Raw genomic sequence first — 57,552 nt, 5'->3', positions numbered from 1 at the left:
TGCCATTGTCTTTTGCGAGTGGGATGTTGTGGAAATGCTTCTGGATCTCTATGGCATGCGTTTGAGTCCTTTAATAAAGAGACGTATAAAGCTCACTAAAGAGGCGATTGGCCCGACAGCACAGAATGCCAGTGGCGCCACCTATGAAAAATGGGTAAACCGGTTTAGTGGAGGAGGGGAGTCTCATCTCGACAATTTGTCTGTTGAGAAGCAATTGACGAATTTGCAGGTCGATGAGATTGCCCAAGGCGTGGCGTGGCAGCGCTGGAATATTGTTGAAGGCCCGAAAGAGTCTATCAGGGTAGAAGACCCGGGATCCGATGGCTTCGATGACTTCAGTCGGGCCGACCCCGCCCGCATCAATCGCTACATGGCCATCGAGAGTCTGTATCATGTACTTGTGGATATAACGGCTGACTACGAAGCGAGAAAAGCTAATTTTGCCAGTTTTAATCATATGACCGGGGTATGGAGCCTCAAGCTTCGGGGACCTGTCCGGAATGCACAATTTCTGATCAATCAGCCGCTGGTGATGTTCAATCCTTCGCATTGGCGTGTGATGCACTGGGGAGGGCAAGCCTTAACCAAAAATCTTTCCGGAAAAGTTTATTATCAAGTGCGCACCCGCCGCACTGATGATTTATGAGCATAGGAGAGAAGGACAAAACTATAATGCGAATTAAGAGCTAAATAGAAGCCAGTTCATCGATACCGTTAAACTATTGAGGAAGACATCACTCACCCCCAATACATCTAAAGCCTGCGTTGCGAAAGAGTTGGCGGACTCAGGCTATTGTGCCACCAAGAAGCTGTACTTTTATGGCGTGCGTGTGCATGTGATCGGCAGCCGGCAACCCGATGCCGAAGCCGTCAGGCAGGCCAAGAACCTGACTGTCTTGACACCGGTTAAAAAACAAAAAGGGTAGCGCTATCTGGAACCTCAGGATCAATGGTGGTCCACAGCCGTTTCTCGTGTCTGGCACCAATTGAAGCCTTTACTTGCCTGGACTGAAGAAAAGACAGGCATTGAATGAGCCAGTAAAGTGCGTTCTTACAATGGACTGATGGTGCACGTCGTCTTCGGCAAACTCGCGGCGGCTTTGTTTTTCTGGAATTTTTTACGAACCAGCTCTTAATTCACATTTAGAGAAGCTTGGCGAGATAAGACCAGGTTTTATTGGTATTCCCGTCGAGGAACTGTGCTTTGGGCCGAAGGTTTTTCTACATGTGGTTGGAAAAAAGAATAGCGTCTATTCGGGGTGTGGTGGTTTGATGCGGACGTTTTAATCATTGGCTTCATCCCGCAGGGATGTTTCCTTATTGCGTGGTTTGGAAAATGCATTTCGAGAATTTATTTCTCAGCTTCTGATAAGAAAGAGGCAATCAGGAATTTATTGCGGGAATTACTTGCTATTTCGAAGGAATGGAATTTGAAAGAAAAAGTATGGGCATTGGAAGTTCCTCCTGAACAAACGGTAAAAGCTTTTAAAGCCATGGACTCTCCTCAAAAGTTATTCAATGACATACCTTTATCGGCTATGGGCAATCGCATGTTGGTAGACAGAGCGTAACAATACTTCCTGCCGGTAAAGAACTCTTTTTGGATTCAAAAGTATACACAGCTTTCCGTTTGACTGAACGGTTGGACGAATATTTATCATAGTTTTGTGAGGAGTAAGATTATGGGTATTTTTAAAAAAACAAACAGCATTGCTCTGGCCATAGGATGTTGCCTGACCTCAGTTAACGTTCTATGGGCGGAAGATTTAAATGTCGGTGCCAGAGCGCCTACAAAAGAGGAAATCATTCAAGCCTTTAAGCCTCATTCTGAAAGGGGGGATAAAGTGCTGACACGAGGCATTCGCATTCGCCCAACCGGACAAGCAGGATTGTCTTCTTCCTTGGCTTCAACTCCCCAGGCAATCTCCCTGGAAGTCCGTTTTGCATTTAACTCCGCTCAATTGACAGAAGAAGCTATCAGGCAATTAACTCCAGTTGCGGAGGCCTTGGTATCTGGTGAGCTTGGCCGATTGAACTTTCATGTGGAAGGATATACCGATGCAAAGGGTAGTGATGAATACAACAAGGATTTATCACTAAAGCGAGCCTTTACCGTTCGCAATTTCTTTGTTAAGAGGCATGGGCTGAACGCATCAAGAATAAAATTTTCAGGACTCGGAAAGAGCAATTTACTGGATCCTGATAACCCGTATAGCGAGGTAAACAGACGCGTGCGAGTTGTAGCGATTCCATAGCAGCAAGATTTATAGAACCGGTATGGTTAAACTAACTCTTGATGAGATATATGATTTTAGCTGAGGGTTTAGTTCACCGTTTGAGTTAATAATCTTCTCCGTTAGAGGTAGAGGTTCAGCACTTCCGAAGGCCTCTATGCGGTCTATTCCGGGCGGGCCTGATACAGTCAGTTCATAGCTCGCATTTTCCTTTGGGAGGCTGACTGTCTTTCCGGCAGTCAGCCAGTTATCCGGTTCGTAGGCATTAGGAAAAATTGTAGAAATTTGCCCATCTGTACTTATATGAACAATGGTTACATACATCGGTTTTTCCGTTTCCAGCAATAACGTCATGGATTCTCCGATACGGTAATTCGTTGCGGACGATCGCAGTTTCAATGACTCATGAAAGGGCATAAGCATTTTTTCTTGATGATGCTGATCTGTTGTCATATCAGTTTGAATAGAACTGGTCTCCACTTTTTCCAAGGGATTCTGTTTTGGCGTATCAGTGTTTGCTACATCATAGCCGGTGCCGTTTTTACCATAGAACAGCCACAAAATAACCGTAAGTAGACCAATAGAAAATATCACTGAAAACGCGGAGATTGATCTTGATTTATCGGCTTTTGCCGGAGAAATTTCTTTTATGAACTGGTCGATCGTTTCACAACGGCTTTCCTGTTTCAGCGCCAAGCCATGTAACAATCCTTTCCATTGCGATCTTGTTATCGTAGTTATGGAGGTGGGTTGCACTTTTAAATCGAAGGCTTGCTGAGCGTTCGATCGCGAAAAAGGGTGTTTACCTGACAGAAGTTCATAAGTAATACAGGCAAGGGCATAAATATCATCTCTTGGATCAGGTTCCAGGCTATTAAGCATCTCCAAGCTTGCGTAAGCGGGCGATAGTGCATTTAATGAACGGGAATGGAACACGGTGGTGTCGTCATCACTTTGCCCCTTTCTATTGAAAGGACAAGCGATACCAAAGTCCAGGACTTTTGCCTGGCCTTTATCGTCTACAAAAACATTACCTGGTTTGAAGTCGGAGTGGACTATGCCATTTTTATGTGCATGAGACAATGCCGCCGCCATGTCCTGTATAATTGGCCAAGCTTTTTTAAATGGCATACCTGACGGATATTCTTTAATCAAGGAACTGAGGGGGCGTCCTTTGAGAAGTTGCATGCTTAAATAAATGTTACCCGCATCACGATCAAAATCATATACTGTAATAATATTCGGATGGGCAAGTGACTTGGCTTTTTTAGCTTCTCGTTGCATCGCCACGAAAAATCTGGGGTCATCAAGCAGTTCAGGATTAAGAAGCTTTATAGCGAGGTAGGGATCTTTATCACGTGCTTCCCGGGCCACTAAATCCAATGCTTTATATACGGTCCCCATACCTCCCTGACCGATAACCTCTTGTAGCACAAATCGCCCCTTTAAAACTGTTTTATCCTCAATACATGATTTTTCCATTGTTTCTACCTAAACTAATTAAGAATCTATCCCAGCAAATAATTGATGTTTTTAAGCTGATTTTTTGAACTAAGATTTTTCTCTGCGTCCAGAACACATCTGTTAAAGGAGAACTCCAGCTCTTATAAAATATCTCGAATTATTCGGATATATTCTAAGTTAGCTTTGACTGATTCGATAGCATTAAAGATGATTCCGTTCTGGTTTCTAAGTCATGAAAGATACTTTCAAAAATACCCGTTTAATAATACTCATTAACAGAAATAGTTAATATTTGTTTGCCAAATGGTAGTTTCGCCTGGTTAGATATACTTGACCTTGATTTATTAGATCATATTGATCTACTATTACTCGCCAATCAATACCGCCAAAACACTTCTACCGTAGCAGCATTAAACAGGGAATAACTAAATGAAAGGAATCACAGTAAATTCATCTTGTCTGCCTAAAATATCGATTATTTGGAAATATATTAAGCAGCCATAATCCCCCCAGCAGTATTTAATCCGCTTTACAAAACTTAATAATAATTAATTTTCCAAGGTTTGGAGAACCCATGAAAAAATCACTTTCATTAATTATGCTGTCTTTATTAGCTACAGGTTGCACGCAAACTTATGTAGCGAAACTGGCGCCTCAATCACATTTTGATTATCCCAATAGTAATGTTTATCCATTGGGTCATGTTCAAGGACAGGCGAGTAAAACATCCTTTTTTGTTCCACCTGATAAATCTTCCAGTCTTGAATATGAAGCCATTACCAAGGCAATTGAGCAAAGCCCTAGCGCAGACATGCTGATTAATACTCTTCATTTTATGGATATCACTCAAGTTCTTGTTTTACCGATATACACAGTTACCTATCGAGTAGAAGGCACCGCCGCACGAATGAAAGCCGGCACGCAAGTCTTGAAATAATCTAACTAATTATCCAATGAGGAATATCATGCGTTTACAATTAATTACCAGCCTTGTAGCTCTTGCCTTGTCTCAGATTGGTTGCTCTACCACTCATGGGACTTTTGAGCCTACGGCACATTTTGCTTATCCAAATTCTAACGTACAACCCATGGGACATGTTAGTGCGACAGTCAAAGAAGGGATGTTCTTGATTCCGCCTACATTGAATAAGGAGAAGGTTTTGAAACTGATGAGCGATGCGTTAGCGCAACAACCCGGTGCCGATGCAATTATAAATTACCGTCTGGACACTACTTATACGATGTATCCTTTCTATTACGTCCAAACTGTAAAACTAGAAGGCTCCGCCGCAAAAATGCAGGTAGGTGAGCAGGAGCTTCTTGAAAAGTCCAAATATCAGTAATAACCCAAAAATATAACGCTCGTTGATATGTTTCTAGGCGATGAGCGTTTGTTTATTTCAGCACACTGGAGAAATGAATGAAGTATTCTGGATGCACAACCACCGTTGCAGTGATGATGATTGCAATGTTTAGTGTGGGTTGCGGAACAAAATTTGCGAGAGAGTTTGAAAAGCAAGTCGACAACACCAAGGCAGGTATTTTCGATACCAAAACCAATATTGAAGAAGGTTTATCACAAACTTGCGTTAATGAGCCTAAAGTATCGGAACAAGCGGATGAGGTTTTACGTTTGGTTTCTAGTGAAGAGCAAACCCTGTTTATCGTCGATGGTAAGGAAATGGGGCGTGCTAAACAGTTAAAGGTATGTATTGATAGTAAAGGCGAACACTCTGTGACTGCCGAAGCTCCGGGTTGTGAAGCAAAAATTGAAAAACTGAAACCGCCTTATGATTTTCCTGTTTATCAATTTCAATTCATGATGGCCGAATGCAAAACAGCAGTAAGCCAAGCGCCACAACCGATGCCGAAACCTGTGAAAAAACGGGTCAGCCGCAAATCAAAGCGGTAGAAAAATCAACCTGTGGCTATGGCTAGAATGATCAATAAATACGTCGCAATAATAGTGTACATGTTCTGTCTTGCTGGATGCGCTACGGCACTGCAAGGCAGCAAGTTTTCCGCACAAGACAAGTTGAACTATCCGAAGGCATCGGCTGATGCTGATCGGGTTGTTACGCTTATTTCCAACAAAGACAACACCCGTTTTTTTGTCGATGGTAACGCGATTGGTAGTCCGATTAGTGCTGGGGGGGATCTCAAAATTCTGGTGAATGGGCAGCGTCACGATATCATCGCCGAAGCACCTGGTTATAAAGCCAAGCCACATCATACTCAGCCACCTTACGATGAGCGATCGCCGATCTCGTTTAGTTTTATTTATAAAGATAAGCTAACGGATGATGAAAATCCGATGGCTGTAGCGGTCATATCGCCGATTGTGGCTATCCAGGAGACACCTGCTTATACTGATCATAGAAGCAAGCCACAGAAATCAGCACCCTCTTCAAATCAGGCGTCATCGCCTGAAGCTGTCAAGCCCACTAGTTACAATACTATTGTCCTGAATAATAACAAGCATGAGCGCAGGGTGGCATTAGTTATTGGTAACAGCGCTTATCAATATACGGCACAACTGGCTAACCCAACTAACGATGCCGAGGATATTGCTCAAGCGCTTAAAAAGTTCAATTTCCAGGTGATCTTGAAGACCAACGCAGATCTTGAAACGATGGCCGATGCGGTTTATCAATTCGGCGAGAGTTTGAAAGGCGGTGGTATTGGCTTGTTTTATTATTCCGGGCACGGTTTGCAGGTTAAAGGTGAGAATTATTTATTGCCCGTTGATGCCAATTTGATGCGAGAAGACGACGTCAAACGCAAAGCGATCAGTGCCAATGATGTGGTGGAAAAAATGGGTGAAGGCAATAGTCATTTGAATCTGGTTTTTCTGGATGCCTGTCGCAACAATCCATTTCCCAGTAGTACCCGTGCTGTTAACCGGGGACTGATCGGCATGAATGCCCCTAATGGTACTTTACTGATCTTTTCAACAAATCCTGACAATGTGGCTTTAGACGGCAGCGGCAGAAACGGCACTTATACCAAACACCTGCTGCAACAAATCGATCAACCTGGACTGGAAATCGGCATGATGTTACGCAAGGTACGTACCGCCGTTAAGGAAGAAACGGGTGGCCAGCAAGTGCCGTGGGAAAATGGGTCTATTGAGGGAGAGTTTTATTTCACGATGGATTCGCCTTAGGAATGCGCATAAAATGACTTCCTCAAGTGCGAGGAATTTCCGGTGTAGGCGCGGATTCGCCTAGGGCGCCTACTGTTGGTATCCGCACAGTGCGAATGACCCTGAAGGGCACAAGTACCCATAGGACATAAATGAATTCGCACCTACAATTCCCTGATTTATTCCATGCCCATTACTTAGTTCATACTAGGCCAATGACGGTAAATTCGTAACAAGTAGTCTGAATGTAGCAAATCGGAATTCCGGGTGATCAAAGATCACAAACCAGTAATCATCACAGCGCCTGTATTGCTAGGCATCTCGTATGTACCTCTGTAGAGTAATCGTTCGCCATCCATGATTAAATCTCTCAACCGTTTATGTCCATCCTTCGCATGGGCTTAACCGATGTCCGTATCAGAACATTGGCGTAATCATATTGAAACATTGCTGCACAGCGCTTTAATTGACGTGAAGAACGGGCTACGCCTGCGGATGCTGAAAGTATATGAAATATCGGATCCGTCCGAATCCGGTGTTCAGTGCATAGGTATTTATTTCAAAAGCATGGCCCTGGTGCCGAAGCGCGATGCGCTAGAAATTGAAGATGAAACTAGCCGGTGCTTTATTTCTGATCTCATCGATAAAATTTCAACTCAAGTTTTCGAGCGTCCAATCAATACGTTGCGGCCAATCAAGATTCCTCAATAGAATGAGCAGCATGCTGCTGACATCAGGAGTCGAATCGTTAGTGATATAAAATGAATTAATAACTGAATGCCGCTGAATTTGCATACCACAAAAGCCCTTGCACACGAATACCGGGATGATAAGACTGGGTACCTGCCTTTGACTGCAGAGGTTCAGGGGGTAAAGCCAATTGCCTCTTAGCGTGCAGAAGTGGGTAAGGTTATGATGCAAATCAGTCGGGCACCTGCATATTAAAGAACAGGATGACACAGTTGAGTATGAATTTAAGTTTAGCTAAAACTTAATGAAATATGATAAAGAATCAATAATAAGAAATGAGATGATGACAATCGCCTAAAATTCGGGAGTTGATATGGTAACGATAGCGGAATCAGTGGGGTTGAACGGCGCCAACAAAACAGTCGATGTAATCAAAATACAAAATCTTATCAACAATAATGCCAGGCATACGGAACTCGTTTCTCCCTTAACGGTTACTGGCAAGATAAACGGGGAGTTGATCGATGCAATCAAGGCTTTTCAGGCTAATCACCCGGATCTGAGGTTTAGTAGTCCGGACGGGCGAATTGACCCGGATGGTAAGACTCTGGCGATGTTAAGGGAGAGCATAAAAACCCATGAGAGTTATCTGCCGTCGGGTTTTAGCCGCAATCATTTCACATCTTTCGATAGCGATGCTTTTGTCGAGCTGTATGAATCACAGTATTCATATCCCAGGTTGGGCGTTGCGGCAAAACAGGGCCTGCAAAATCTTTTAAAGCAATTGAACGCCGATTCGGATGTCACGGATATCCGCTGGGCAGCTTACATGCTGGCAACGGTTAAGCATGAATGCGCCAATACCTGGCAGCCTATCGAAGAGTACGGCAAGGGACGCAATTATGATTATGGACATCCCGTCAGGGTACTTGACCCGAGCGATAGCACGGGAAGAAGAGTGCATCTGAATACTTATTACGGGCGCGGGTATGTGCAGCTGACATGGGCAAGCAATTACAGGAAAATGGATGCCGCTCTCGGCTTGAGCGGAAACGGCAGTTTGTACCTGTATCCGCAAAACGCTCTCGACCCCGATACGGCCTACCGGATTATGTCGTATGGCATGCGCAACGGAACATTCACCGGCAAGAAACTGGGCGATTACATCAGAGGCGACTACGTCGATTACAGAAATGCACGCAGAATCATCAATGGAACGGACCAGGCGCAGATCATCAAGGGTTATGCCGATAATATCGAATTCCTGCTGCGTTTTTGCAATAGTATTTAAGAAGGCATCATGGAAATGGCACTCATGAGCGGTGTAAGAGAAAACAAGTGCCGCTTGAGACGGTTTCTGGCAATAATCCTTTGCTACGGCGTTATGGCCTGCGCTATCCGCCAGAGCGAAAATGCCGGTATTAACGCCGAAACCCAATTAACCCGGGCACAATGGCACGCCCGACTAAACTGGGATGTTTCGGATTGCCCATTGGCATCGCCGGATGAGGCCGGCCCCGGTGTCGTCATGCACGGCTTCGGCGCCGATACCCGCATTATTGAAGTACAGTGCGAGCGCTGGGCTTACCAGGGTTCATACTTATTTTATCTGGACAAGGACGGTGCAATAACCCAACTGAGCTTCGAGCAGTTCGAAGCCCCTGATGCCGGCCGGTTGGAGCGATATCATTCCGCGCTGGTCACGGGCTTGCCATCGGTGATAGCGGATGAGCAAGCGCTGGACGTGTTTAGAAAATACCGGGGTATCGGCGATTGCGGCCAATTTTTGCGATATCGGATTGAAGCACATGCCGCCGTACTGAAACAACTGAGAGTGCGCGATTGCGAGGCGCTGCCGGCCGATAAACCTATAGATACTCAGGAGTGGCCCTTGAAGAATCCCGATGAAGAAAAATAAGCCGAAATTTCGATTGATAAGCGGCGCCAGAATTGAGCCGGGTGAGCGGACGTTTTTCGCAACCGCCAGTCCATGAACTCAAGATGAGCGCTTAGTAATGGGCATGGAATAAATCAGGGAATTGTAGGTGCGAATGAATTCGCACCTACACCGGAAATTCCATCCGCGCACTTGAGGAAGTTATTTTATGCGCGTTCCTTAGTTGCCGATAAGGCGAAATCAGCCAGCAGGATTTTTGGAGAATCAATGAAATATAATAAATTAGAACAGTACAATGCCCGGGCAAGCCACCTCAGCCAGATTCACAGAGAGCCGTTCAGGCACGCCCAGCTGTCAGGGAAAATCAAGCCCTTTGACTGGAGCGACAATCAATTGGGCATCAGGCGGGGCGACGTCAATGTTTTTAAAGCGGCGGCCCTGGCTTTCAACCATATTATATTGGTCAGGGCGACCAATCCCGAATCGCTGAAATACATAGGCAACAGAAACATGTATCCGAAGCCGATAGACTGCAAGGCGAAAACCGCCGATTCCGATGCTTATATACCGTTTGCCTATGGCCATATCTATGCCAAAACCGCCGGACTGGTTGTCGACCCCACGCTGGTGGGCGCAAAAGCCTTCAAGGACGGCAAGTATGCAAAAGCCATGGATGCCTGGAGCGAGTTCCTAAAGGATAAAACCCCCGATGAAAGAGCGAAAAAAGTATTCAGGCGGCACGGCAGCGATAAAGGCTGTTTCGCCGTGGATACCGATGTCCACAGTGAATACTATGGATGCCTGATGATTTCCAGAGAGGAGGCGCCGGCCAGTTTTGACGAAACGGCGCTGACGGCAACGCCGAAGTGGAGAAACAGCCATGCCCGGCTGGAGGGCGTCCGATATTGCACGCGCATGCAATATATGCACGGCGATTATGACTTGTATGCCCTGCTGAATCTGGATAACCCGAATGAGTTGCACCTGGAAAACGTAGTGCATGGCGTCAAGAACTATTACAGCCCGAAACTTGAAGCCATACAGGAATTCGTCAACAAGGGCATAGGCGTACCCATGATCCAGCATGGCGAGCAATTCCGCTACAAGCATCAGGGCGATAAAATCTACGCTTTCTATCCCAATAACAGTGCCTATATGATTGATGAATCAACCGCCTCAATTGAAGAAATCTTTGAGATTGTCTATGGCGTTGTGTGATGTTAAGGAACGGGAATGAGACAAGACCCGCGATTGAGGCAGGACTTCTGTTCCTGTCCATGTAGTCCTGCTCACGCCCTTTACCTACATCCCTGTAGGCAACGCCGAAGAGGGACGGAAAGACAAGTCAGTTGCGGGCGATATAAAATTCACGTTCCCAAGTGGTGTAGGCTGGGTTGATAAACCCAGCATTTCGAAGCCCCCTATGCTGGGTTTCCGCAAAGCTCCAACCCAGCCTGCCCGCTAAGCCGCAGGGATGTGGCGAATGTCGAAAACGCATAACGCCATGGATGGCGTGTAGTAGAGCACCAACAGTAGGCGCTTTAGGCGACGCAGGAGCAGTTGCCGAGGAGCAAATATCTGTCCCTGGGGTCGTCTGTGGTTCCATAAAATATCCGGGCTAAGCATCGCCGGATGCGATAAGGCAAAAAATACCCTTGTTGATATTGAGCGTTGCGGGCGCTCAAGATAGGCTACGCCAATTTTAAATTGGCGCCGGCTATTGAAGCCGGTAAAATTCCCCATCTTCCTTCTGAAGACCATAAAAATAATAAATTTAAGCCTCCTTTTTATCTCCGGAGGCCACTCATTTAAAAAATAATAATAACTGGAGCACCATGTTAAAGAAAACAATCACCCTATCGGCATTGCTGATGTCGCCGCTGTCTTATGGTGAGGAAATAGCAAGTCAGGTATTCAATATTACGGAGTCAGGACAAGGGTCGATAGGCTACTTGCCCTTTACTCTTTCGAGCGCCATGCCCGTCGATATCGCGACCAGCGGGCCGACGATCGATCCTCAGATTTATCTGTTCAGCGGTACGGGCAATTTTACTTCCTCCATTGCCTCTGATGATGATGGTTGTGATCAGATCGATTGCGGCGCGGCCGGCATCAGTCCTGATTACAATTCATTGATTGATAATATGAGCTTGTCTCCGGGCACTTATACGGTAGCGGTTTCCGATTATTATTTTTCGCAAGAAGATGCCATCCTGGGCACAAAGGTAAATGACGCCACAGGCGAAGTGCTGGTGATGGTCGGCGATTCCAATATGATCATCCCGGGCACCGGCTCCGGCACCGGCACCGCCAGGCTGGTTTCATTTGCCGGAGGCAGTACCAGCGACGGCAGTGTCATAGGTTCTTCGCAAATAGAGGCTTTAACCTCGAATATGGGGTCTACGGCCGAGGCCGTCAACGATTTGTGCGGTTCGGCGTCAACACGCTCGCTGATTGCCGACTGCGCGGCTATCGCCGGCTTGAGCCCCGCGGCGCAGGCGGAAGTCCTTGAGCAGATTACGCCCGAGGAGATCAATGCGATAGGCGCGACTACCGTTGCCACTTCCAGCGCGAATTTCAGCAGTATTCAGGGCCGCATAACCACCTTGAAAACCGGCGGAGGCGGAGGATTTAACATCGCCGGACTGAACGTAGGCGCGGCCAGTTCCGATGACATGCCCGAACTGTTCAAACGCCTGGGCGTTTTTGTAAACATCGAGGGCGGCTTCGGGGACAAAAACAAAACCGTCAATGAACAAGGCTACAAATTCGATACGCAAGGTGTGACGGTCGGCGCCGATTATGCGGTGACGGATTCTTTCTTTGTCGGCGTGGCGTTTAACAACACCCATAACAAGGCCCGCTTTCTGAACGGCGCGGGCGAACTGTACACGGCTTCCTATACGGGTTCCGTATACGGTAATTATAATATTGATGACTTTTATATCGACGCGATTGCCAGCGTCGGCGGCCTGGATTATGAGTCTGAACGCCACATGAGCTTTTTCAACCGTACCGCCAAAGGCACTACAACCGGTATGCAATATGCCTCAGGCATCAGCGCCGGCTACAATTATCGCCATCAAAACTTCATTGTCAGCCCTTACGTCGGCTTTGATTATACGAAAACGGAAGTCGATGGTTTTCGCGAAAACAACGGCGTCAATTTTGCCGTCAATTATGGCCAGCAGGACATTGAATCCATTATCACCAAAGTCGGCGCGCGCTCGTCGTACACCCATAGCGCGTCCTGGGGGGTGGTGACGCCTCAACTGAATCTCGAATGGGTTCATGAATCGAGCTATAACGCCAGCCTGAGCCAGGTTCAGTTTGTGCAGGGTACTACATCCTTCGGCATTCGCTCGGATGCGCCTGACCGCGATTACATGCAGTTAGGGTTTAATGTGGCTGGGCAGTTTGCCGATGGCCTCGCGGCTTTCGTCGCCTATAACACGATGATCGACCGGCAGAATGTGACTAACCATGCTTTTGCCACGGGAGTCAGGCTGGAGTTTTAAACGGCGGATTCTGTTGTCTCCGAATATACCCGACATGTCGGCGCCTTTGCCGGCGGCTATGGCTTGCAGTAAAGGCACCGGACAGGGCCTGGCAAGTCATGGCGGCCTGATCAGCCAGATATATCAATCACACTGTTATGAATCGAACTGAACGACGGCTTGCAGCCAAGAACAACAAGAAGCGGCAAAAACGGGGGAATCCGGGCAATGTCCTGTCGTCAGCGATCAGCCTGCATCAGAAAGGGCAATTGGCCGAAGCCGAGAAAATCTATCGCTCGATTGTGCAAAAGCAGCCGGACAATCCCGATGCACTGCATTTCCTTGGCGTGCTGCTGCATCAGACCGGCCAGAGCGACAAGGCTATCGCCAACATCCAGCAGGCATTGCAAATCAATCCGGCTTACCTGGACGCCTGCAACAATCTGGGCAATATCTACAAGGAAACAGGCGACATGCAACAGGCCGCCGAAACCTACCGGCGAGTGATCGACATGGCGCCCGATCATGCCGGCGCCTGCAACAATCTGGGCGTGGTGCTCCGAAACCTGGAGGCCTACGAGGAGTCGGAGCGCGTGTTGCTGAAAGCCGCCGAACTCAGCCCTGACAATGCCGATGTTTTCCAGAATCTCGGCAATACCTATCAGGAGCAGGACGAGTGCCGGAAAGCGGCCGAGGCTTACCGACAAGCCATTGTCTTGAGGCCGAATCACAAATATGCCTACGAGAGCCTGTGGAAAATGCTATTGAAAACGGGCCAGTCCGAGGAAGCCAGAGAGGTTTTGCACAACTGGCTTGCCGCCGATCCCGGCAATCCGATCGCCAGGCATCATCTTTCCGCCTGTCTCGGCGAAGACGTTCCCGACCGGGCTTCCGAGGCTTATATTCAGGACATCTTCGACAAGTTTGCCGCCAGCTTCGACACCGTGCTGAACCGCCTGGATTATCGGGCGCCCGAACTGGTCACGCAGGCCGTTGCCACGCTTTTTCCCGAGCCCCGCCAGGATCTCAGGGTGCTGGACGCAGGCTGCGGCACCGGGTTGTGCGGACCTTTGCTGCGGCCTTATGCCGGCACGCTGGTCGGCGTCGACCTGTCCTCCGGCATGCTGCGTAAAGCCAAAGGGCGCGAAATTTATGACGCACTGGTCGAAGCCGATCTGGTGGCATATTTAGGCCGGGAAAAAGCCGCGTTCGATGTGATTGTATCGGCCGACACGCTGGTTTATTTCGGCGATCTCGCGCCTTTACTGAAGGCGGCCGCGGGCGCGCTGAAGGCGGCGGGGAGCCTGGTTTTCACCGTGGAAAAAAGCGACGAGGAGAGCGGCAACGGCTTCAGGTTGAATCCTCACGGCCGTTATGCGCATGCGCATGATTATATCAAAGCCAGCCTGGCCGCTTCGGGCTTCGACCTGCGCGCGGCGGAAACGGTAGTGCTGCGCAAGGAAGCCGGGCAGCCGGTAGTCGGCCTGTTGGTGACGGCGGTTTTAAACTAGCGGCCGTTCGCCGGGGCTGTCAGAACAGCGGGCGCGGGGTTACCTCTTTACGCATATAGGTATAGTTGACGACCACCTTCCAGCTTTCGTCAGAGCCGAAGTTAACGGAATCCCAGGCGGCGATTTTATAGGTTTCGGTATTGCCTTCGATGTAGGAATAATAGCCGATGCTGTCGTCGTCGATCAGCATCAGGCGGCCGAAAGCTTGTAAGGACGGCGATGGATTGCTGGTCGTGTCAATAAACAAATTGCTGGCAATATATTTGGGCGATTCGTCGAAGACGATCAGCCCGTCGTTGCGCATAATCCAGACATCGCGCGGATGTGTCTCGGATTTGGCGCTGAGCGGGAAAAATTCAGGCAGCACTTTTTCCGGATACATGCGGGCCTCAAGGTAATTGATAATCTGGCCGTCTTGCAGTACAGGCACGCGATAAACCAGGATCAATCGCTGGTTTTCTATTTCGGCTACCGGTTTTAAATCTTGTTGAGCAGGATTGCCGCCCTCTTTGCTGAAGGCGGTTGAAATTTCGGAGGCGTTGCGCAGGGAAAAAGACTCGAATTTCGGGTATTGGCTGTGCAACCGGGCGAGCAATTGCCGGGCCGATTCCTGGTTCGAAACGTCGAGCTGGACCGCGGCTTGATTAAGGTCCGAGAACAGGCGGCCGGTTCCGGCCGTGATGGCGCGGGCTATCGCCCGCGCCTGCTGTTGCGACTGTTCGCCGAAGGCCGTCACCATGACCAGGGATTCCTCGGCTTGCGTTTTAGCCTGTTCCATCTGCCTGGCATAATAGACTGAAAAGCCGGCGCCGCCGATGACGGCCAGCGATAGTAAGCCGGCCATCATGACCATGGTTTTGTTCTGCGTCAGGAAGCGGCGCAGCAGCTCCTGTTTGGAATAGGCATAAATATTGACCATGCGGCCATCCCGAAAGGCTTTTAACTGGGCGGCCAATTCACCGGCATTGGCGAACCGCTCCTCGGGATTCTTGTGCATGGCTTTTTCACAAATGGCCGCCAACTCAGGCGGCGCGGATGGGTTGACCAGTTTTGCCGAAGGCGATGCCTTGCGTGCCTCGATCTGTTTCTGAATGCTCGACAACGAGCCGCGATAGGGCAGTTCGCCGGCGAGTATCCGGTACAGGATAACGCCGAGGCTATAGACATCGCTGGCCTTGCCGGCAAGGCCGTTGAACTGTTCCGGCGCCATGTAGGCCGGCGTTCCCAGGACTTCGGATGTGGTATTGTCGCTGAGCGTGTGGCGCTGGTGCGTCAGGACTTCACGATAGAAATAGGTATTGTCGTGATCGTCAAGGACCTGGGCCAGCCCCCAGTCGAGAATAATCGTTTCGCCGAAGCCGCCGCTGATAATATTGCCGGGCTTCAGGTCCCGGTGTATGACGCCTTTGGCGTGGGCATAGGCTATCGTGTCGCAGACGTTGATCAGGCTGTCCAGCAGTTTGATGCGCCGCGCGAATGCCGTCTGGGCTTCAGCCTGTGCGCATTTTTTAAGCGATTGCTCCAGCGTTTCGCCCTTAACGTAGCGCATGACGTAATAAGGCCGCCCGTCATTGCGCCGGCCCAGTTCATAAACCGGCACGATGCCGGGATGCTCGAGCTTGCCGGTGATTTTGGCTTCGTGGATGAACGAGTTGGCAACTTCTTTATTAGTCGTGTTATTCGCGGCGAATTCATCCAGCAGTTCCTTGACCGCGACACGCCTGCCGATCATTTCATCATAAGCGAGATTGACGCGCCCGACGCCGCCCTGATCAATCATATCCAGAATCGTCAAGCGATCGGGATAGCCGAAGTTGCTTTGTCGCGTTGCCTTGTTGGCGTTGGCCGGACTTTCCGGGCGCAGTATCGTGACATCATCGTCAGCTGATAAAGTATCCGAAACGGGTCTATTGATGCCCATAGTGTGTCTTGGTTGTGAGTTGAGGTTGATAAAGCTGATCAATGCGCCGGGCGCCAGATTCCCGCAAGTCCGGAAAGGGGCGCGGCTACCGATTGGAAGCGCAACAGGCGGGCGCTATTACGGTTACGGTAACTCGACAACGTCATGATGCCGCGCTCGAGTATCGCTTCGGCCGTGGTTTCCGGCAGATACCATTCGGCGCAGGCCTGCATCAGCGTTTCGCCGTCTTCCTTGTAACTGTAGGCGGGCAGATCGTCGATATTCAAGTGCTGGCCGGGCGACATCGACCAGCCGGCATCCTGGAAATTTTCCGCCAGCAGCCTGGCGCAGGCAAAAGCCGGGTTTCCCCATAAAAAAGCCTCGTGCTCGTCCGTCGTCGCCAGTTCCTCGAATTCAAAGCTGTCCAGCGGATCGGTTTGCTTGCCGTAGGGCAGGCGCAACAGAACACGCGGAAGCGCCAGGCCTAGCCATTGCGCGTAAGGACTTGCGCGTAGCGCTCGCCATGCGGGCACATCGCCCCAGGTGGAGGGGTGGAGGGATTGAGACAGCGACGCGCAACCGAGAAGGCTGTTGTCGGCGGCGGCCAGGAACGGCGCGCCGAGGCTTGCGGCCATGGCGCCCAGAGCCGCAAGCACTTGCATATCCGCCTGGGTGTCGGCAAAAGTATAAGCGCCGACCAATACCGACCAGGGCTGACTTATGCCTTGTCCGGCCAGCAATTGGTAAATGGCCGAGGCTTCCAGGTTCTCGCCGGCATCAAGAACCGTCCGCGCCAGTTCGTCCCGCGACAGGTTCAGCAGCGCCAGTTGCAGCGACTCGCCCGTTTCCAGGCGCGAAACCAGTGCGTATGCCGATCGCCATAGCGCTTCCAGCGCCTGGAAATCGGGATGGTGCAGCAAGGTCCTCATCAGTTCGCTCGTTGCCCGGTCGACTTCGGCCAGCAGTTCGGGCTGGCGCGGATCGGTTTTCTCGACGATATGGGGCGCGATCATGTCCCCAAGCAGCCGGTCCAGCGAGGATTGTGGCCGAGCCTGTTGCGCGGGCGCTTTCCCGAGCAGGCGCTCGAACATTGCCTCTTGCCCGTCAACCGGCGGCGCATCAACAGATGGGTCGGCGGCGTCCTTTAAATTGATTGTCTGCCGAAGCTGCGCGACCGCTTGTGCAAAGGTTGCGGGATTTTGCAGGCTTTGCCGCAACTGGCGCAGCTGATGAAAAACGTCCAGGGTCGCATAAAGGTGATCAGGGTGAAAGTCGTCGAGGCAGTGAAACTCAAGATCCAGCCGAGGTTCCTGCAAACTCAGACTCGGCTTCAATCTCGACAGGACGTCATCGAAATTATCGATATCGACGGTCATTATTTTCCGGTTTTCCGCTCCGGCATCCAGGTGCCGGTGTCCGCTGAAGTTGCCCATCATCAGTATGCGCATGGGTAAATCATCGGACGCAGGCTGCGGGTCCGCGGCAGTACTGAAACGAAAATCGAACTGTAAATGTCCGGGCATGAAAGGCTCCTGAAGCGGTGAAAAATTAATGTATTTGCTTAAGATAGTTCGATGTTTGCCGGTATGCAAGTTTCCGGTCGAGCTTGTGTTCCGGAATCGCTTTGAATAGTCAGATACATTTTGATAGTATCAATGGCATTTTTTGATTCTATACGGAAGTACGTTGGAATATGGCCACACAAGACACTCGATTTGGATCCGTTACTTCACCGTTAGGCCCTGATGTTTTGCTTTTCAGCCGCATGAAAGGCTATGAAGAAATGGGTAGGCTTTTTGAATATGAAATAGATCTGCTCAGTGAGGAAAAACAGATCGATGCCAAAAAAATTCTCGGCCAGGCCATGACGCTCGCCGTGGAGTTGCCGGTCGGGGGCATACGTTATTATCACGGTTTGGCGACGCAATTTCGGCATCACGGCACGCAGGGCGAGTTTTATCTTTATCGCGCCGTGCTCCGTCCGTGGCTCTGGTTCTTGACGCGTACATCCAATTGCCGGATCTTTCAGGAACTGTCTGTTCCCGACATCATCAAGAAAGTATTCGAGCTGAACGGCTTCAGCGATCTTAAGGTCGAATTGAGCGGCGATTACAAGCCCCGCGATTACTGCGTGCAATACCGGGAAAGCGATTTCAATTTCGTCAGCCGCCTGATGGAAAGCGAGGGCATTTACTATTTCTTCAAGCACGAGCAAAGCAAGCATACGCTGGTGATCGCCGATGCTGTCAGCGCTTACCAGACTGTCGCCGATTACGCCGAGATTCCTTATTTCCCCCCTGAAAACGCCGTCCAACGCACGCGGGACCATATTTTCGAGTGGCATAACCACCATGAAGTGCAGTCAGGCTGCTACGTGCTGAACGATTTCGATTTCGAGAAGCCGAAAGCCAGCCTGTTGGCCAAATTCACCGAAAGCAAGGCCCATGCCCATGCCGACGGCGAACGTTATGATTATCCCGGCGACTATACGGAATCCGGAGACGGCGAAAGCTATGCCAATATCCGTCTGGATGAATTGCAGACCAATTACCAGGTGATTCGCGGCAAGGGCAATGCCAGAGGCCTGACGCCCGGCATGCTTTTCACCTTGAAAGACCACTACAGCGCCCAGGAGAATGCCAAACACGTGCTGGTATCGACCGATTTTCTGATCGAGTCCAACCAGTACCGCAGCGATGGCGCGCCGGCGGAACTGCTGTTTGACTGCGCTTTTACGGCCATCCGGGCGGAACAGCAGTTCAGGCCGCGGCGGAGCACGTCCGTGCCGTTCGTCCAGGGGCCGCAGACGGCGATTGTCGTCGGCAAGGCCGGCGAGGAAATCTGGACGGATAAGTACGGGCGCGTGAAGGTGCAGTTCCACTGGGACCGGGAAGGCAAGAATGATGAGAACAGTTCCTGCTGGGTACGCGTGTCATTCCCGACCGCCGGCAAGAATTGGGGCTGGGTTTCCCTGCCGCGCATAGGCCAGGAAGTCATCGTCAGTTTTCTGGAAGGCAACCCGGACCGGCCTATCATCACCGGCAGGGTTTACAATGCCGACCAGATGCCGCCTTATGAGTTGCCGGCCAATCAGACTCAAAGCGGCATCAAGACCCGCAGCAGCAAGGAAGGCACCGGCGACAATTTCAATGAAATCCGGTTCGAGGATAAAAAAGATGCCGAGGAAGTTTATGTGCATGCCGAAAAGGACTTCAATTGCGTCATCGAAAACAATGAAACGCGCAAAATCGGCCTGGACAAAAAGGATAAAGGCGATCAGACCATCGAAATCCAAAACGACAGGACCGTGACGCTGAATGAAGGCAACGATACGCTGACCGTCAAAACAGGCAATCGCGTGACGACGCTCGACCAGGGCAATGATACGAAGCAGGTCAAAATGGGCGACCACTCGGTCAAGGTCGATGTCGGCAAGAGCACGACCGAAGCGATGACCTCGATCGAATTAAAAGTCGGCGGCAACAGCATCAAGATCGATCAGTCCGGCATTACCATTAAAGGCCTCATGGTGACGGTGCAGGGCGACACAAAGCTGGACGCCAAGAGCCCCATGACCACGGTCAACGGCGACGGCATGCTGACGCTGAAAGGCGGCATCACCATGATCAATTAGTGTGGATTTAGACATGACAGAGATAAATTTCGTCAAGATCAAGCAGCCCACGGCAGTCGCCGTTTGCAGTCTGGTCGAGCTGGACGAGGAAGCCAGGCAGTTGCTGCAGGATGATACCGCGCCCGCGCAATACCTTCAGCAACTGATAGAAAAAGAGCTTTATCCCGATGCGGTACGCTTTCTGGCCGTTGCCTTGCCCAAGCGGGAGGCTATCTGGTGGGCCTGTTCGTGCGCGCGCCTCACTTTGGGCGAATCACCGTCTCCGGTTGACGTTAAAGCCATTGAGGCGGCGGAAGCCTGGGTCTATAAGCCGACGGAAGAAAATCGGCAATTGACCAGACCGACGGCCGAAGCCACCCAATTCAAGACGCCGGCCGGCTGGGCGGCCATAGCCGCATTCTGGAGCGGCGGCAATATTTCTCCGGCGGAAGGGGCGGTCGTTCCGCCCGCCGAGGAGTTAACCGGCAAGGCGGTCATCGGGGCGGTCATGCTGGCGGCCGTGCGGAGCGGCGCGGACAGGATCAAAGCCAACTATCGGCTGTTTCTGAAAAAAGGCCTTCATATCGCCAACGGCGGCGATGGCAGAGCCGTCCAATAATTTTCACTGATAAGTAAAACCGGAGCAAATCAATGGGACAACCGGCCGCAAGAATCTCTGATATGCATGTCTGTCCGATGGTCAATCCCGGACCTGTGCCTCATGTGGGCGGGCCTATAGCCATGGGGGCACCGACCGTATTAATTGGCGGAATGCCGGCTGCCAGAGTCGGCGACATGGCTGTGTGCGTAGGGCCGCCTGATTCCATCATTAAAGGCTCCGCCACGGTCATGATTGGTGGCATGCCGGCGGCCAGGATGGGCGATTCAACCGCGCACGGCGGCACTATTGTGATTGGTAATCCCACAGTACTGATTGGCGGCTGAAAAATAACCTCGGATATTTGGCCGGCTGGACCGCAGCGTATTTTCATAACCGGATATTGTGTAATCCAGCTTGCGGTTTGTTCTTGCCGCTGAAGCGGTTGCGGCATTCAAATAACACTTTCCCTACGGCCGTAAGCTAGCCAACTGACTGGCCGGCCGATTGCGCCCGGCGCTCAAAACCAACGCTGAACTAATAAAAAAGCCCTGTGTCCCATTTTAGTCAGTCAGCCACGAGGAATGACGGTCGTTTTTAGCATTTCAATAATGCCGAACAAGTACAACCTGATTTTCGTGGAATTAACCTTCGGAGTGGCTTTAACTCCTGCTTACGTTGATTCAATGCCTTCCGGTATTTTCGTTTTCGTTGAAGCGGAAGGAGCTATTTATCCAGTATTAAGAATTTGGCTAAAAATGACTTCCTGAAATCAGAATCTTGCAGCCTATGTTTAAACAGGGAAATTATTTACGGCCAAATCCTGAGGAGAGATTTCATGTCGAAAAATAAACTGTTTATATCATTCCTGGCCTCTTTACTGACGATTACCTATTCCTTGAACTCTAGTGCACAGTCCGGGGTAGAGCAACAAGAGGAGTCTTTTAGCGAACCGCCTCAAGAGTTAACCGGCAGAGTCGGCGACGTGCCTGTTTATTCCCATATCTATGGCGCCGAATTCATGACTGAGCAGGAACGGTGTGACTATTTGCTGACACTGGACGGAATGAAAACGAAGGAAGAAAGGGATGCGTTTCGGGCTAAACATCAGGAAAAAATAGATATGCTTCGCAAAGAGAAGGGGGGGTAAATGGCAAACTGCTGTATCCGTTAGCATAGACTGCCGGAGATATTCATAATGCCCGCCGGACGTATAGGCGGCGGGCGGGCTGGTCACTGGCGAGAACGGCTCGGTACGCAATTTAATTGCCGCTTCTGACCGGTTTGGCCAATCCCACGAGTATGTAGTTATACAATTCACGCGCTTGCTGATCGGTTAATCGGGAGGTTGTAAAAGCCGGCATTGGGCCTTTCGAACCATCAGGAAGCCGCGGATTCCTGACAAATTCAATAAAAGTCTCATAGCTTTCCAGTTGAGGCGCCGAGCGTAGCGGCAGATTCGGATAGAAAATATTGCCGCCGTTGGCGTGGCACCCCGAGCAGTGATTGATAAAAATTCTCCGTCCCGGCAGCAGCTCATCGCTTACAGTCGGAAGTCTGCCTTCATACACCAACTGGCCGCCGAAATAGCCAAGGCTTATGCCATTAACAAGGCAGAGCGTGAACAACAGAACCATGGAAAATGGGCGAACAGTCGATCTTCGCCCCGCGATCAGTGTGATGGATAACAGGATAAGCAATAAAATTGCCAGGCCGATCTTCATTCTTATCGGGTTTATCCAGGCGCCGGAATAATAATATTGCCAGTCGATGATGCCGGCCGCCACGGTAGGGAAAAGTAACACAAACGCCATTATGACAGCGTAATAGGCGGATAACAGCAGAACGTGTCTGCGCAGGATCCAGCCGGCCAGGCCCAAGCAAAAAGCCACGATCAGTGCACCGATGGGGCCATGGGTAAAGGGCGGATGGAGCGGATGCGTGTAGCCTATTTTCGCAAGCAGATCATAAAGCGCATCAATCATGGCATTTTTTCTTTAAAGATCCGATGTCCATATAGTGTAAAGTCGCCAGCTTTCCAAATGGAATTCAAAAGCCATGCTTGTGCGGTATCAGTGATTTTAAACTACACTTCAGATGCCGGGTATCTGATATTTATACTGATACTTGATCCGTTATCCGGGAAAAAATTCATGCCTGTGGCATTAGATTTGAATCATTTATCCACCTTACTGAATTGTTTATATTTCTATGAGCGGTATGGTGAATAATTGCCGAAAATGTCGCTGCATGGCATTGTAAATAATCGAAATTTGCCGTGCAAACACTATATACTGATACGCCCGACAAAATTGACGGAAGCTAATTGACTAAGGTAAAAATGTTCTGCCAGCATTTGATTAATATGCCGATGGCGTGATTATGGAAATGGCTGGTCACCATCTATGGCATAGATATCTGATACGGAAAATGATCAAAGGAAACCAGCTCCCCAAATACTTTAGTCTTGTTGCGCAATCCGAAAGTAGGGAACCTTGCTTATCCAGTGCCGCGCTGACGCTGATCTTTGCCGCGGTTGTCGTGACCATGCCGGCCGCTAAACTATTCGATCAGCCGGCTTCCTATATTCCTTTGCACACAATTCTGGAATTCATCTCGATTGCTATTTCAGTCATGGTGTTCAGCCTTTGCTGGAATATTCGCAAAGAACCCATGGCAGGGAAACTGCCTGCTATCGGCGGCGTGTTTTTATCGGTTGCCGTCATCGACATGTTGCACACTTTGTCTTATGAAGGAATGCCGCCTCTCGTAACACCCGCTTCGGTTGAAAAAGCCATCGGTTTTTGGCTATATGCGCGCATTATATCCATCCTCGGTTTATTGGTGTTTGCTTTTTCCCGGCAGCAGGCGAGCGCCGGGTATGCGGAAAAATCCTTATTGCTCAATCTGTTGGTTTCGGCCGGTATAGCCTATATTGGTTTATATCATCAAGATCTTATGCCCCGCACCTTTGTTCCGAATGCAGGGTTGACCGCTTTTAAAATTCGGATGGAATATGGGCTAGCCTTTTTATATCTGGTAGCGGCCTGGAAATTCTGGCAGCGATCAAAAGAAGATACCCAGGCTTCATTCGGATGGCTTGCAGCGGCTTGCTGGGTGCTGGCTCTTAGCGGCATTTTTTTTACTTTGTATCAGAACGCCAGCGATTTGATGAATGTGATGGGGCATATTTATAAATCCATAGGCTATCTGATCGTTTACCGTGCGATTTTCGTTGTCGGTGTTCACTATCCTTATAAAAAACTTGCTGCCACACTTGCCAGCCAACATGAACGAGAACTTTTTTATAAAACGCTGGCCAGCGTAAATCCGGTCGGCATTTTTCGTAGCGACAAGGAAGGCAATTATATTTATGCTAATGCGAACTGGAGCAAGATCGCCGGCTTGCCTGTCAATCAGGCGCTTGATAGCGGCTGGAAGCAAGGCATTTATCCGGCTGACCGATTGAGGGTTGAGCAACAGTGGAATACAGCGGTTTCGCAGGCGCGCCCGTTTTCGCTGGAATACCGGTTTAAAAAACCGAATGGAGAAATAGCCTGGGTTTATGGCCAGACGGCGGCTATCAAAAATGAGACGGACGAGATACTGGGTTATGTAGGGACCATTACCGATATCACCCGGCGTAAGGCGACGGAGGAAGAAATCCACCGATTGGCTTATTATGATTCACTCACTCAGCTGCCGAACAGAAGCATGATGATCGATCGTATCAGTCAATCATTGGCATCGCGGCAGCGCAATAAAATTTATGGCGCCATCCTGTTTATCGATCTCGATAATTTCAAGCAGATAAACGCCACCCGAGGCCACACCGTCGGCGACCGATTATTGATCGAGGTCGGCAACCGTCTGCGCTCCTGCGTTCGTGCATCGGATTCAGTGGCACGGCTTGGCGGCGACGAGTTTGTGGTGTTGCTCGAGGATCTGGGCCAAAATCACGAACAAGCCGCCATGAAAGCCGGAAAAACCGCGGAAAGAATACTTGAGGCGCTTAACAGTCCGTACCAACTGGCCGAACAGGAATATATCGGTTCCTCCTGTATTGGTATTTCACTGTTTATTGATGGTAATGAGACACCGGAAGATCTGCTTCGCCGATCGGATACGGCTATGTATAGGGCTAAAAGCAATGGCCGCAATATCCTGTGTTTTTTCGAACCCGCCATGCAAAAGGCATTGGAAGAGCATGCCACGCTTGAATCCTGGATGCGTACCGCCCTGCGGGAACACGAGTTCAGACTTTATTATCAGGTTCAGGTGGATCATAACCGGCAGCCCATCGGCGCGGAAGCGCTGATTCGCTGGAAGCATCCGATACAAGGCTTTATTTACACGCCCGACTTTATTAATGTTGCCGAGGAATCCGAGCTTATCGTGGCTATCGGGCAATGGGTGCTGGAAACCGGGTGCGCGCAGATCAAGGCTTGGGAAAGCAATCCCGCGATGCGCTCGCTTTCCCTGTCCATCAATGTCAGCGCTCGACAATTCGGGCGGCCGGATTTTGTTGAAACCATCAAGGCCGTTATCGCCCGCTCAGCGATTGCTTCCGAAAAGCTCAAATTAGAGATGACGGAAGGCCTGTTGATTCATGACGTGGACGATACGGTTGCCAAGATGACTCAGCTTAAATCGATTGGCGTACAGTTCTCGATGGATGATTTCGGGACCGGTCATTCCTCATTGAACTATCTGAAGCGCCTGCCGCTCAGTCAGTTGAAAATAGACCAGTCGTTTGTGCGAGATATTACTGTCGATGCCAACGATGCGGCTATCGTGAAGACGATTATCCGCATGGGGCAGACGCTGCAAATGAATGTTATTGCGGAAGGCGTTGAGACCGAAGAACAGTTGCGGTTTTTAAAGGAAAACGGCTGCACGGTATTCCAGGGGTATCTATTCGGTAAGCCACTGCCGCTTGAAGAGTTTGAGCGGCTTATAGCATCATGTAATGAGCGGAGGCTGGTCGACAGAAAGTCAAATGCGCCTGGCTAAGTAATGCATTCTTGTAACTTTTTTACAGGCTTAGAGTTACTTCATTTCGCCAGGCAATAAAAAACCCGCTAAATCTTACGACTTAGCGGGTTTATGATTCTTTGCACTGCTCAGAACCTGAATTTGGTACGAGGGTCGGTCTCTAATATAAATATTAGTCATTGTAAATTAAGTGTTTTATATTTTACTTTTTCAATATACCCCCGTTTATACCCCCGTACAATTAACGCTACCCCTGCTTTTTATTCAGGCTAATGCTAATACTCAGCAAAGAATGATCTATCGAGCAGTGCCAGGCATCTATCATATCAAGGTCATCACCAGATGCCGGCCTTCAGCTTGGCATCGATCTCCAGCAGGCCGACGCCAAAAGACAGATGGTCAACAGAATAGGTTAGATTTCACCGGATGGTTTGCTGGTGTCCGCGTGGTCATGTGGTGCATTTTGGAAACAATACGTATATCAATAATCATGCCATAATATAAAGCCATGTTTTTTATACTAAATAATCACATTGGCATGAAATCATGCTAGTGAATTTATTGTTTACCATTTGCGACACATCACCACGTGGTTAATTTTCCGTAAGGCATAAAAAACCGGTATAAAAACCGGCCTTTATTTTATCGGTCGGCTTTACCGCGGCTTCATGTTCCTGGCTAAAATGCGGTAAAGCGTGCTCTTGCTGATATTGAACGCGGAGCATATGTCAGCATGATTGACGCCATTGAAACGACTTCTAATGAGATTGTTCCTGCGCTGCTTATCAACCTTGGGGATATAGTAGGTCTCGCCGCCCAAGTTCGACCTGATCCGCTCTATCACGGCGCTGGACAGATCGCTGGCTAGCTGCTCGGATAGGCCGAACTTGACGGCGATGGTTTCAATATCGGCTGCAATTTGATCTATTTGGTCGCTCATTTGTGCATGACAAGTTTTTAGGAAATTGGGACTACAGCTTAATTTTAGCATGGTGTTAGGCACAAAAAACCCGGATTTCTCCGGGTTCTCTGTGAGCCTCTTATGCCTCTTGGTGGGCTCGGTTACGGCCTTCAGCCTGGTCTCTATTTTCATTTTTAGCTCTACTATTTGTAACCATCCCCTGCCCATCCTGTTGTGTATAGGTCGTTTAGTAACTATACCGTTGATGTCATCACTAGCCTGTATCTGTGGCAACCAATGCTTATGCCAGTGCAAAATCGCACAATAATAAAGTACACGCTTATGTATAAGCTTTTGAAAGCATTGGTTAATTACTCTAACCCACCCCGCGCCCCGAATAGATGTTGTTTATGGTAGCTCGGTGTTTAGTTCGCATGTTTAGTAACGCGTTTAGTAAGCGAAAGAAGCGCCGGTTTTGTGGGTCCTTCCCAACAATGGCACATGCGGGTAAATATGACCCCTTTTTTCATGTAGTCAGTGACTTTAAAAGTTACTAAACACGGATGCATAAGGCACAAAAAACCCGGATTCCTCCGGGTTATCTGTGAGCCTATTATGCCTCTTGGTGGGCTCGGCACCTCATTTCTCGGTAACGTCTCTATTACGGCCGATGAAATTTTTAAAAGGCCCTGTTTTTTTAACAGGCCGCGAAAACAGGGAAACACGGTCAATGATCCGGTTTTTTCAACTCACGCGGAAACCGGAAAACGCGCACACAAAAGCTTTAATTAATGCATCTACTGTCCATTACGGCATCATCAAGACGATTTCAGGATTGCAGTCAGCGCGACGGTAAAAACCATTCAGCCCCAATTCCTCGGCGGTGCTGATGATTTTCTCCTCGTCGATTTCCAACTGGTGCCGTCTCTTAATGAGTTCGGCTTTTAGGCCGTCTCGTTCGTCCATCGGTGGGCCTGATTCGATACCGTCGGCGGCGGCTGTTGCCATGTCTGACAGTTGGCGCTTAATCTGTTCGGGGAACAAAGCACACAAAACCTCCGATAAATCGACTCTACCCGATCCGATAACCCGCCCTGTTTCTAGCGTGATTAATACGTTGCCGTGACCTAAATCAACAGTTGCATCGAAGGTCCCCAGGCCGGCAGACTCTCGCTGATAGAAAAAATGGTTAATACCTGCCAGGTCTGATTTTTCGTTAACAAAATGATCGATGTTTTTCAGGGCATCACTTAACGGCACCGGCGCATTTTCCAGCCAATAGATTTCATCGTCGATATGCGCAATTTGCTCATGAACGGCCTCGAGCTGTTTATGCGCCTCCTTTGCTGACTTGTTGAGAGCGGTTTTTAGTTTTTCTGCATCGATCATTAATTATCTCCACTGGTCAAGTTGTCTTGGGCGGGATAAGCGACGGGATCGCCTATCTTTACATGATGTTTAGCGAACTCCTGGAGCTGCTCCCATGATGCACCAAAGGCTTGCCGTGTCTCAGATAGCTGCTCCCGGCGTTCGTAGAGCTGTTTTGCGGCGAGCATTTCGCCATAAAGCTCCAGTAAGGGCCGCTGCGCGGTGGAGTCCTCACGGAAACCGAATTCAGCGCAAACAGCGGGCCAGTTGTTCTTTATGTCGGCCATCCGTTTTTTTAAGTCGTGGCATGACAACTTTTTATCCTGGGTAATGACCGGAAGCGCATTCCGGGTTCTGTCGTAATTCGAAACAAAACGCCCCTCTGTTTTTCCCGCTTGCTCTTTGGCGTCACGCCATTCGTCACTTAATCGCGTGCATTCCACATGCAGCAATTCTTTTTGACGCTGGAGTCGCTCCCATTTTTCTTGATTGAATTTCATAGGTTTGCCTCCTTCTCGGGCATGTGGGTTTTGGCATGTAGGCAGCACAATGAAAAAATCCCGTGAAAATCCCTCGGTCTGGCATCAAGAAGCGGCATCAGTACCTCAGCGGCGGCATAGGCCGTTATTTGCTTGGCGCTGTATTTTTTTTTCAGGTCACTTCTTGAAGCGTATGTTGACGCCAGGTCAATGAACTTGCAGTTGCCTTTCAATGCCGGGAACGCGGCCATTAATGGGGGGATGGCACTTTGTTGGGTCGATGATTTGGCGCAACGGGCATTTATATCCGCCTGAAACGCCGCCCTGATTTTTTCACCTTCAAGCGCTTCTGCCTGAAGCTGTTCTTCGGTATGGGGTTGCAACATTTGAACTTCTCCGTTTAAAAAGTTGAGATCATTGTTGCATGATGTTTTTGGTAAAAATAGGAAATGCGCCCCGTCAATTTTTCCTATTTGGAAAGGCTTAAAATTTTCGACATTGTCCGTATCGTTGTCGGCATTTTTGCGCCAATTTGTTCAGCAAGTTTTAGCTGCTGCCCGGCCTGGTCGTCACCAAGTTGACCGGAAACAATCCTGTTAACTAATTCAAAACATCGCGTCCATGGTTTTCCGGGTAGGGCGTTGAACGCCTCGATGATGCATTCGTTCCGTCTGTTTAGCGCGTCCTGATAAGCTAGGCTGCGCTTTCCTGATCGCTGATTGGCAAGGTTTAACTCAACTAAAACGGATTGCGCCAAATCAGGCGGCAATGCCTTTTGAAGCTCCAGGGATAATTTGACTTGGAATCGTTCTTTAGGTGTCATTTTGTATTTTTGGTTGATTGAGTCGTGAAAATAGTTAAAGTTGAAAACACTAAACCCCCTTACAACTCGCCAGGCATTAGCGAAAAACCGGGGCTCCTTTTACCCGTACTGAGTCTTTCTCCAGAAGGACCCAAAGCCACCATTCTTGAATCACTTTGAAACTTGATGCCGCATTTTGCGCAAAGGAAAGCCCCTTGCACGCCGCCGGCGAATATAACCGGAACAGAACGCTCTCGACCTTTGCGGCGATTGAAGGGCTTGCGGCATCCATAGCAGACATTCTTGAAATAGACCGTGCTATTGCTGCCGGTTTGTAACGGCCTGGATGATTGCTTTGGGTTAACGTCGAATATCGATATTTTTCTCATATTTATTGCCCGGATTAAATTGCTTAAAAAAATTATTTACCCCCCCTCTACCCTCCAGAAGTGGGGGAATTGGGGGAGATTGCCTTCTATGCCATATGTGGCGCGGCTTTGGCGCTCCCCCATGTGTTAAAAAACTGGGGGAAATCTCCCCCAATCGCTTGAAAATCTCCCCCAAATAGGCCGGTTTTTTAACGAATCAATAAAAATCCTGGCCAATTTTGGCTTATGGCTGCGTTCGTTTGCTCCCCCAATTTCGGGGGAATCTCCCCCAATATTTTTTTAAGTGGGGGAGCTTGTAAGCCTTGATATATAAGGGATAGAGCTATATTTCCCCCAATTCCCCCAAAAATATATATACCCCCCCTCTACAATTCTTTATCCAGACTCGATCAAATCGGCGGAAAGGACCATCACACGCCTACTTCTGCCGCCAATGATCCGCTTAACTGCCAATCTCGGCGTTCCGTTTTCCCTGGGCTCGGTTGCTAGAACCACTCCCTTTTCACCCATGCGCCGCCAAAGACTGGCCGGTGATAGCAGAAACGCGTCTCCTTGAGTCCTGGCCAATTGTTGCGCCACGGCAAAGGCGGCGTTCTGCTCCAGCCAGACTTCGCGGCGGTTATCACTATCACAGTACCAACCGATACAGTCGCCGGCCGGTTTGTGAATCTTATCGCCGGCCATATCGACGGTGTCAGAACGCCAGCCCCAAGCATGAGGACGAGAGCGCGGCGGCCCCTGGTTCAATCGGCAAGCAATATGGGCGTTACCGCTGGCGAATGAGGCTCGCAACAGGTCCAGGAACCGTTCGGTTTCGTCCTGCTCATGCTGATAATCCCCTTGCTCAGTGAAAGCGCCTTGTAAATGCCGCTCAATATCGGACAAGATAGCGTTGCCCTGTTCGCTGATGAGCGCGCGGCTATCGGTCAGGAAATCCATTAACAGTTCGGCCCCAGCTACCAAATTGGCGTATATTTCGGGGGCGCGGGGGTGAGATGAAGCAAAACCATCCCGAATGGCGGCATTGCGTAAGCTGGCGATAGACTGCGGGAATTGTTTTTTAAGATCATCCAGGCGCGGTGCCAGCCATTGCAGATAGGCGGCCATAATCCCCATCAACTGGCCTGTTTCCGCTGCGTGCTGAAGCTTGGTTAATATGTCCGTATCAACGTCGGCGCGGGTGAGCTCCAGGATCAACAGCCGGCCTAGCAAGCTTTGGCCCTTGGGTAAATCCTCGCCCGTTATAAAAGTCATGGAGCGGTTATAAGGCGCGGCTTTTGCCTGCATATCGGAATCGCGGCGCCCTCTACCGGCCTGGTTGCCCGTGTTACGAATCAACCTTTCCGCTTTTGCGTGAATTTTCGATGCTTCCGACAAATTAACGGATGGTTTAAAGTCGTCGATAACGAAACAGCCGTCTTTCACCTGAAATGCTTTAGTCTCAATATCGTTGTCCGTATCGCTGAAGTTGGCCGGAAAACGGCGCGCATTGAAGTCGCCGAAAAACGCCAGCGGTATAGCGGTCACGGCTGATTTTTTCGCACCTGTGACCCCATGAATAAATAAAGCAAAGTCGGTGGGGTGGCATTCACCCAAAGGTGCCCGTGCAACAGCGGCCAGCAATGCCGCGCCGATATGTGGCTTGCCTGGACAGATGGTCAGCAAATGTAGAATTGAAGAGCAAGCCGTATTAATTTGCTTGGTATCAAAGGGCACCGGCAAAGCATAACGCCCCATATGACCGGCCCCTAAGTCGACTTGGACATCCGTTTTCAATCCATCCTTGGCAATAGCTCCGGAGCCGGTTAAATAATGCCATTGGTCATTAATTTGCTTCCAACCCGTATAGCGGAACAGGTGCCGGCGTGGAACATCCCCGTTCATTTTTGAATATAAATGGATCGCGGCGCGTAAGTTGTCCCGTTTAGCAGTGCCCGGATAAACGAAGGCCAAGGTTCCATAATGTTCATTAACCCAATTGCCCTGGGTCGAGTAAAACTTGTTAACCGGTACTTCAACGGCCGGCAGCATTAAGCCATCATTGCGCCGGCCTTCGATCACTAATATGGCTTTATCCTGTAAGCCATCATCTTGTGTCACTTCCTCCTTAATCTGGCAAACAAAATCACAAAGCGGAATGTAGACTTCATAGGTTGCTGTATCGGTTGGACCGGAATTAACCGCTTTGATTTGGTGGAAAGCGCCTGAAATAACTGCATAATCACCAAAGCGCTGAGTTATTGTTTTGCCGGAACCGCTGCCGCCACCTGTTTTTGATGACTTCGATTTAGGTGAGGATTTCGGTTTGACCGAGTTTTTGACGATCTCTAAAACCGGCTTGTCCGTTTTTTTTGTCATCGAGGCCCCTGTGTTTGAATATAGTAATCATTAAAATCGCCGGCGATAGGCGGAAACGCGACAAAGCCGCCGATAGCGGCGGCGGCTTCATTGGCTTTGGTCAATCCGGGGTTATTATTGGTATTCAGGTCGTTATCGGCACAGAAGATGATTTTCACGTCGGGTAAGTGCTTTCTGACTATGCGCCCGACCGCTAACAGGTTGTTGGCGGTGAAGGCGATATACACCCGATGGCCGGTTTCCTGGTGCAGTGTCGCCGCCGTTGCGAAGCCTTCGGCAATACAAACAGGATCGCTTTTTTCACCGATCCACCAGAACATTCCGGTCAGTTCCCCGCCTGGCAGAAAGTCTTTGCCGCGACCGAGTTCTGGCGGTTCCATAGGGAAGATGGCTTGAAGGTTGCGCAGTTTACCTTGCTCGTTATACAACGGGATCAGCAGCGCATTCTCAATGATGAGTTTTTGAGGCTTGCCGTCCAGGCCTTTGATAGTCCGGCGCCAGTCGGCAGCGCGGGCGCCATAGGGATTAATGCGCTTCTTCAGTACATAGGGATGTTCCAGCGGCACCACTTTGGCGGCCTGCCAAATGTCAAAAGCCCGTTGGGCGGTTTTATTGTGCCGACAGCGTTGTTCCTGATGGCGGCGTTCCTGTTCGGCTTTGATCCGCTCACGCTCTTCAGCGTTAATGGCTATGCCGCCTTTGTGGTCAATAAAAAAGGCTTTCTGCTCGCCTGTTTTGTGATTCCAAACGATGCCGCCCTGGCGATCTGGAAATATTTTAATTCGGCCATCGCCACGGCCTCTATGATCGTCTGTTAAATTGGCCGAATGAAACCGGCCATCGGTGGGTACATCTTTATAGTCAACCCCCGCAGCGGTGCACGCATCGCGCGCGGCGGTTTCCAAGTCTTTAAATTGATTTTCAAAAGTCATATATTTGCTCTCCTTGCCGGGGTGCATCCATCGCGCTAAACAGGTACAATAGCCGTGCGTTTTGGCTAGTATCTGTTTATAGATCGGAAGAACCCCGGCCCAAGTCATTGGGTACGGGGTTTTTTATTGCTCCGGACTGACGGCCTTGCGATAGGCGTCTACAAGTGAATCCATGTCCATGATTAGTTTTATGGCTGAATCGATTGCCCAATAAATGGAATCATCGGACGGCCGGCAGCTGGTGTCCTCAATGAAATGGGCATTGAGCATTGTCAAAATACTGATGGCCTGATTGGCCTGTGTGGAAACGCCATCAGATAAATCCCATGGGGTGGCATTATCTCCGCCAGGCGGCAGGCGGTGCCGGAAGTCCGGCATCAACTTGGGAGCTTGCAATGATTGGGTTTTAGTCTGCTTGGCGGCGATGCTGTCAGCGTTTACTCTTGGCGTGCTCATACGGATGCCTCCAGGCAAGCCGGCTCTATTTGGTCCAATAGTTCTCGACGGTTCGAATCATCTGCATTGGTATAGAAAAAAGTATATTTTGATATTTTGGCGTCGTGCCTGGTCTTTTTGATTTTGGCCAGCATCACCTGTGCCTGCTCAACCGTTCCAAGCAAAGGCGATAAGGGTACATTACAGATATTCCCTTGATTAACGGTAACCGTAAAACAGACAACATCAAAGGGACCGGGAGTTAAAAGCGCTTCATAATCAGCTTGCGGTATTACAAGACTCATACTGCACCTACAGCGATAGGGGCGCGTTTAGTTTGAATATCAGCAACGGCGCATTCTGATTTGGCTTTCTCGGCGATAATGTAAGCACTGAGCAAAGACTGGGCGTCCATGATTTCAAAGCGGATTGCCTGGGCGGATCGCCAAAGGGTATCGGGGTCAAAACTGGCCGGGTCGGTTATCTCGCAAGCGGTTTCGAGCAGGTCGGCCAATGCGCCGGCGCGTTGCAAAGCTGCATTGGCCATATCGTGCAAGTTGCAAAATTCGCCGTCTTGGCTGACATTTGCCCGATGATTGAAATTGACGTTTGGCTTATTGATTTGCTCGGCTTGAGCGTTTGATGCTGTCGTTTTCATGATTTTGCCTCGGCTATTATTATTTTGATTTGCTGCTCGATCTGATAAAGCGCGTCATCGCTCCAGCCCGGAACGTGGCGGATATGAAGGACCTCATGGAAGAGCCGGAAGGCTTCGGCATCGAGGCGGGTCAGCTCGCCCAGGCTATGTTGAAAAGGCCGGTCGGTCCGGTAGGCGCTCAGAAAGGCCTCGGCCAGGAATTGGCCCGCGCGGCCGCCTTGGGTGATGCGCTCCAGCAATAATTCAGGCTCAAGCGGTAAAGGCTTGATGCCTAGCTCCCGTTCCTGTTTGTTCAGAATGTCTTCGAGTGACCGCCTGCGGGGTGGGGTAATTTGAAAGCTCATTGCTCGCCCTCCGTCACTGCCAAGGCCATATGCAGTTTCGTTGCTGCATCAAGTAGGGCCTGGGCGTCTTCTATCATGGCTTGGGCGCTTTTCAGGTTGGGCTGCTCAAAGACGGTCAGCATTTCAAAAGAGCCTTTTACCGCCCGATATCGCCGTTCAAGTAATTGGATGTGCTGCCGGGTGGTCTCTTGGTTGTTATTGACAGAGGCGTTCATTGCTCGCCCTCCATGGTCATGCACTGAAATTTCACGACAGAATTTTGAATTAAAGGAACCAAGGCCGATGCTTGGCCAAATGTGAGATCACGGCAAACTACGCAGTGAATTGGGCTTTTTACGACTATTTCAAAAAGGGATGTTAGGCGCGGTTGGGCCTTAGGATTTGATTGAATCATGATTGACTCCAGAGAAAGGTTTTTAAACCCGACTCCGTAACGCCAATTATGGAGCCGAGGCTGAGCAGGTTGGCGTACCGGTCTCTGGAACCGGCCAGTCTTGCGACTGCCCACCCAGCCCCGACATAATGAGGACTGAGATTTTGCGCATAAAAAAACCGCAGGGCGCGGCTTATGCCAGAGATTCAGGACGCCAATCCCGGCTTTCGTTTTTTGCGAAAGCGAAATAAGCATAGACGCCTGGCGATAATTCGTCAAGCCGGTTTTCTTCCAGCGCTTCTTTCTGCGTCGATTAATCCGGCTTGGTTTGGTGGTGTCGTCTGGGCGGTCGGCAGCGATCATGCGGCACCGCCAAAACTTTTGAGGAGTTCGATAATATCGGACTTACGCCAGGCGCTGGTTTTTTCGCCCAACTTAACCGGCTGCGGATATTCTCCGCTTCGGACTTTGGCTAAAAACGTAGATCGTCCGATTGGTAGCAATCCTTCGATGCCGCGCTTCTTGCAACCGATGATATGCCAAATACGAAGATATGCCAGGGCAGCCAGTGCCTGTTCTGCTTGCTTTTCTGGTTCTGTAGATAGTTTGTGCATTTGTCTAATCTCGTTTATTGAATGACGAGATCAGCTTATGCAATGTAGTGTGATTATTCTAAGGACAGATAACCCGGTTAAATGTCCTCTTTACTTTAGCCGTGGGCTTGTGCTAGGTGCCGGTATATTGGCATAAACAGGACTTTCTTTTTTTCGCTTGTTTACCTGTCGTTTTAACCACTGATCGCAAGCTTCTTGGCTGGGAAATTTGAATTTTTTAAATACTTCTTCTGATGCTTTTCTTGGAGCAAGGCCTGACTTGATAGTGGCCCAATAATAGATAAACGCATCGTCATCATGTAACCTTGGTTCTTCGCCTGGTTCTTTGATAAGCATTATCTCAGCTACGTTTGACCATCGTTTTGAGTGTGATATATTTTTTCCCACGCTTTCCTTGAGATATTGCTTTGCATGTAGATACATTCTTAGATGATGTAACCCTTGTAAAATTGATATCAATTCTCTTGGGCTAAAGGATAAATCAATGACATCTTCCTTAGGTCTTAATGATTCGAGTTTTTTCTCGATATCTTTTTGCATTTCTGGATCGGTGCAGAATGCCAGCGCCATAGTTAAATTTATAAGTGAATTAGCATCAGCATAGCCAGGTTTAATTTTTGGTTGGTTTTCTTCCCATTCTGAATAAACTGCCTCTAATCTTTCAGATAGCAATTCAATCTCAAGAATATAATCTTGTTCACTACTCATTACGCACCATTAACGCGCTGCCATTACGAAGGGATTAACCGGAAATAGGGTAATGACTCCTACTTATCGCCCCGTCGGGCTATCCGGTTAAATTCAATTTTAACAGCTTATGCGCGTTTGCCAATCGGAATAACATCAGCGCCGGCCTTCAGGCTGTCCAGGTAATCCGCCCAGGCTTGCATCATCCTCCGCCTTTCATCCAAATATTGCGCCCGGTTGTAGGCGGCCCTTACGGCGTCTTTTGGCATGTGGCACAGCTGCCGCTCAATAGCATCTGGAGACCAACCTTGTTCATTCAGCAGAGTGCTGGCCGTGGTTCTGAATCCGTGGGCGGTCATCATATTGCTGTCATAGCCCAGCGTTTTAAGGGCGTTTCTGATCGTACCGTCCGACATTGGGCGGCCATCGCCTCGGCTGGAAGGGAATACATAGCGTCCCGATCCGGTAAGCGGTTTAATTTCCTCTAGTATGGAAACGGCCTGTTTGGATAGCGGGACAATATGAAGAATTTCGGTTTTGGTCACAAAGTAGCGCCACTCTTTGGCGCCTAAATCAACATCTTTCCATTCCATTTGTCTTATCTCGCCTGGCCGCTGGAATACCAATGGCGACAACCTAAACGCGCATTGAACCACAAAGGTTCCATGATAGTTGTATATATCCCTGAGCAATTGCGCCACGTCTTTAGGCTCGGTCAATGCGGCTCGGTGTTTTGCCTTTTGTGGCGGTATTTGTGCGGCTACTGCTTGCGCCGGGTCATAATCAGTAAATCCATGGGCAATGGCATAGCTGAATACGGCGCTTATATCGCTATGTACTCGATGCGCTGTTTCCAGTTCGTTTTTAGCGATCAGTGGCTTTATGGCGCTATAGATTTCAGGCGATTTAATCTCTTTTACGGGTAATGCGCCAAGAGAAGGGAAGGTGTGCAGTTCAAAGCGCCGGATTTTCTTCTGGTGGGTAATGTCTCTGACGGTGTGAGCGACTGATGCCAGCCAGTCACGCGCTACATGCTCGAAACTGTTGATGATGGGTAACCCGGCATCAAGGCGTTTTTTGCGATCAATGGCCGCCGCTTTTTGGGTCTTTTCCTGCTTTCGGGCTTGCCCGGGGTCTATGCCGTCCATAACCTGTTTTCGCGCTGCGTCCCGTTTTTCTCGCGCTTGTTTCAGGCTGGTTTCGGGATATACCCCCAAGGCTAAAGTTTTTTCCTTGCCGGCAAAACGGTACTTAAGGCGAAAGTATTTTGAACCGTTGGGATTGACCAATAAGAACATGCCTTTTTCATCGGCAATCTTGTAGGGCTTTTCTTGAGGCTTAGCGTTTTTGCAAGTTACATCTGATAGGGGCATTTGGGGGTATCTCCGCTTGGGGGTATTTGATGTACCCCTATTTATACCCCCTGTACCCCCTGTATTTCAATGAATCTTTCTGAACTTCATTGGACAATAACAGGCAATAAAAAACCCGCTAAGCCTTACGGCTTGCGGGTTTCTTGTGGTTCTTTGCACTGCACGGAACCTAAAAATGGTACCGAGGGTCGGAATCGAACCGACACTGAGTCACCCCAATTGGATTTTGAATCCAACGCGTCTACCAGTTTCGCCACCCCGGCAAAGAGCGCATATTATATTTACACTTTCCCAATCATGTCCAGTTTATTTTTTTAAAGTATATTCGCCAGCTTAAAACTGATAACATCGCGCGCCATGAAGAAAAGCGACTTTAACTACCATTTACCCGATCATCTGATCGCCCAGAAGCCCTTGCCGGATCGCAGCGCCAGCCGTCTGTTATGCATAGACAGGGATACGGGCCGGATAGACGACAGGCAATTTACCGATTTTATCGATTTGATCGATGAGCGCGATCTGCTGGTTTTTAATGACACCAAGGTTATCCCGGCTCGGCTGTTTGGCAGGAAGCAGACCGGCGGCAAAGTCGAGATTCTCATCGAGCGCATTCTCGATGCCCATAACGCCATTGCCCATGTCCGCGCCAGCAAAGCACCGAAAGCCGGCGCGGTGATCGAATTGGATCACGGTCATTGCTGCATTGTGCTGGGCCGGGAAAACGATTTGTTTCAACTGGAGTTTGCCGATGCGAATTTGCTCGCGTTATTGGAGCAAATTGGCCATATGCCATTGCCGCCTTATATCACGCGCGCCGATGACGAATCCGATCTGACCCGTTATCAGACGGTTTTCGCCAGAGAGGCGGGGGCGGTTGCGGCGCCGACGGCCGGCCTGCATTTTGATCAGGCGATGATGGACAGGATCAACGCCAAAGGCGTGCGGACGGCTTTTGTGACCTTGCATGTCGGTAGCGGTACGTTTCAGCCGGTCAGGGTCGAGGACTTGTCCGAGCATTTGATGCACAAAGAGTTTTTCTCCGTGGCATCAGGTACTGTCGAAGCGGTGCGCCAGGCCCGGGAGCGAGGCGGTCGGGTCATTGCCGTCGGCACGACGGCGGTCAGGGCGCTGGAATCGGCTTCTAAAAGCGGCTGTCTTGAACCCGGTTTTGGCGATACTGACCTGTTTATTACCCCGGGGTATCAATTCAGGTCCGTCGATGCGATGCTGACCAATTTTCATCTGCCGGAATCGACCTTGTTGATGCTGGTGTCCGCTTTTGCCGGGTATGAGTCTGTTATGAATGCTTATCGGCATGCCATCGATCAGTCTTACCGGTTTTTCAGTTATGGGGATGCGATGTTCTTGGGAACATTAAGGAACACGCATTAAATAATCTTCCTCAAGTGGACAGATGACTCTCCTATGCAGGTCGAATTCATTCGCACCTGCGGATTTATTTTGTGATTATTACTAAGTAATTGTTATATAATGCGTTTTATATTAACTGCTCATTAAATAATGGCTAACGATCCCGACTTGATTTTCTCACCCGTTGTTCCGCAAAAAGATAATCCATCCATGGTCTGGTCCGGTTTGGCCGGTTGCGGCGACGCGCTGGCCCTGGCTTCCGCCATTAAAAATGAAAACCGCCTGTTCGTTGTCGTTACGCCGGATAATCAGACAGCCTTGCGTCTGGAGCATGAGCTAGCGTTTTTTTTACAGGATGAACATCCCATTCTGCATTTTCCCGATTGGGAGACGCTGCCTTACGATGTGTTTTCGCCGTTGCCGGAAATTATCTCGGAACGGCTGAAAACCCTGGCGCTGTTGCCGCAGGTCAAACGCGGCGCGCTGATCGTATCGGTAACCACTTTAATGCACCGGCTGGCGCCGCGCGAGCATGTCCTGGCGCACAGCTTCGTCGTCAAGGTCGGCGATACTTTCAATCTGGAACTGAACAGAATCAAGCTCGAAAGCGTCGGTTATCAATGCGTGCCGCAGGTTTATCAGCATGCCGAGTTTGCCGTGCGCGGTTCAATAGTCGATTTGTTTCCGATGGGCAGCAAGGTGCCGTTCCGGATCGAATTATTTGACGAGGATATTGAATCGATCCGCACCTTTGATCCTGAAACCCAGCGATCACTGGACAAAATAGATCAGATCGAACTGTTCCCGGCGCGCGAGTTTCCGTTGACCGATGAGTCGATCAAACATTTCCGGCAGGCTTTCAGGGATTATTTTCCCCAGGCTTCGCCTAAAAATCACTTGTACCTCGATGTCAGCAAAGGCATTACGCCGGGAGGCATCGAATATTATCTGCCGTTGTTTGTCGAACAGACTGCCACATTGTTCGATTACCTGCCTGGCTCGGCGACTGTCGTCGTGCCCGCCGCTTTTGCTGATTTGTCGCAGGCTTTTTTTGCCGAAGCCGAAGAGCGTTTTCAGCAACGAAAATACGATGTCGAGCGGCCATTGCTGGCGCCTGAGCTATTGTTTTTATCGGCCCAGGAACTGGCGCAAAGAACGGCGGCGTTCGCCCGCATTACCATTGAAGGCCAAGGGGCGGTTATTGAAGGCAGCCGCATCGATTTCGACTGCCATGCGCTGCCGGATCTGACGATAGACGCGAAACTGAAAGAGCCGGCACAGGCTCTCCAGCAGTTTATGTGCGAGTTTGCCGGCAGGATACTGTTTGTGGCCGAATCGGCTGGCCGCCGCGAAGGTTTGATCGAAAAGCTGCGGCAATATGGCATCAAGGTCAGGCAGGTGGACAGTTGGCAGGGCTTCCTGGGCAGCGAGACATCGCCATGCATTGTGGTTGCGCCCATGGATCAGGGCTTGCGGCTGGAGAGGCCGCCCATAGCCGTGATTACCGAAAGCCTGTTGTCGGGCGAAAAAGCACAACAGCGACGCCGGCGGCGCAAATCGGCGGCCCGCGAGCTGGAAAATATCGTCAATAACCTGAACGAATTGACGATAGGTTCGCCAGTCGTGCATCAGGAACACGGCATCGGCCGCTATCTGGGTCTGCAGACCTTGCAGATCGGCGGCATAACGGCCGAATTTCTGACTCTGGAATACGCCAATAACGACAAGCTGTATGTGCCGGTGTCGTCGCTGAACGTGATCGGCCGTTATACGGGCATGAGCCCGGAAAACGCGCCATTGCACAAGTTGGGCGGCGATCAATGGAGCAAAGCCAAGAAAAAGGCTATCGAGCGCATCCGCGATGTCGCGGCCGAACTGCTGGAAATTCATGCCAAGCGGGCCATCAAGCAGGGCCATGCGTTCGATGTCGACAATGCTGAATATCAGGCTTTTGCCGATGCTTTCCCGTTTGAAGAAACGCCGGACCAGCAAACCGCCATCGAAGCCATCCTGGACGATATGGCCAGCCCGCAGCCCATGGACCGTGTTATTTGCGGCGATGTCGGTTTCGGTAAGACCGAAGTCTCGATGCGCGCGGCGTTTATCGCCGTGCAAAGCGGCAAACAGGTGGCGGTGCTGGTGCCGACGACCCTGCTGGCGCAGCAGCATTATCAGAATTTCCGCGACCGTTTCGCCGATTGGCCGGTACGCGTGGAAGTCATGTCGCGGTTTGTGACGCCCAAGCTGCAGAAAGAGATCGCGGAGGCTCTGGAGCAAGGCAAGGTCGACATCGTGATCGGCACGCATAAACTGCTATCGAACGAGATCAAATACAAGGCGCTGGGCCTGGTCGTAATCGACGAGGAACACCGTTTCGGCGTGCGTCAGAAAGAGCATTTCAAGAAATTGCGCAACGAACTGGACATGCTGACACTGACCGCGACGCCGATTCCGCGTACCTTGAATATGGCCATGTCCGGCCTGCGCGATATTTCCATTATCGCCAGTCCGCCGCCGAACCGGCATGCCATCAAGACTTTTATCAGCGAATGGATGGATTCGCAGATCAGGGAGGCTTGTCTGCGTGAGATCAAGCGCGGCGGTCAGGTTTTCTTTCTGCATAACGACGTCAAGTCGATGGAGAAAATGGCACTGGAACTCGGCAGGCTGGTGCCGGAAGCGCGCATTGAAACCGCACACGGCCAAATGCCTGAGCGCGAGCTGGAGCGCATCATGCTGGATTTTTATCATCAACGTTTCAATCTCCTGGTGTGCAGCACGATTATCGAAAGCGGCATCGACATTCCCAGCGCCAATACCATGATTATCAACAGGGCCGACAAACTGGGCCTGGCGCAGCTGCACCAGTTGCGCGGCCGCGTAGGGCGTTCTCATCATCGCGCTTATGCCTATTTGATCGTGCCGCCTAAAACCTTGCTGAGCAAGGATGCCGTGAAACGGTTGGAAGCGGTTGAGGCATCGGGCGATTTAGGTGCCGGTTTCATGCTGTCTTCACACGATCTGGAAATTCGCGGCGCCGGTGAATTGCTCGGGGACGATCAAAGCGGTCAAATTCAGGAAATCGGCTTTACGCTGTATACCGAGTTGCTGGAACGCGCGGTCAATGCGCTGAAATCGGGCAAGCAGCCGGAGCTCGAGGCGCCAATGGATGTGGGGCCGGAAGTCGATCTGCAGACGCCGGCGTTGATACCGGAGGATTATCTGCCCGATATTCATGCCCGGCTGGTGTTGTATAAGCGCATAGCCAGTGCCGAGACGCAGGATGATCTGCGTGAACTGCAGGTGGAAATGATAGACCGGTTCGGTCTTTTGCCGGAACCGGTAAAAACCCTGTTCAGTGTTACCGGGTTAAAACAGCAGGCCGAAAAACTGGGCATCAGGAAGATCGAGGCCAGCGCCGCCGGCGGTCGTCTTGTTTTCGGTGCTGAGCCAGCTATCAATACCGACCAGCTGATCACCTTGATACAAACCGAGGCCCAGATTTACAAGTTCGACGGCGCGGATAAATTAAGGTTTGTGAAAGCGTTCGCCACAACCCAAGAGAAGCTGGAATTTATCGCGGCGCTACTGCAACGGTTGACGATCGGGTAAAGTTTGGGCGATAGTCGGTTATCCTGACTGGTATTATTCACGTCGTTTTCAGCGGTCAGGCTAAGATTAGCGCTCATATCAATTTAATGGTCAAACAGGATGAAAAAAATATTGCTGCTGTTGGGTTTTCTCTTCGTCGCCGGCGTAGGCACGGCCGATGCAGCTTTCAGGTGCGGGAACAGGCTTGTCCAGATCGGCGATCATGAAATGGAGGTTCTGCAAAAATGCGGCGAGCCCGAATTCAAGGATGAACGAATAGGGTATACCGGGGAACGCTTGCGGCATCCTCGCGGCGCACTCGAAATTGAAGAATATGAACAAATTATCATACATGAGTGGATTTACAATTTCGGGCCGAGACGGCTTAAGCAGCGCTTGTTGTTTGAAAACGGCATATTAAAAGAAATAAATGATCTTGAGCGTGGTTACTGAAAATAAATGATCGTCCCCGTTGTCAATTTGTCGAAAATAGCCATCGCCCTGTCATGCTGTCTGCAGTTATCAGCCTGTGCCGAGGTTAAAGAGGCCGGCAGAACCATAGGTCATACCACGCGCAATGTCACCACGGAAATTGGCCACGGCACGCGCGATGCCGCCAAGTCGATCGGCAGAGGCACCCGAAGAGTGGTCGAATCGGTGACCGCGGACGGAGAATAAAGATTAAATGGATGTTACGCTTCTTTATCGACTGACTGGATGTAAGCCGCCGATAGGTTTACTATCTTCGACTGGTTGAAACATTGACGGGGTAAGCTGAACAAATGCCGCGATTGCAAGTTGGAATGATAAGGAGCCTAATGGCTTATGGCTTGGTGATGCTGTTGATTTTATTCAGCGGCCGGGTTTTGTCGGAAGGCAATGACTATCGGATTGAGCTGATGATTTTTTCGCAAAATATGTCCAATACCGAGGTGTTTGAGCAAACCGAGAGTCAAATTCAATGGCCGGCCGGTCTGACTGATCTGTCAGCTTATAACAAAGCCGATACGTTGGCGCTTGCCGATGCTTATGCGGTTTTATCAAAAGATCCGGCTTATCGAGCGATTATGCACGTTGCCTGGCTTCAGACCGTTGCAGAGGGGGCGCTGAGCCGGCCTGTCCATATTCAGAATCCGGAGGGAACATTGAACGGTTTTGTGCGCATCCAGCGCGGTCAGACGCTGCAGTTGATTGTCGATCTGGAATATGCGCAGAGGCAGGATTTTAACGAGGCGCTTGTTTACCGGTTAAATGAAAGCCGGCGCATTAAATTCAATGAGGTTCATTATTTCGATCATCCCAAATTCGGCGTTGTTGCAAAGGTAAGTCCGCTATAGACCATGCAGGAGACGACCGAAGCCATTCTACAGCAAGCCGTTCGGCATGCCGTTGACACCAAGACACCCGTGAACATCACCGGCGGCAACAGCAAGGCTTTTCTCGGCAGGGAATCGGACGGGGTTACGCTAAGCACCTGTGCGCATCAAGGCATCGTCAATTACCATCCCTCGGAACTGATCATTACGGCCCGCGCCGGCACGCTATTATCGGCTATGGAACAAACCCTGGCTGAATGTGGCCAGATGCTGGCATTTGAGCCGCCTTATTTTGCCGACACGGCAACATTGGGTGGTACGATCGCGTGCGGGCTGTCCGGTCCAAGGCGCCCGTTTACCGGGTCTGCGCGGGATTTTGTCCTGGGTTGCAAACTCATTAACGGCAAGGCGGAAATCGTATCGTTCGGCGGCGAGGTCATAAAAAATGTGGCCGGTTACGATGTGGCGCGCCTGATGGCCGGCGCCATGGGCACGCTGGGAGTGCTGTTGGAAGTGTCTTTGAAAGTGTTGCCATTGCCCATACTTGAATTGACGAGCTGTTTCGAACTGGAGCCATCCGATGCGATCAGTAAAATGGCGGCGCTGGCTTCGCGATCGCTGCCGGTTTCGGGCTTAAGTTACAACGGCCGTATCTTGTATGTCAGATTATCCGGCTCGGAAAAAGCCGTCAAAGTCTCCGCCGATAAAATAGGCGGCGATGCGGCAATAGCCGACCGCTCGTTTTGGCGGAAGTTAAATGAGCAGCATCTGGATTTCTTTCAAGAGGACATGAATTTATGGCGTATCGTCGTGCCTCCCGCCACAGCGCAGCTGGATTTGGCCGGCACTTGGTTTTACGACTGGTGCGGCGGCTTGCGCTGGTTGAAATCGGACGAACCGGCGCAACGTATTTTTGCGGCGGCGGAAAAGGCACAGGGGCATGCGGATTTATTCAAAGGCAAGGACCGCAGCGGCGATGTCTTTCAGCCATTGACCGGCACGCTGCAACAGCTCAACCGGAATATAAAGCGGGCGTTCGATCCAGCCGGCATCTTCAACCCGAACAGACTGTACCGGGACTGGTAGATGCAGACTAATCTGGCCGAATTCGTTAAGAGCAAGCCCGAGCACGAGGAATTGGAGAGTATCCTGCGAGCCTGCGTGCATTGCGGGTTCTGCAATGCGACATGCCCGACCTATCAAGTGTTAGGCGACGAGCTTGACGGCCCGCGCGGACGCATTTATTTATTGAAACAGCTACTGGAAGGCGGACCTGCCACGCGCGTCACGCAGCAGCGTCTGGATCGTTGCCTGAGCTGTCGAGCCTGTGAGACGACCTGTCCTTCGGGGGTTCGTTACGGACGCCTGCTCGATCTGGGGCGGGTCATGCTGGATGAACGGGTGGGACGCGCAGTCGGGCAAAAAATGCTGAGGGGATTGATCAAAACGGTTTTGCCTTATCAGAACCGCTTTGCCGCCTTGCTGCAGGGCGCCCGGTTGGTCAAGCCGGTTTTACCGCAAGCATTAAAAAATAAAATCCCGGCTAGCGCAAAGGCTGTTATCTGGCCTGAACCGGTCCATGACCGGAAAATGCTGATATTGCCGGGCTGTGTGCAGCAGGCTCTGGCGCCGTCGATCGATGCGGCAACGGCCAGGGTTTTGGATAAACTGGGTATTTCGTTAATTCCGGTCAAGGCGGGCGGTTGTTGCGGCGCCCTGGATTATCACTTGTCCGATCATGAAAAAGCGTTGGCGTTTGCGCGCGGAAACATCGATGCCTGCTGGCCTTATATTGAGCAGGGCGCCGAAGCCGTTGTCATGACGGCAAGCGGTTGCGGCGTCATGATGAAAGACTATGGCGAGTTATTGAGGCATGATTGCAATTATGCTGAAAAAGCCGCTCGATTCTCGGCGCTGGCCAAGGATGTCAGTATCGTGTTAGTGTCGGAAGACCTGTCCGTGTTTAGGGGGGATGGCCGAAAGGTTGCTTTTCAGTCGCCATGCACGCTACAGCATGGGCTGAAAATAACCGGGGTTGTGGAAGTGATACTCGAACAAGTCGGCTACCAGCTGACGGCGGTTGCCGATGCGCATCTTTGCTGCGGCTCGGCGGGTGTTTATTCGATACTGGAGCCGGCCTTGTCCCGGCAGTTAGTGAACAACAAGTTACAGGCGCTACAGGCGAATGAGCCCGATGTTATTGCAACAGCCAATATAGGCTGTTTAAATCATCTGCAATCGGCCAGTTCCAAAAAGGTCTTGCATTGGATTGAATTGTTGCTTTGCGAAACAGTCTTAGAAAATAATTGAAGCGAGCGTGGTAATTGGCTATGGTACGAACTGTTTGTTTGCAGGTTATTCAGGTTATAATGGCAGCTTTTCGTTAAGCTCTTGTTAATATTCAAGGGCTTTTTTATTATTATCAGGCGCGTAAGTCGCTGTTTCATCGCAATAAAGCCAGGTCGGTTCCGGGCTTTTTATTTACGGGTGATTGACTAATACACTATATGACACAAAAACTTTATATTCAGACCAATGGTTGTCAAATGAATGAGTATGATTCCGATAAAATGCGGGATGTACTCAAAGCTTCACATGGTCTTGAACTGATTGATGATCCGAAACAGGCCGATGTCCTGTTGCTCAATACCTGTTCAATACGCGAAAAAGCGCAGGAAAAAGTCTTCTCGGCATTAGGCAAATGGCGCAAAATCAAAGATCAGCGTCCCGATGTCATCATTGGCGTCGGCGGTTGCGTGGCCAGCCAGGAAGGGGCGGCGATCCAGAAACGCGCGCCTTATGTCGACATCGTGTTCGGTCCGCAAACCTTGCATCGCTTGCCGCAATTGCTCGATCAGGCCCGCACGAAACAGGAACGTGTGGTCGATGTGTCATTCCCCGAAATCGAAAAGTTCGATGCCCTGCCGGAGCCCCGGGCCGAAGGCCCGAAAGCGTTTGTTTCGGTCATGGAAGGCTGCAGTAAGTATTGTACGTTCTGCGTCGTTCCTTATACGCGCGGAGAAGAAATCAGCCGGCCGCTGGATGATGTGATCGCAGAGGTCACCGCGTTGGCGGCGCAGGGCGTGCGTGAAATCAATCTGCTAGGGCAGAATGTCAATGCCTATCGCGGCGAGATGGACGATGGCGATATCGCCGATTTCGCCTTGTTGCTGCATTATGTCGCGGCCGTGGATGGCATAGACCGCATTCGGTTTACCACGTCCCATCCGGTTGAATTCACCGACAGCCTGATTGAAGCGTTTGGTGAAATCCCGCAGCTCGTTGACCATTTGCATCTGCCGGTGCAAAGCGGCAGCGATCACATTTTGAAACTGATGAAGCGTGGCCATGCGCGCGCCGACTATATTGAAAAAATTCGCAAATTGCGCGAAGTAAGACCGAATATTTATCTGTCTTCGGATTTTATCGTCGGTTTTCCAGGCGAATCCGATGCTGAATTTGAAGAAACCATGTCGCTTATCGAAGAAATCGGTTTCGACCTGTCTTACAGTTTTATTTACAGTCAACGCCCCGGGACACCTGCGGCCGATATGCCCGATGATGTGCCCGAGGAAGTCAAAAAACAGCGTCTTGACCGTCTCCAGCAACGAATCAACGAGATGGCGGCCGCGATTTCAGAAAGCATGGTCAATACCGTTCAGACTGTTTTGGTCGAAGGCCAATCCAGAAAGAACCCGCTGCAGATGCAGGGCAGAACCGAAAACAACCGTGTCGTCAATTTCATAGCGCACCCAAGGCTGACCGGACAGTTTGTCGACGTATTGATCACCGAAGCGTTAGCTAATTCTTTGCGAGGTCGTATTGTGGATACTTCTGTCGACAAAATTATTCAACACAATTGATCGTTGACTGATATGACAACTCAGGAAATTACCCTGTTGCCTGCCGATAATGTCAGGCTTTCCAATTTTTGTGGTCAGTTCGACTCTCATCTGCGGCAAATAGAAGCCCGCCTTCAGGTTGAAATCGCCAATCGCGGTAACCATTTTAAAGTCACCGGTCCGGACAGTTCGGTAAAAGCCGCTTGCGCGGTCATGCTGAAGCTATTCGAAAGCACCGAAAAAGAACCGCTGACCTCGGAATTGATTCATCTGGCCATGCAGGATGCTTCGGTCGAACAGATTTTGGCCGCACCTGAAGATCAGGATAAGCCCATTGTCCTGATCAAGACCAAGCGCGGCATTCTGAAAGGCCGCGGCGCCAATCAGCAGGAATATCTGCGCAAAATCATGTCACATGACATCAATTTCGGCGTGGGTCCGGCCGGAACCGGCAAGACCTATCTGGCTGTGGCTTGCGCGGTCGAAGCGCTGCAAACAGAAAAGGTCAGAAAAATCATTCTGGTGCGTCCAGCGGTGGAAGCCGGCGAGAAACTTGGTTTCCTGCCCGGCGATATGGCGCAAAAGGTCGATCCGTATTTGCGGCCTCTTTATGATGCCTTGTACGAAATGCTCGGCTTTGAACGCGTCGAAAAATTGATCGATCGCGGCATTATCGAAGTGGCGCCGCTGGCGTTTATGCGCGGCCGGACGCTCAACGATGCCTTCATTATTCTGGATGAGGCGCAGAACACGACGACCGAACAGATCAAGATGTTTCTGACGCGTGTCGGTTTCGGCTCAACCGCTGTGGTAACGGGCGATGTGACTCAGATAGATTTGCCGTCGGAAAAAATGTCCGGCTTAAGGCATGTGCTTGAGGTATTGAAAGATGTCGAAGGCATCAGTTTTACTTTTTTCAATGCGCGCGATGTAGTCCGGCATCCTCTGGTGCAACGCATTGTTTCCGCTTATGAAGCGTACGACAAGAAAAACAAGGCTAATTAATGAGCCAAATTGAGATTCAGCGCGTTTTTGAATCGGAAGGACAGCCGGATCAGGCGCAAATTCAGACATGGATCGATGCGGCGCTTGAGGATGTCGATCAAGATTTCGAAATTGTCGTTCGCATTGTCGATGAAACGGAAAGTGCCCAACTCAATGAACAATATCGGCACAAAAAAGGCCCGACCAATATTCTCAGCTTTCCTTTCGAGGTGCCTGACGGCTTTGAATTGAATTTATTGGGCGATCTGGTGATCTGCGCGCCGGTAGTCGCCAGGGAAGCGGATGAGCAGGGCAAGATGCCGGGTCACCATTGGGCGCATATTATTGTACATGGCGTATTGCACTTATTGGGCTATGATCATATCGACGATGATGAAGCCGAACAGATGGAAAGCAAAGAGATGGAAATTCTGAAGAAACTGGATATAAATAATCCTTATACAGAGGTAATAGAAGCATGAGCGATGAACACCCCCCAAGTAGAAACTCCCCGCAGAAAAGTTGGGTCGATAAAATCAGCCATCTGCTGACCGGGGAGCCGCAAGATTTGGATGACCTTCTTGAAATATTGAGAGAAGCTAGGGAAAAACGATTACTGGATACCGATGCCCTGTCCATGATTGAAGGGGTTCTACAAGTATCCGAAATGCGGGTCAGGGATATTATGATTCCGCGTATTCAAATGGTGGTAGTGCCGCGTGACGCAGAGCTCGACACCATCTTTCCGCTGGTTTTGGAATCGGCGCATTCACGTTTTCCGGTTATTGAAGATGATCGCAGTAAAGTTGTCGGTATTTTGCTGGCAAAGGATCTGTTGGCGCACGCCTTGCAAAATAAGCATCTAAAAGTTGAAGAAATCATGCGTCCGGTCAATTTTGTTCCGGAAAGCAAACGCTTGAATGTTTTGCTGAAAGAATTCCGCACCAACCGCGATCACATGGCGATTGTGATCGATGAGTATGGATTGGCGGCCGGTTTGGTCACCATTGAGGACGTGTTAGAACAAATTGTCGGTGAAATCGAGGATGAATACGATGAGCAGGAAGATGAAGGCTATATCTCCCAGCGCAGTGAAAATGAATTCATGGTCAAAGCCTTAACGCCGATAGAAGAATTCGATGACTATTTTTCCACGCATTTGGAAACGGACGAGTACGATACCGTTGGCGGATTTATTGTCAGCCAGATGGAGCACATGCCCAAAAAAGGCGAAAGCCTGGTTGTCGATAATTTACGTTTCGAAATAATCAGGGCTGATAATCGGCGTTTGCACCTGATTAAGTTAAAAAAAACGACTAATGGAGGAGGATAGCAGGTGTGAGCAAACAAACGGTATTGGTCACCGGCGGAGCCGGTTATATTGGCAGTCATGCGTGTGTTGAACTGCTGGAGGCTGAATATCAGGTTGTCGTTGTCGATAATCTGTCTAACAGCAAACCGGAGTCTTTGCGCCGGGTGGAGCGGATAACCGGCAAATCGCTACAGTTTTATGAGGCGGATATTCGCGACAAGCAGGCGCTGGCAGCGATTTTCAATCGGGAGTCCATCACTGCCGTTATGCATTTCGCCGGATTAAAGGCGGTGGGCGAATCGTGTGCACAGCCGTTAAATTACTATCATAACAATGTATATGGCACACTGGTGCTGGCTGAAGCCATGTCCGAGGCCAATGTCAAGCAACTGGTATTCAGCTCTTCCGCTACCGTTTACGGGGAATCCGCATCTGTCCAGTATGCCGAGGATTTTCCTTTAGGCGCGATCAATCCCTATGGGCGGTCCAAATACATGATAGAGGAGATTTTGCGCGACCTGTCGGCGGCCGATAGTGTCATTGGGGCGCAATCTCCCTGGAAAATCGCCTTGTTGCGCTATTTTAATCCGATCGGTGCGCACGAAAGCGGCTTGATCGGCGAAGACCCCAATGGCATTCCCAATAACCTGATGCCTTATGTTTCGCAGGTGGCCATCGGCAAACTGAAGCAATTATCCGTATTCGGCGATGACTATCCGACTCATGACGGCACCGGTGTCAGGGATTATATTCATGTGGTCGATCTGGTCAAAGGCCATCTCAAGGCATTGGACGTGCTGCAGAGTGAAAAATTCGAGTTGGGCGGATGCAAAGCCTATAATCTCGGTACAGGCAGAGGTTATAGCGTGCTTGAAATCATAAAAACCTTCGAAGCGGTTACCGGGCGAAAAGTCGATTACAAAATTGCTCCGCGCCGGGCGGGGGATCTTGCCGAATGCTTTGCCAATCCTGAGTTGGCATATAAGGAACTTGGCTGGAAGGCAGAGAAAAACCTTGATGATATGATTGCGGATACCTGGAACTGGCAGTGCCAAAATCCGCAAGGGTATGTTTAAGAGTAACTTTCGGATAAGGTCGAAACCCTGTTAAAGTTGATCATTATTCCTTGCTGGTTTTAGACCTCGGCCTTCAGGCTGAAAGGAGCGCCCGCAACAAGCGAAGCGAAGTTGTTTTCTTGGGCGCGGATTGGGAAGGGGATGCAGCCCCTCTTCCCAATCATTGGCGTCATCCCGCAGGGATGTTTCCTTATTGCTTGGCATTATAAAGCAGGGTCTTGCATGATTATTCTATAAGGAAATTAATTGCATGCTTAATAACCGGTTTTTAAAGTAACGAGGCAATTCCTTATAATTATTTGCTAGTCGTTTTCTTGGCTGTTTTCACGCTTTTCTTTGTTTTGATCACGGATTTGATTCTGCTAGTGCTTTTTGCTTTAGCCGTTCTCCGGGGGGTGCGGATCTTCTTTGCTTTAGCCGTTCCCCGGATTTTGCGGGCCTTCTTTGCTTTGCTTGCTTGCTTGGTTTTATTTAATCTTTTGATCTGTCTGGCTTTGCTCTTGTTAATGCCATCGCCCTGCGCCAGTCGAGTTGAAGTAGCCGGATGACTGCCGCAGCCTAGCTGATAAGGCGGGGTTCCGACAGATCTGATTTGTATGGAATTAATGTTTTTTGATGAGGGAGGGGCAGGTTCTTTGGCGAACCCGGCATCCATTAACTGAGTCATGAGTTGATAGCGTTCCTTGCTGGTCATTCCGCCTAATACCACTCCGATCAATCGGTGACCATTCTTATGAGCCGAAGCCATCAAGTTATAGCCCGACCCGCAGGTGAATCCTGTCTTCATGCCTTCCGCGCCAGGGTAGTTTTTTACGAAAGCATTGATGCTGCGTAAAGTGGTTCCTTTGTAATCAAAATTTTTAGCCGAGAAAAACTCATAATACCGGGGAAAGTCACGTTGGATTCGCCAGGCCAAAACCGCGAGATCTCGTGAAGTGGTGACTTGCATGTCATTGGGAAGTCCGGTCGCATTCATGAATCGGGTGCTGCGCATTCCCAATGCGTGCGCCTTGGCTGTCATCATCGCTCCAAAGTTTTCTTCAGTGCCTCCCAATTCTTCTCCAAGAACGACAGCCACATCATTGGCGGAGCGCGTGATGACCGCCAAAACAGCCTCTTTGACGGTTAGTTTTTCTCCCTGCCTCAAGCCCAGCTTGCTATTCGGTTGCTGAGCAGCGTGCCTGGAGGCAGTCAATTTATCATCCAGACTGATTTGACCTTTTTTTAACGCGTCAAAGGTCATGTAAAGCGTCATGGTTTTAGTGAGGGAGGCTGGAAACCAGAGATGATTTGCCTCCACCTCGTGCAATATGCGGCCGTTATCGGCATCTATTACGATGGCGGCGTATCTTCCGTAACTGATTTCAGATACGAAAAATAACAAAACAGGCAGCAAAATAAGTCGAATGAATTTCACGTTTAGTAATAGGAAGTTGGTTTATTAAAAATTTGATTGATAGCTAAAGCACGGTTACGAGCTAATTTTGCATTTGTTAAACCTAACGAATAGTACAAGTGAAATTTAAACGCGCATTATACCAATTGAATTAGTGATACGCTGCCGGAATCGATATGAAACCTGTCCGGTTAAGTACTGCCACTATCCGCGAGGTTGTGAAAAATAAGTTATAAACCATTTGACATTTTTGTATTTTTTTATCATTGGCAGTCTGGTTGCGACAGGCTGATCTACATACAAACTAATGTTCAATTTTAATTGAACATTTGTCTTAAGCAGAATCAGTGCTATTGCTAATAACAACTTAATCATTCAGCGTGGAATTTTTTATCTAAAAAATTAACGCGTCATTAAATTAATCATTAAGAATCGCGTGAAATCTTGCCGATTACGAGAAACAATGAATCCTTAATAACTGGGTTAATCAGGGATGGTTTCTTATTCTGTTTATCATACTTTGTCAAAGGGCAAGGAATTCGCATCATGCCGGTTGCCGGATATGAGTAACATTGAGCGTATGGGCAATGGCAATTAAAAAATTATTCCGAATACTGGCAAAATACAAAACAACCAATATTTAATAATTATTATATTAGAGGATAATAATAAAGCTGATATATTGGGTTTAGGCTGAATTACAAAGCTACTTTGATGCTCATCATGAATATGGATATGTCGGACAACTCTATTGCCTGTTGGTTAATTTATTATTTCAATAAATAAAATAATATTTATATTCAATAGGATAGCTTGGCTATAGATGAGTGTGTTGCTAATCTTATAACTTATATAAATTAAACTAAATCAGTACAATAAACCCAGCCTAATTTATCGAGAGCATAGAATTGGTTGATGATTCCGGTCTCTCTTAGCAATTGCAATATCATGAATTCTCAATCAAAAATTACTCACCTTGATGCGCTGGCGTTCGATAATCGTTTTATACGGGAGTTGCCCGGCGATCCGGAAACCTTGAATAATCGACGTCAGGTAATCGGCGCCTGTTATTCTCGTGTGTTGCCGGCCAAAGTTGCGAAACCCAAAATGGTTGCCTATTCCAGAGAGGTTGCGGAGCAACTGGATCTGGCCCCGGAAACCTGCGAATCCGACCATTTTACTGAAGTATTCACAGGCAATCGGTTATCGGCTGGCATGGAGCCTTATGCAGCCTGTTACGGAGGGCATCAGTTTGGTAATTGGGCAGGGCAGTTGGGCGATGGGCGCGCTATCAATCTGGGCGAGGTGCTGAATCGACAGGGTCAGCGCTGGGTTTTGCAGCTTAAAGGCGCCGGCCCTACGCCTTACTCGCGTACAGCGGACGGTTTGGCGGTATTGCGCTCATCAGTGCGCGAGTTTCTGTGTAGCGAGGCCATGCATCACTTGGGCGTGCCGACCACGCGGGCGTTGAGCTTGACACTCACTGGAGAAAGCGTGATCCGGGATATGTTCTACAACGGCAATCCCAAGGCTGAGCCGGGGGCTGTCGTATGCCGGGTTGCGCCTTCCTTCACACGTTTCGGCAGCTTCCAGATTTTCGCGGCACGCGGCGATATCCCTTTGCTCAAGAAGTTGACCGACTATACGATTCAAACTGACTTTCCACACCTAGGCGAGCCTTCTCCGGCTGTTTATCAGGCCTGGTTTGAAGAAGTTTGCCGCAGAACGGCCGAAATGATTGTGCATTGGCAGCGCGTGGGATTTGTCCATGGCGTTATGAATACCGACAACATGTCGATCCTCGGACTCACCATCGACTACGGGCCTTACGGTTGGCTGGAGAATTACGATCCTGACTGGACACCCAATACGACCGATGCCTCAATGCGTCGCTATCGTTTTGGTAATCAGCCCCAGATTGCTTTCTGGAATCTGGTGCAATTGGCCAATGCCATTTATCCGATGATTGAACAAGTCGAGCCGTTGCAGCAGGCGATAAATGTATATGCTGAAAGCTTCGAGCAAGGTTGGCAGGATATGATGGCCAAGAAGCTGGGCTTGAGTGCATTTGACGATGAGTTAAGTACGGAATTATTGGCGATTTTACCGCTGGTGGAAACGGATATGACTATTTTCTACCGCAAACTCGCCGAGCTGGAGCTTGATAACAAGCCGCTGGACGATATGGATGAAGCACTGATCATGCCATTGATGGAAGCTTATTATGTGCCGGAGCAATTGACCGTTGACTATAAAAAACGCATGGGCGATTGGTTAAGAAATTACATGCGGCGACTGCGAGAGGAGGGTATATCCGATCAGGCCAGAAGGGTGCGCATGAATGCGGTCAATCCTAAATACGTGCTGAGAAATTATATGGCTCAACTGGCCATCGACAAGGCGGAATCCGGCGATTACTCAATGATTGATGAGTTATTGGAACTGTTGCGCCGTCCCTACGACGAGCAGACCGATAAGGAGGCGTTCGCTGTGAAACGTCCCGAGTGGGCACGGCAAAGAGCCGGTTGTTCGATGTTGTCGTGCAGTTCTTGAGCAAATATGCAGGTAATAATCGTTGGTTGTGTTTGATATTCATAATTTTTAAGAGGTTGCGACAAATATATAAAAATAATATTAACTTTGAAAAAGTAGAGCGATTCAAGTAGGGGTACAGGTATTTCGTTGTGCTTAGAGGAGTAGGGTTGCTTATGATTCTATGGCATGACACAGGTCGAAAAGCGCATCGGTATGCGCTTGTCTCAGTTGAGAAAACATCGCTTTTATGATGTAATGCCGCTGTTTTACGTCTTAATACGCCGCTTGTTTTGCCGTGCTTAAAATAAGGGGAAGGTTTCGCTGCATTGTTTGGAGAATAGGCTTATTAACTATGCAATTTACAATTAAAAAAGGTTTGGATCTACCCATAACGGGAGAGCCCAAACAGGTTATTGAGGATGGCAATGCGGTTAAGTCCGTTGCGATTCTGGGGATGGATTATGTAGGCATGAAGCCTACCATGATGGTCAGTGAAGGGGATACGGTCAAGCTGGGCCAGATACTCTTTAGTGACAAGAAAAATCCTGGTGTCAATTTTACTTCACCAGGAGCGGGTGTTGTAAAAGCTATCAACCGTGGAGCCAAAAGAGTTTTACAATCTGTTGTGATTGAGCTGCAAGGAAATGCGGAAGAGTCGTTCGCAAAATACGAAGAGTCCAAGTTAAATGATTTAACAACGGAACAGGTGAAAGAAAATCTGTTGGCATCGGGACTGTGGACATCTATGCGTACACGCCCGTATGGCAAAATTCCAGCGGTCGACGGTATACCGCATTCTATTTTTGTAACTGCAATCGATACCAATCCGCTAGCGGCTGATCCTGCCGTTGTCATTAAAGCCCGCGGTAATGATTTTGCTAATGGCCTGGCGGTTATTTCCAGGCTGGCCGGTAAAACTTATGTTTGCAAGGCTACCGGTGCCGATATCGCCACAGGCAATAACGCTTCAGTTGTCGTTGCCGAATTTTCCGGCCCTCATCCTGCCGGTCTGCCAAGCACCCATATTCACTTTATTGATCCTGTCAATGCGGAAAAGTTTGTCTGGCATCTGGACTATCAGGCCGTGATGGCGATTGGCGCCTTGTTTACAACTGGCAAGCTCAATGTTGAAAGGGTTGTGTCATTGGCAGGGCCAACCGTTAAGAATCCAAGACTGATCCGTACCCGGGTTGGTGCCAACACCGATGATCTGGTCGCCGGCGAACTGGACGATGCTGTTGAAAACCGCGTGATTTCCGGTTCTGTCTTATATGGGCACCGTGCCGCGGATTGGGCGGCTTATCTGGGCTATTACAATAATCAGGTTTCGGTTCTGCAAGAAGGGCGTGCCCGCGAATTATTCGGCTGGATCGTTCCCGGTAAAAACAAATATTCCGCATTGGATGTTTATACCTCAAGCGTTGATCGTAAAACCGGCCGCAAGTTTCCATTAACAACCAGTAAAAATGGCAGCAACAGAGCCATCGTTCCTGTTGGCGTTTATGAAACAGTAATGCCAATGGATATCTTATCCACGCCGCTGCTGAAAGCATTGGTAGTGGGCGATACGGACCAGGCTCAGTTATTGGGCTGCCTGGAGCTTGATGAGGAAGATGTCTCCTTATTTACTTTTGTTGATCCGGGTAAACATGACTTTGGTCCTGTGCTGAGAGCGAATTTAACTAAAATCGAGAAGGAAGGATAATGTCGGCTAGAGACTTTTTAGATAGCATAGAGCCGCATTTTACAAAAGGCGGCAGGTTAGAAAAGTATTACGGTCTCTATGAGATGGTGGATACTTTTATTTATACACCCGCTGATGTAACGCGCGGTACAACGCATGTTCGTGATGGTAACGATCTGAAACGAACCATGACTTTTGTTGTGATAGCAACATTTTTCTGTATTCTGATGGCCATGTATAACACGGGCTATCAGGCCAATTTGGCCATGGAAGCGATGGGATTGGAGAAAGCGGACAATTGGCGCAGCATCCCGATGATGATCTTCGGTTATAGCCCCTATAATCCGTTGTCTAATTTGATCCATGGCGCTTTGTACTTCCTGCCTATTTATATCGTAACACTGGCGGTCGGCGGCGTTTGGGAAGTCTTGTTTGCAACTGTCCGCGGCCATGAAGTCAACGAAGGCTTTCTGGTTTCGTCAATGCTCTATGCATTGATTCTGCCGCCCGACATGCCTTGGTGGCAAGTGGGCCTGGGTATTTCATTCGGTATAGTTATCGGTAAAGAAGTATTCGGCGGAACCGGTAAAAACTTCCTGAACCCTGCGTTGACCGGTCGTGCGTTTTTGTTCTTTGCCTATCCGGCGTCTATTTCAGGCGATGCGGTCTGGGTAGCGGTTGACGGCTACACGGCGGCGACACCGTTAGGCCTTGCCGCAACAGGCGGTATGGAAGCCATTCAAGCAGCTAATTATGGCTGGTTTCAAACCTTTTTCGGTTTCATGCCGGGCTCTATGGGGGAAACATCCACGTTCGCCATTTTACTCGGCGCGGCATTCCTGCTTTATACGCGCGTAGCCTCTTACCGGATCGTGGGCGGTGTCCTTATCGGCATGGTGCTGTCTTCATTACTGTTTAATATTATTGGCAGCGAGACTAATCCGATGTTTGCGATGCCTTGGTATTGGCATTTGACATTGGGCGGTTTTGCTTTCGGAATGGTGTATATGGCAACCGATCCTGTCACTGCGGCTGTGACCGATACGGGGCGGTGGATTTTTGGTGTGCTGATTGGTGTGATGGTCGTATTGATTCGTGTCGTCAATCCTGCTTTCCCTGAAGGCATGATGCTGGCGATTCTGTTCGCCAATATGTTTGCGCCGATTATTGATTACTTTGTCGTTCAGG

57 protein-coding genes and 1 tRNA gene (2 of these 58 only partly in view) are annotated in these 57,552 nt (G+C 49.7%); 36 read left to right on the top strand and 22 right to left on the bottom strand.

Annotated elements, in window-relative coordinates; all coding sequences use genetic code 11:
- From EK22_RS00755 to EK22_RS00745, 4 genes are all read left to right on the top strand, one after another.
- Positions 1–646, top strand: partial view of a hypothetical protein gene (locus tag EK22_RS00755; RefSeq protein ID WP_020157152.1) — the 3' portion only. The gene continues 206 nt to the left of window position 1, outside the view; the window shows 646 of its 852 coding nt (coding positions 207–852); the start codon falls outside the window, past its left edge; its stop codon occupies positions 644–646.
- 130 nt (positions 647–776) lie between these two features.
- Entirely contained in the window at positions 777–926 is a 150-nt protein-coding gene (locus tag EK22_RS25120) for a hypothetical protein (RefSeq protein WP_020157151.1), read from the top strand.
- A 333-nt stretch (positions 927–1,259) separates the two neighbouring features.
- Positions 1,260–1,571, top strand: a complete 312-nt coding sequence (locus EK22_RS00750; RefSeq protein WP_036247062.1) for a hypothetical protein — start codon at positions 1,260–1,262, stop codon at positions 1,569–1,571.
- 111 nt (positions 1,572–1,682) lie between these two features.
- On the top strand, positions 1,683–2,255 hold the full coding sequence (locus tag EK22_RS00745) for an OmpA family protein (RefSeq protein ID WP_036247060.1): 573 nt from the start codon (positions 1,683–1,685) through the stop codon (positions 2,253–2,255).
- Between the two features lie 9 nt (positions 2,256–2,264).
- On the opposite strand, the gene EK22_RS22960 is transcribed toward EK22_RS00745, so the two are convergent.
- Positions 2,265–3,716: a serine/threonine-protein kinase gene (locus EK22_RS22960; RefSeq protein WP_051961572.1), complete on the bottom strand. Its 1,452-nt coding sequence runs from the start codon at positions 3,714–3,716 to the stop codon at positions 2,265–2,267.
- 556 nt (positions 3,717–4,272) lie between these two features.
- Between EK22_RS22960 and EK22_RS24080 the strand changes: the two genes are divergently transcribed.
- The 10 genes from EK22_RS24080 (at position 4,273) to EK22_RS00695 (ending at position 14,438) form a co-directional block, all read left to right on the top strand.
- Positions 4,273–4,635: a hypothetical protein gene (locus EK22_RS24080; protein WP_152564970.1), complete on the top strand. Its 363-nt coding sequence runs from the start codon at positions 4,273–4,275 to the stop codon at positions 4,633–4,635.
- Positions 4,636–4,663: 28 nt separating this feature from the next.
- The gene (locus EK22_RS00735; protein WP_036247058.1) at positions 4,664–5,041 is read left to right on the top strand and encodes a hypothetical protein; all 378 of its coding nucleotides are present in this window, start codon (positions 4,664–4,666) and stop codon (positions 5,039–5,041) included.
- Between the two features lie 77 nt (positions 5,042–5,118).
- Positions 5,119–5,610, top strand: coding sequence for a hypothetical protein (locus tag EK22_RS00730; protein WP_152564969.1), 492 nt, complete (start codon positions 5,119–5,121; stop codon positions 5,608–5,610).
- Between the two features lie 27 nt (positions 5,611–5,637).
- Entirely contained in the window at positions 5,638–6,864 is a 1,227-nt protein-coding gene (locus EK22_RS22955; protein ID WP_161786364.1) for a caspase family protein, read from the top strand.
- Between the two features lie 387 nt (positions 6,865–7,251).
- Entirely contained in the window at positions 7,252–7,554 is a 303-nt protein-coding gene (locus EK22_RS00720; protein WP_020157144.1) for a hypothetical protein, read from the top strand.
- A 352-nt stretch (positions 7,555–7,906) separates the two neighbouring features.
- A complete protein-coding gene (locus EK22_RS00715; protein ID WP_152564968.1) occupies positions 7,907–8,824 on the top strand; it encodes a lysozyme family protein in 918 nt (305 codons plus the stop codon).
- Between the two features lie 9 nt (positions 8,825–8,833).
- Positions 8,834–9,451, top strand: coding sequence for a DUF1176 domain-containing protein (locus tag EK22_RS00710; RefSeq protein ID WP_152564967.1), 618 nt, complete (start codon positions 8,834–8,836; stop codon positions 9,449–9,451).
- Positions 9,452–9,697: 246 nt separating this feature from the next.
- Positions 9,698–10,648 carry a hypothetical protein gene (locus tag EK22_RS00705; protein WP_020157141.1) on the top strand — a complete coding sequence of 317 codons (951 nt, stop codon included), beginning with the start codon at positions 9,698–9,700 and terminating at the stop codon, positions 10,646–10,648.
- A 617-nt stretch (positions 10,649–11,265) separates the two neighbouring features.
- Complete coding sequence (locus EK22_RS00700) at positions 11,266–12,948, top strand: DVUA0089 family protein (protein WP_235209188.1); 1,683 nt, start codon at positions 11,266–11,268, stop codon at positions 12,946–12,948.
- Positions 12,949–13,085: 137 nt separating this feature from the next.
- Entirely contained in the window at positions 13,086–14,438 is a 1,353-nt protein-coding gene (locus EK22_RS00695) for a tetratricopeptide repeat protein (RefSeq protein WP_051961567.1), read from the top strand.
- 19 nt (positions 14,439–14,457) lie between these two features.
- Here the strand turns inward: EK22_RS00695 and EK22_RS00690 are convergent, their stop codons facing one another.
- Positions 14,458–16,359, bottom strand: coding sequence for a serine/threonine-protein kinase (locus EK22_RS00690; RefSeq protein WP_036247052.1), 1,902 nt, complete (start codon positions 16,357–16,359; stop codon positions 14,458–14,460).
- A gap of 38 nt (positions 16,360–16,397) precedes the next feature.
- Positions 16,398–17,861, bottom strand: coding sequence for a type VI secretion system contractile sheath domain-containing protein (locus tag EK22_RS00685; protein ID WP_036247050.1), 1,464 nt, complete (start codon positions 17,859–17,861; stop codon positions 16,398–16,400).
- Between the two features lie 170 nt (positions 17,862–18,031).
- Here EK22_RS00685 and EK22_RS00680 point away from each other — a divergent pair, with 170 nt between their 5' ends.
- The 5 genes from EK22_RS00680 (at position 18,032) to EK22_RS00665 (ending at position 21,699) form a co-directional block, all read left to right on the top strand.
- The gene (locus EK22_RS00680) at positions 18,032–19,972 is read left to right on the top strand and encodes a type VI secretion system Vgr family protein (RefSeq protein ID WP_036247048.1); all 1,941 of its coding nucleotides are present in this window, start codon (positions 18,032–18,034) and stop codon (positions 19,970–19,972) included.
- 13 nt (positions 19,973–19,985) lie between these two features.
- Positions 19,986–20,570, top strand: a complete 585-nt coding sequence (locus tag EK22_RS00675; RefSeq protein ID WP_036247046.1) for a DUF6931 family protein — start codon at positions 19,986–19,988, stop codon at positions 20,568–20,570.
- Between the two features lie 32 nt (positions 20,571–20,602).
- Positions 20,603–20,896, top strand: coding sequence for a PAAR domain-containing protein (locus tag EK22_RS00670; protein WP_027146923.1), 294 nt, complete (start codon positions 20,603–20,605; stop codon positions 20,894–20,896).
- A gap of 264 nt (positions 20,897–21,160) precedes the next feature.
- Positions 21,161–21,319, top strand: a complete 159-nt coding sequence (locus EK22_RS24605) for a hypothetical protein (protein WP_161786363.1) — start codon at positions 21,161–21,163, stop codon at positions 21,317–21,319.
- A gap of 68 nt (positions 21,320–21,387) precedes the next feature.
- Entirely contained in the window at positions 21,388–21,699 is a 312-nt protein-coding gene (locus EK22_RS00665) for a hypothetical protein (protein WP_020157132.1), read from the top strand.
- A gap of 112 nt (positions 21,700–21,811) precedes the next feature.
- Here the strand turns inward: EK22_RS00665 and EK22_RS00660 are convergent, their stop codons facing one another.
- Positions 21,812–22,534, bottom strand: a complete 723-nt coding sequence (locus EK22_RS00660) for a DUF2231 domain-containing protein (protein ID WP_036247043.1) — start codon at positions 22,532–22,534, stop codon at positions 21,812–21,814.
- Between the two features lie 445 nt (positions 22,535–22,979).
- On the opposite strand from EK22_RS00660, the gene EK22_RS22950 reads away from it, so the two are divergent.
- The gene (locus tag EK22_RS22950) at positions 22,980–25,562 is read left to right on the top strand and encodes an EAL domain-containing protein (RefSeq protein ID WP_051961564.1); all 2,583 of its coding nucleotides are present in this window, start codon (positions 22,980–22,982) and stop codon (positions 25,560–25,562) included.
- Between the two features lie 637 nt (positions 25,563–26,199).
- Here EK22_RS22950 and EK22_RS24600 read toward each other — a convergent pair.
- The 5 genes from EK22_RS24600 to EK22_RS00625 all read right to left on the bottom strand — a co-directional run bounded on the left by EK22_RS24600 (position 26,200) and on the right by EK22_RS00625 (position 29,115).
- The gene (locus tag EK22_RS24600; protein ID WP_161786362.1) at positions 26,200–26,484 is read right to left on the bottom strand and encodes a Mor transcription activator family protein; all 285 of its coding nucleotides are present in this window, start codon (positions 26,482–26,484) and stop codon (positions 26,200–26,202) included.
- Positions 26,485–27,252: 768 nt separating this feature from the next.
- Entirely contained in the window at positions 27,253–27,834 is a 582-nt protein-coding gene (locus EK22_RS00640; RefSeq protein WP_036247038.1) for a hypothetical protein, read from the bottom strand.
- Complete coding sequence (locus tag EK22_RS00635; protein WP_036247035.1) at positions 27,834–28,313, bottom strand: hypothetical protein; 480 nt, start codon at positions 28,311–28,313, stop codon at positions 27,834–27,836. Before EK22_RS00635 ends, EK22_RS00640 begins: the two co-directional genes overlap by 1 nt.
- Complete coding sequence (locus EK22_RS00630; RefSeq protein ID WP_036247033.1) at positions 28,310–28,678, bottom strand: hypothetical protein; 369 nt, start codon at positions 28,676–28,678, stop codon at positions 28,310–28,312. The genes EK22_RS00635 and EK22_RS00630 overlap by 4 nt, the downstream gene beginning before the upstream one ends.
- Positions 28,679–28,761: 83 nt before the next feature.
- On the bottom strand, positions 28,762–29,115 hold the full coding sequence (locus tag EK22_RS00625) for a hypothetical protein (protein WP_036247031.1): 354 nt from the start codon (positions 29,113–29,115) through the stop codon (positions 28,762–28,764).
- A 155-nt stretch (positions 29,116–29,270) separates the two neighbouring features.
- Between EK22_RS00625 and EK22_RS24595 the strand changes: the two genes are divergently transcribed.
- On the top strand, positions 29,271–29,432 hold the full coding sequence (locus EK22_RS24595; RefSeq protein WP_161786361.1) for a hypothetical protein: 162 nt from the start codon (positions 29,271–29,273) through the stop codon (positions 29,430–29,432).
- A 426-nt stretch (positions 29,433–29,858) separates the two neighbouring features.
- Here EK22_RS24595 and EK22_RS25115 read toward each other — a convergent pair whose 3' ends face one another.
- The 12 genes from EK22_RS25115 to EK22_RS00560 form a co-directional block, all read right to left on the bottom strand.
- Positions 29,859–31,841, bottom strand: a complete 1,983-nt coding sequence (locus EK22_RS25115) for a cell wall-binding protein (protein ID WP_036247027.1) — start codon at positions 31,839–31,841, stop codon at positions 29,859–29,861.
- Positions 31,838–32,773 (bottom strand): toprim domain-containing protein, encoded by a 936-nt coding sequence (locus tag EK22_RS00610; RefSeq protein ID WP_036247169.1) that lies wholly within the window; start codon positions 32,771–32,773, stop codon positions 31,838–31,840. Before EK22_RS00610 ends, EK22_RS25115 begins: the two co-directional genes overlap by 4 nt.
- A gap of 123 nt (positions 32,774–32,896) precedes the next feature.
- Positions 32,897–33,229 carry a hypothetical protein gene (locus tag EK22_RS00605; protein WP_036247025.1) on the bottom strand — a complete coding sequence of 111 codons (333 nt, stop codon included), beginning with the start codon at positions 33,227–33,229 and terminating at the stop codon, positions 32,897–32,899.
- Positions 33,226–33,513 carry a hypothetical protein gene (locus tag EK22_RS00600; RefSeq protein WP_036247023.1) on the bottom strand — a complete coding sequence of 96 codons (288 nt, stop codon included), beginning with the start codon at positions 33,511–33,513 and terminating at the stop codon, positions 33,226–33,228. Before EK22_RS00600 ends, EK22_RS00605 begins: the two co-directional genes overlap by 4 nt.
- The gene (locus EK22_RS00595; protein WP_036247021.1) at positions 33,510–33,866 is read right to left on the bottom strand and encodes a hypothetical protein; all 357 of its coding nucleotides are present in this window, start codon (positions 33,864–33,866) and stop codon (positions 33,510–33,512) included. The genes EK22_RS00600 and EK22_RS00595 overlap by 4 nt, the downstream gene beginning before the upstream one ends.
- Complete coding sequence (locus EK22_RS00590; RefSeq protein ID WP_036247019.1) at positions 33,863–34,210, bottom strand: hypothetical protein; 348 nt, start codon at positions 34,208–34,210, stop codon at positions 33,863–33,865. The genes EK22_RS00595 and EK22_RS00590 overlap by 4 nt, the downstream gene beginning before the upstream one ends.
- Positions 34,207–34,425 carry a hypothetical protein gene (locus tag EK22_RS00585; RefSeq protein ID WP_036247017.1) on the bottom strand — a complete coding sequence of 73 codons (219 nt, stop codon included), beginning with the start codon at positions 34,423–34,425 and terminating at the stop codon, positions 34,207–34,209. The genes EK22_RS00590 and EK22_RS00585 overlap by 4 nt, the downstream gene beginning before the upstream one ends.
- Complete coding sequence (locus EK22_RS00580; RefSeq protein ID WP_036247015.1) at positions 34,422–34,946, bottom strand: hypothetical protein; 525 nt, start codon at positions 34,944–34,946, stop codon at positions 34,422–34,424. The genes EK22_RS00585 and EK22_RS00580 overlap by 4 nt, the downstream gene beginning before the upstream one ends.
- A complete protein-coding gene (locus EK22_RS00575) occupies positions 34,943–35,197 on the bottom strand; it encodes a helix-turn-helix transcriptional regulator (RefSeq protein ID WP_051961562.1) in 255 nt (84 codons plus the stop codon). The genes EK22_RS00580 and EK22_RS00575 overlap by 4 nt, the downstream gene beginning before the upstream one ends.
- Before the next feature lie 90 nt (positions 35,198–35,287).
- Positions 35,288–35,905, bottom strand: a complete 618-nt coding sequence (locus tag EK22_RS00570) for a hypothetical protein (protein ID WP_036247014.1) — start codon at positions 35,903–35,905, stop codon at positions 35,288–35,290.
- A 107-nt stretch (positions 35,906–36,012) separates the two neighbouring features.
- Positions 36,013–37,257 carry a tyrosine-type recombinase/integrase gene (locus EK22_RS00565; RefSeq protein WP_036247012.1) on the bottom strand — a complete coding sequence of 415 codons (1,245 nt, stop codon included), beginning with the start codon at positions 37,255–37,257 and terminating at the stop codon, positions 36,013–36,015.
- Positions 37,258–37,433: 176 nt separating this feature from the next.
- Positions 37,434–37,520, bottom strand: a tRNA-Leu gene (locus EK22_RS00560).
- A gap of 94 nt (positions 37,521–37,614) precedes the next feature.
- On the opposite strand from EK22_RS00560, the gene queA reads away from it, so the two are divergent.
- From queA to galE, 12 genes are all read left to right on the top strand, one after another.
- On the top strand, positions 37,615–38,649 hold the full coding sequence (gene queA, locus EK22_RS00555; RefSeq protein ID WP_036247010.1) for a tRNA preQ1(34) S-adenosylmethionine ribosyltransferase-isomerase QueA: 1,035 nt from the start codon (positions 37,615–37,617) through the stop codon (positions 38,647–38,649).
- 129 nt (positions 38,650–38,778) lie between these two features.
- The gene (mfd, locus tag EK22_RS00550; protein WP_036247008.1) at positions 38,779–42,240 is read left to right on the top strand and encodes a transcription-repair coupling factor; all 3,462 of its coding nucleotides are present in this window, start codon (positions 38,779–38,781) and stop codon (positions 42,238–42,240) included.
- A gap of 207 nt (positions 42,241–42,447) precedes the next feature.
- Positions 42,448–42,672, top strand: a complete 225-nt coding sequence (locus tag EK22_RS00545; protein WP_232216298.1) for a DUF2845 domain-containing protein — start codon at positions 42,448–42,450, stop codon at positions 42,670–42,672.
- A 6-nt stretch (positions 42,673–42,678) separates the two neighbouring features.
- Entirely contained in the window at positions 42,679–42,897 is a 219-nt protein-coding gene (locus EK22_RS00540) for a hypothetical protein (protein ID WP_036247006.1), read from the top strand.
- Positions 42,898–43,037: 140 nt separating this feature from the next.
- The gene (locus tag EK22_RS00535; protein ID WP_036247004.1) at positions 43,038–43,556 is read left to right on the top strand and encodes a CsiV family protein; all 519 of its coding nucleotides are present in this window, start codon (positions 43,038–43,040) and stop codon (positions 43,554–43,556) included.
- A gap of 3 nt (positions 43,557–43,559) precedes the next feature.
- Positions 43,560–44,621 carry a glycolate oxidase subunit GlcE gene (glcE, locus tag EK22_RS00530; protein WP_036246999.1) on the top strand — a complete coding sequence of 354 codons (1,062 nt, stop codon included), beginning with the start codon at positions 43,560–43,562 and terminating at the stop codon, positions 44,619–44,621.
- Positions 44,622–45,845, top strand: a complete 1,224-nt coding sequence (gene glcF / locus EK22_RS00525) for a glycolate oxidase subunit GlcF (protein ID WP_020157123.1) — start codon at positions 44,622–44,624, stop codon at positions 45,843–45,845. It abuts the gene before it with no gap.
- A 197-nt stretch (positions 45,846–46,042) separates the two neighbouring features.
- Positions 46,043–47,398, top strand: a complete 1,356-nt coding sequence (gene miaB, locus EK22_RS00520) for a tRNA (N6-isopentenyl adenosine(37)-C2)-methylthiotransferase MiaB (RefSeq protein ID WP_036246997.1) — start codon at positions 46,043–46,045, stop codon at positions 47,396–47,398.
- 12 nt (positions 47,399–47,410) lie between these two features.
- Positions 47,411–48,382 carry a PhoH family protein gene (locus EK22_RS00515; protein WP_027146921.1) on the top strand — a complete coding sequence of 324 codons (972 nt, stop codon included), beginning with the start codon at positions 47,411–47,413 and terminating at the stop codon, positions 48,380–48,382.
- Positions 48,382–48,843, top strand: coding sequence for an rRNA maturation RNase YbeY (gene ybeY / locus EK22_RS00510; protein WP_020157120.1), 462 nt, complete (start codon positions 48,382–48,384; stop codon positions 48,841–48,843). Before EK22_RS00515 ends, ybeY begins: the two co-directional genes overlap by 1 nt.
- Complete coding sequence (locus EK22_RS00505; RefSeq protein WP_020157119.1) at positions 48,840–49,694, top strand: HlyC/CorC family transporter; 855 nt, start codon at positions 48,840–48,842, stop codon at positions 49,692–49,694. The genes ybeY and EK22_RS00505 overlap by 4 nt, the downstream gene beginning before the upstream one ends.
- Before the next feature lie 5 nt (positions 49,695–49,699).
- Positions 49,700–50,749, top strand: coding sequence for a UDP-glucose 4-epimerase GalE (galE, locus tag EK22_RS00500; protein ID WP_036246994.1), 1,050 nt, complete (start codon positions 49,700–49,702; stop codon positions 50,747–50,749).
- A gap of 295 nt (positions 50,750–51,044) precedes the next feature.
- Here the strand turns inward: galE and EK22_RS00495 are convergent, their stop codons facing one another.
- Positions 51,045–52,166: a D-alanyl-D-alanine carboxypeptidase family protein gene (locus EK22_RS00495; RefSeq protein ID WP_152564965.1), complete on the bottom strand. Its 1,122-nt coding sequence runs from the start codon at positions 52,164–52,166 to the stop codon at positions 51,045–51,047.
- Between the two features lie 927 nt (positions 52,167–53,093).
- Here EK22_RS00495 and EK22_RS00490 point away from each other — a divergent pair.
- The 3 genes from EK22_RS00490 to EK22_RS00480 all read left to right on the top strand — a co-directional run.
- The gene (locus tag EK22_RS00490; RefSeq protein ID WP_036246992.1) at positions 53,094–54,698 is read left to right on the top strand and encodes a protein adenylyltransferase SelO; all 1,605 of its coding nucleotides are present in this window, start codon (positions 53,094–53,096) and stop codon (positions 54,696–54,698) included.
- Positions 54,699–55,032: 334 nt separating this feature from the next.
- A complete protein-coding gene (locus EK22_RS00485; protein WP_036246990.1) occupies positions 55,033–56,385 on the top strand; it encodes a Na(+)-translocating NADH-quinone reductase subunit A in 1,353 nt (450 codons plus the stop codon).
- A protein-coding gene (locus EK22_RS00480; RefSeq protein WP_020157113.1) for an NADH:ubiquinone reductase (Na(+)-transporting) subunit B crosses the window boundary here: on the top strand, positions 56,385–57,552 show its 5' portion. Its footprint extends 35 nt past the window's final position; the window shows 1,168 of its 1,203 coding nt (coding positions 1–1,168); it begins with the start codon at positions 56,385–56,387; the stop codon falls past the right edge of the window. The genes EK22_RS00485 and EK22_RS00480 overlap by 1 nt, the downstream gene beginning before the upstream one ends.

It is taken from the genome of Methylobacter sp. BBA5.1, from assembly GCF_000746145.1.
GTDB lineage: Bacteria > Pseudomonadota > Gammaproteobacteria > Methylococcales > Methylomonadaceae > Methylobacter > Methylobacter marinus.
The sequence above is the reverse complement of the archived record's forward strand: the minus strand, read 5'-3'. Positions and strand labels throughout refer to the sequence as shown.

Coding starts and splice junctions, on each gene's coding strand:
- EK22_RS00745 (WP_036247060.1), top strand. CDS start 1,683: ATGGGTATTTTTAAAAAAACAAACAGCATTGCTCTGGCCATAGGATGT.
- EK22_RS22960 (WP_051961572.1), bottom strand. CDS start 3,716: ATGGAAAAATCATGTATTGAGGATAAAACAGTTTTAAAGGGGCGATTT.
- EK22_RS24080 (WP_152564970.1), top strand. CDS start 4,273: ATGAAAAAATCACTTTCATTAATTATGCTGTCTTTATTAGCTACAGGT.
- EK22_RS00735 (WP_036247058.1), top strand. CDS start 4,664: ATGCGTTTACAATTAATTACCAGCCTTGTAGCTCTTGCCTTGTCTCAG.
- EK22_RS00730 (WP_152564969.1), top strand. CDS start 5,119: ATGAAGTATTCTGGATGCACAACCACCGTTGCAGTGATGATGATTGCA.
- EK22_RS22955 (WP_161786364.1), top strand. CDS start 5,638: ATGATCAATAAATACGTCGCAATAATAGTGTACATGTTCTGTCTTGCT.
- EK22_RS00720 (WP_020157144.1), top strand. CDS start 7,252: ATGTCCGTATCAGAACATTGGCGTAATCATATTGAAACATTGCTGCAC.
- EK22_RS00715 (WP_152564968.1), top strand. CDS start 7,907: ATGGTAACGATAGCGGAATCAGTGGGGTTGAACGGCGCCAACAAAACA.
- EK22_RS00710 (WP_152564967.1), top strand. CDS start 8,834: ATGGAAATGGCACTCATGAGCGGTGTAAGAGAAAACAAGTGCCGCTTG.
- EK22_RS00705 (WP_020157141.1), top strand. CDS start 9,698: ATGAAATATAATAAATTAGAACAGTACAATGCCCGGGCAAGCCACCTC.
- EK22_RS00700 (WP_235209188.1), top strand. CDS start 11,266: ATGTTAAAGAAAACAATCACCCTATCGGCATTGCTGATGTCGCCGCTG.
- EK22_RS00695 (WP_051961567.1), top strand. CDS start 13,086: ATGAATCGAACTGAACGACGGCTTGCAGCCAAGAACAACAAGAAGCGG.
- EK22_RS00690 (WP_036247052.1), bottom strand. CDS start 16,359: ATGGGCATCAATAGACCCGTTTCGGATACTTTATCAGCTGACGATGAT.
- EK22_RS00685 (WP_036247050.1), bottom strand. CDS start 17,861: ATGCCCGGACATTTACAGTTCGATTTTCGTTTCAGTACTGCCGCGGAC.
- EK22_RS00680 (WP_036247048.1), top strand. CDS start 18,032: ATGGCCACACAAGACACTCGATTTGGATCCGTTACTTCACCGTTAGGC.
- EK22_RS00675 (WP_036247046.1), top strand. CDS start 19,986: ATGACAGAGATAAATTTCGTCAAGATCAAGCAGCCCACGGCAGTCGCC.
- EK22_RS00670 (WP_027146923.1), top strand. CDS start 20,603: ATGGGACAACCGGCCGCAAGAATCTCTGATATGCATGTCTGTCCGATG.
- EK22_RS24605 (WP_161786363.1), top strand. CDS start 21,161: ATGCCGAACAAGTACAACCTGATTTTCGTGGAATTAACCTTCGGAGTG.
- EK22_RS00665 (WP_020157132.1), top strand. CDS start 21,388: ATGTCGAAAAATAAACTGTTTATATCATTCCTGGCCTCTTTACTGACG.
- EK22_RS00660 (WP_036247043.1), bottom strand. CDS start 22,534: ATGATTGATGCGCTTTATGATCTGCTTGCGAAAATAGGCTACACGCAT.
- EK22_RS22950 (WP_051961564.1), top strand. CDS start 22,980: ATGATCAAAGGAAACCAGCTCCCCAAATACTTTAGTCTTGTTGCGCAA.
- EK22_RS24600 (WP_161786362.1), bottom strand. CDS start 26,484: ATGAGCGACCAAATAGATCAAATTGCAGCCGATATTGAAACCATCGCC.
- EK22_RS00640 (WP_036247038.1), bottom strand. CDS start 27,834: ATGATCGATGCAGAAAAACTAAAAACCGCTCTCAACAAGTCAGCAAAG.
- EK22_RS00635 (WP_036247035.1), bottom strand. CDS start 28,313: ATGAAATTCAATCAAGAAAAATGGGAGCGACTCCAGCGTCAAAAAGAA.
- EK22_RS00630 (WP_036247033.1), bottom strand. CDS start 28,678: ATGTTGCAACCCCATACCGAAGAACAGCTTCAGGCAGAAGCGCTTGAA.
- EK22_RS00625 (WP_036247031.1), bottom strand. CDS start 29,115: ATGACACCTAAAGAACGATTCCAAGTCAAATTATCCCTGGAGCTTCAA.
- EK22_RS25115 (WP_036247027.1), bottom strand. CDS start 31,841: ATGACAAAAAAAACGGACAAGCCGGTTTTAGAGATCGTCAAAAACTCG.
- EK22_RS00610 (WP_036247169.1), bottom strand. CDS start 32,773: ATGACTTTTGAAAATCAATTTAAAGACTTGGAAACCGCCGCGCGCGAT.
- EK22_RS00605 (WP_036247025.1), bottom strand. CDS start 33,229: ATGAGCACGCCAAGAGTAAACGCTGACAGCATCGCCGCCAAGCAGACT.
- EK22_RS00600 (WP_036247023.1), bottom strand. CDS start 33,513: ATGAGTCTTGTAATACCGCAAGCTGATTATGAAGCGCTTTTAACTCCC.
- EK22_RS00595 (WP_036247021.1), bottom strand. CDS start 33,866: ATGAAAACGACAGCATCAAACGCTCAAGCCGAGCAAATCAATAAGCCA.
- EK22_RS00590 (WP_036247019.1), bottom strand. CDS start 34,210: ATGAGCTTTCAAATTACCCCACCCCGCAGGCGGTCACTCGAAGACATT.
- EK22_RS00585 (WP_036247017.1), bottom strand. CDS start 34,425: ATGAACGCCTCTGTCAATAACAACCAAGAGACCACCCGGCAGCACATC.
- EK22_RS00580 (WP_036247015.1), bottom strand. CDS start 34,946: ATGATCGCTGCCGACCGCCCAGACGACACCACCAAACCAAGCCGGATT.
- EK22_RS00575 (WP_051961562.1), bottom strand. CDS start 35,197: ATGCACAAACTATCTACAGAACCAGAAAAGCAAGCAGAACAGGCACTG.
- EK22_RS00570 (WP_036247014.1), bottom strand. CDS start 35,905: ATGAGTAGTGAACAAGATTATATTCTTGAGATTGAATTGCTATCTGAA.
- EK22_RS00565 (WP_036247012.1), bottom strand. CDS start 37,257: ATGCCCCTATCAGATGTAACTTGCAAAAACGCTAAGCCTCAAGAAAAG.
- queA (WP_036247010.1), top strand. CDS start 37,615: ATGAAGAAAAGCGACTTTAACTACCATTTACCCGATCATCTGATCGCC.
- mfd (WP_036247008.1), top strand. CDS start 38,779: ATGGCTAACGATCCCGACTTGATTTTCTCACCCGTTGTTCCGCAAAAA.
- EK22_RS00545 (WP_232216298.1), top strand. CDS start 42,448: ATGGAGGTTCTGCAAAAATGCGGCGAGCCCGAATTCAAGGATGAACGA.
- EK22_RS00540 (WP_036247006.1), top strand. CDS start 42,679: ATGATCGTCCCCGTTGTCAATTTGTCGAAAATAGCCATCGCCCTGTCA.
- EK22_RS00535 (WP_036247004.1), top strand. CDS start 43,038: ATGGCTTATGGCTTGGTGATGCTGTTGATTTTATTCAGCGGCCGGGTT.
- glcE (WP_036246999.1), top strand. CDS start 43,560: ATGCAGGAGACGACCGAAGCCATTCTACAGCAAGCCGTTCGGCATGCC.
- glcF (WP_020157123.1), top strand. CDS start 44,622: ATGCAGACTAATCTGGCCGAATTCGTTAAGAGCAAGCCCGAGCACGAG.
- miaB (WP_036246997.1), top strand. CDS start 46,043: ATGACACAAAAACTTTATATTCAGACCAATGGTTGTCAAATGAATGAG.
- EK22_RS00515 (WP_027146921.1), top strand. CDS start 47,411: ATGACAACTCAGGAAATTACCCTGTTGCCTGCCGATAATGTCAGGCTT.
- ybeY (WP_020157120.1), top strand. CDS start 48,382: ATGAGCCAAATTGAGATTCAGCGCGTTTTTGAATCGGAAGGACAGCCG.
- EK22_RS00505 (WP_020157119.1), top strand. CDS start 48,840: ATGAGCGATGAACACCCCCCAAGTAGAAACTCCCCGCAGAAAAGTTGG.
- EK22_RS00490 (WP_036246992.1), top strand. CDS start 53,094: ATGAATTCTCAATCAAAAATTACTCACCTTGATGCGCTGGCGTTCGAT.
- EK22_RS00485 (WP_036246990.1), top strand. CDS start 55,033: ATGCAATTTACAATTAAAAAAGGTTTGGATCTACCCATAACGGGAGAG.